We start from the raw sequence: 55081 nt of genomic DNA, 5'->3' as shown, positions 1-55081 counted from the left end.
GGCGGACCAGCTTTTCCGAGCAGGCGAACAGGCCTACATACGGCCCGCCGAACTGGAGGCCGACGCCGAGCGACTGGCCCTCGCCGACGACGATGTCCGCGCCCATCTCGCCCGGCGCCTTGATCGCCCCCAGCGCCACCGGCTCGGTGACGACGGCGATCAGCAGCGCCTTCTTGGCGTGGCAGGCGTCGGCCAGTGCGGACATGTCCTCGATGCGGCCGAGAATGTCGGGATACTGGACGACGACGCACGAGGTGTCGGCGTCGATCGCGTTGATCAGGTCGAGCGTGTCGGGCTCGGGGCTGAACGTCGGCACGCCGGTGACGAGCTGGTCGCCGGTGAAGCGCGCCATCGTCTTGGCGACCGACACGTAGTGGGGGTGCAGGCCGCCCGAGAGGATCGCCTTGCCGCGCTTGGTGACGCGCCGCGCCATCGAGATCGCTTCCCAGCACGCGGTCGAGCCGTCGTACATCGAGGCGTTGGCGACGTCGCAACCCAGCAGCCGGGCGATCTGGCTCTGGAACTCGAACATCATCTGCAGCGTGCCCTGCGCGATTTCCGGCTGGTAGGGCGTGTAGGCGGTGAGGAACTCGCCGCGCTGGATGATGTGATCGACCGAGGCCGGCACATGGTGGCGATAGGCCCCTGCCCCCAAGAAGAACGGCGCTTCGCCGGCGGCAATGTTCTTGCGGGCGAGCGCGGTCATGTGGCGTTCGACCGCGAGTTCCGACGCATGCATCGGCAGGCCGGCGATCGGCCCGCTCAGGCGGGCGCTTTCGGGCACGTCGACGAACAGGTCGTCGATCGACTGGGCGCCGATCGTGCCAAGCATTGCCTGACGGTCGGCCGGGGTAAGGGGCAGGTAGCGCATCGACTGTCCTACTCCCCTCCCGCGTGCGGGAGGGGTTGGGGGTGGGCCCCCGCCATCCGCGGGCCTTTCGGTTTCTGGGGTGGGTTTTGGCCCGCCCCGGCATTCCTCCCGCATGAGGAGGAGAAATTCGGTGCCCCCTTGCTTCTCCCCTCCCGCGTGCGGGAGGGGCCGGGGGTGGGCGCCCGCTATCCTCGGGCGGCCCGTCAGGAGGAGAGCGTAGGCCCGCCCCCTGCCCCCTCCCGCACGCGGGAGGGGGAAAAGGTCACATCACAGCTTGGCGACGAACGCCTGGTACTTGGCCTCGTTCATCAGGCCTTCCAGCTCGCTCTCGTCGCTCAGAGTCATCTTGAAGAACCAGCCTTCGCCTTCCGGATCCTCGTTCACCAGCGCGGGATTGTCGGCGAGGTCGGCATTGCCCTCGACGACGGTGCCCGACACCGGCGCATACACGTCCGACGCCGCCTTCACGCTCTCGACGACGGCGGCATCGTCGCCCTTGCTCAGTTCCTTGCCCTCGTCGGGCACTTCGACGAACACGATGTCGCCGAGCTGGCTCTGGGCATATTCGGTGATGCCGACCGTCGCGACGTCGCCGTCGACTTCGATCCACTCATGGTCTTCGGTAAAATAACGGCTCATGTCACGCTCCCTTTCGGACATAGCGGTGGGGGACGAAGGGCATTGCCACGACTTCCGCGGAGTGCTGCTTGCCCCGCTGGACAAGCGTAATCTTGGTGCCGGCCGCTGCAAGCGCCGAAGGCACATAGGCCATCGCAATCGGCTTCTGCACCGACGGCGCGAACCCGCCCGAAGTAACCTTGCCGACTTCCGCGCCCGAGGCATCGACCACCGCCGCGCCCTCGCGCACCGGCTGGCGGCCCTCGACGATCAGGCCGACGCGCTTCATGGCACTGCCCTGCTCGCGCTCGGCGAGGATGCGCTCGGCACCGGCAAAACCACCTTCCTCACGGCGGCGCTTGGACAGCGCAAAGCCGAGATCGGCGGCGACCGGCGTGGTCTCCAGGTCGAGGTCATGGCCGTAGAGCGGCAGGCCGGCCTCCAGGCGCAGCGAGTCGCGCGCGCCCAGGCCGATCGGCTTGACTTCGGGCTGCGCGGTGAGCGCGTCGGCGAACGCCTCGGCCGCCTCGCCCGGCAGCGAAATCTCGAACCCGTCCTCGCCGGTATAGCCCGAACGGCTCACCCAGAGCGGGTTGCCGTTCCATTCGAACGCAGCGGCGGTCATGAACACCAGCTTCTCGACGCCGGGCAGCACGCGGGCGAGCGCGGTGACCGCTTCCGGCCCCTGCAGCGCCAGCAGCGCCTGGTCTTCTAGATGGTTGATCGTCACTTCGTCGGGCAGGAATTCGCGGAACACGCCGAGATCGTCCCACTTGGTCGCGCCGTTGACGACCATGTAGATCGTACCGCCGTCGATCTCGAAGGCATTGTCGGCGGGCAGGCGGGTCATCATCAGGTCGTCATGGATGCCGCCTTCTTCGCTGAGCAGCAGCGAATAGCGCATCCGGCCCTCGCCCAGCCCCTTCACGTCGCCCGGCAGCAGCTTTTCAAGGCCCGCATCGAACTCGACGCCCGAGAAGAGCAGCTGGCCCATATGACTGACGTCGAACAGCCCGGCATGCTCGCGCGTCCACAGGTGCTCGGCCATGATGCCTTCATACTGGACCGGCATGGAGTAACCTGCGAACGGCACCATCCGGCCGCCGCGCGCGCGGTGCCAGGCGTCGAGCGGCAGCGTCTCGATCGGCGTTTCGGTGACGGTGTCTTCGGCGATATCGCTCATCGGGGCACTCCGGGCATCAAGGGTTCAATGGCACGCCCGGGCGCGCTCGCCCGGCCTGCACCATCGCCCCCTCTGTCACGGAACCTGAGAGCTTTCGCCGGCGAGCCGGCTTACCCCTTCGGTGGAGCCCGGCCTATGCGGCCGTCTCGCTTTCCAGAGTGTCGTGGCCTGCGCGGTCCTCGGTGCCTGAGAGATTCCGGGGCGGTTGCTCCTTCGGCGATCCGGCAAGCCGGATTCTCTCCCGCGCATGCCCATGCCGGTTGCCCGGCATCGACACGCCCGCCTTGGCCGGAGGGCTTGTCGGAGTCAATCGGGATTGAGGGGAATTTAGATCCTCCCGGCACGGGGGGCCGCGCGGCGCCACGCGCGTGGCGGAGCGGGGGGCGCCGCACCGGACTCGCTCATGGACAGCCCCTCCGCCATGCTGCGTATGGCTCCCCTCGCCGCGCAGGGGAGGATCTTAAGCGTGGATTATCGCGTCGCGTTGTACTTCAGCTGGGCCTCGGTCAATTGGAAGCCGACCAGCGCCTCGAACGTAGCCGACAGCACCGCCGTGCGCACCGAGGGATCGGACAGCGGATCGGTCGCTGCGGACTGCTCGCCCGCCTTGCGCTTCTCGGTCAGCCGGCGGCGGACCTCGTCGGGCAGGGTCGCCGCGGCATGCGATACGCTGCTGGTGGCGGTGCCGACGGCGCTGGCGCGGATCTGGCCGGCATCGAAGTGCAGGGTGATATTGCTCACGCGCTTGGCGGTCACGGATGTCCCCCCGCGCACGATCGTAAGGAAATAGGGCACAGTCACGTCCCGCGCCGGGCCCGCATCGCGGCGGCGCGCCAGCACGTCGAAGCTGATGTCCGTCACCACCTGCGCACCGGCATCGTTGCACGCCGCCTTTACGTTGGTGATCGTCGCCACCACGTCGATCGCCTGCGCCTCGCGGCTCTCGGCCGGATCGAACAGCGTCACGTCGCCGGTGCCGGCCGGAATCGCTACCGTCGGGCAGGCGGTGCGCACCGCGCTGATGCCGCCCTCGGTGATTTCGCCGGTGCGGGAGCAGCCACCGGCAGCAAGCAGGATCAGGGCGGGAACGGTGAACTTAGGCACAGACAAGGGAGGCAACCTTTCGAACCGAACAGCCGCCCCCCATCTCATAAGCCGGGGGCCGGAACGGCGCGCACCATAGGAACCGCCTTCCGCCCGCGCAAGCAATCGCGTAGAGGCTCCATCCGATGGCACACACCGAAAAGCGTCCCCTGGAGCTGCTGATCGCAGCGCCCCGCGGCTTTTGCGCCGGCGTCGACCGCGCGATCCGCATCGTCGAGCTCGCGATCGAGAAATATGGCGCGCCGGTCTATGTCCGCCACGAAATCGTCCACAACAAATATGTCGTGGAAAGCCTGCGCGGAAAGGGCGCCGTGTTCGTCGAAACGCTGGATCATGTGCCGGATGGCGTTCCGGTGGTGTTTTCCGCGCACGGCGTGCCCAAGGCGGTGCCACACAAGGCCGAACAACGCGGCCTTTCCTATCTCGACGCCACTTGTCCGCTGGTCTCCAAGGTTCACCGTCAGGCCGAGCGCCATGTCGCCGCTGGCCGCCACATCCTGTTCGTCGGTCACGAAGGCCATCCGGAGGTGATCGGTACCTTCGGCCAGGTGCCCGAAGGCGCAATGACGCTGGTGGAGACCGAGGCGGATGCGGAATCGGTCGCGGTGCCCGATCCCGATAACCTCGCCTTCCTCACCCAGACGACACTGTCGGTGGACGATACCGCCGCGGTACTCGGCATCCTCAAGCGCCGCTTCCCGACGATGCTGGCGCCGGGCGCGGACGACATCTGCTACGCCACCTCGAACCGCCAGGGCGCGGTAAAGGCGATCGCGGAGCAGGTTGAGCTGGTGCTGGTGATCGGCGCCCCCAATTCGTCCAACTCGCTGCGCCTCGTCGAAGTCGCCAAGCGCGGCGGCGCCCGCGCGGTGCTGATCCAGCGCGCCGCCGAGATCGACTTCGCCTGGTTCGACGGCGTCACCAAGGTCGGCATCAGCGCCGGCGCCTCGGCCCCGGAAATATTGGTACGCGAAGTCGTCGAGCAGCTCGGAACGCAGTTCGCGATCAGCGAGCGGGAAGTCGAGACGGTGGAAGAAAGCGTCGTGTTCAAGCTGCCCCGCGGCTTAGAGGCAGCGTAATGGCCGTCTACACGCAGGTTTCGGCCGAGGCGCTCTCCGCGTTTCTCGAGCGCTTCGACGTCGGCGAGCTGGTCTCCGCCAAGGGCATCGCCGAGGGGGTGGAGAACAGCAACTATCTGGTCGACACGAGCAAAAGCCGTTTCATTCTGACGCTCTACGAAAAGCGTGTCGACCAGGGCGACCTGCCCTATTTCATGGCGCTCCTCGATCACTGCGCCGATCGCGGGCTGCCGGTGCCCCCGGCGGTGCCCGATCGCGACGGCACGCTGATCCATGCACTGGAGGGCCGCCCGGCCTGCCTGATCCAGTTCCTGTCGGGCGTCTCGGTCTCGCATCCCACGGCGGCCCAAGCGCGTGCCGCCGCCGAGGCGATGGGCCGGATGCACAGGGCCGTCGCCGACTTCCCGCAGGACCGCCCCAATTCCATGGGTGTCGACACCTGGCGCCCGCTGTTCGAACGCTGCGGCACCAGCCTCAACGACATCGCGCCGGGCCTCTACGACGAACTCGGTCAGGCGCTGGACCGTGTCACCGCCCTTTGGCCCCGCACCGGCTTCGACAGCTGCGCGATCCATGCCGACCTGTTCCCGGACAATGTCTTGATGCTCGGCAACCGGGTGACCGGGCTGATCGACTTCTATTTCGCCTGCACCGACCTGCGGCTCTACGACCTCGCGGTGATGCACACCGCCTGGGCGTTCGATTCCACCGGCCAGAAGTTCGATCCCTATGTCTCCGAGGCGCTGCTCCAGGGCTATGAGACGAGCTACAAGCTGAGCGAGAAGGAGCGCGCGATCCTGCCGCTGCTGGCGACCGGCGCCTGCATCCGCTTCACCCTGTCGCGCGCGTGGGATTGGCTCAACACGCCCGCCGACGCGCTGGTGACGCGCAAGGATCCGCTCGCCTTCTGGCGGCGGTCGCGTGCCTATGAGGCAGCCCTGTCGGCGCTGGCATGACCGAACTTCAGCATGTCGAGATCGCGACCGACGGCGCGTGCAAGGGCAATCCCGGCCGCGGCGGTTGGGGCGTCGTGCTGCGCATGGGCAGCGTCGAACGGGAGATGTCCGGCGGCGAGGCGCACACCACCAACAACCGCATGGAACTGATGGCGGCGATCGAGGGCCTGAAGGCGCTCAAGCGCCCATGCCGCGTGACGCTGTCCACCGACAGCCGCTATGTGATGGACGGCCTGACCAAGTGGATCCATGGCTGGATGAAGAATGGCTGGCGCACCGCCGACAAGAAGCCGGTGAAGAACGCCGATCTCTGGCAGGACCTGCTCGCCGCCGCCAAGCCGCACCGAGTCGAGTGGAAATGGGTGAAGGGCCATGCCGGCCACCCCGACAACGAGCGCGCCGACAAGCTCGCCAGCGACGCCGCATTGGCGCAATAGCGGGCGGCGGCGCATGTTCGGCTGGCTCAGGAGGCGAGCGCGGCGCCCGCAACCGGAAGCGCGCTGGACTGTCGAGGTCGATGCCCACCACCTCCAGATCACCGACGATGCCGGGACGGTGAAGCGGCTGGCGAAGCGCGACCTTACGGGCGTCGCCATCGAAACCAACGACTCCGGTCCGTGGGGAACCGACCTCTGGTGGCTTCTGCTTGGCCCGGACGATCGCGTCGCCTGTGCCTATCCGCAAGGCGCGACGGGCGAAAACGCGGCGCTGGATTACCTCACCGCCCTGCCCGGCTTCGATTTCGCGCAGATGGGTCAGGCGATGGGATCGACGGAAAACGCGTTCTTTCCCGTCTGGCAGAAGGCATAGCCGCGATTCTTACCGGCCCGCTTACTCGCTCTTCACGAAGAACCGGTCGATCACGTCCTTGGCCAGGCGCGCCGGACGGCGAGTCTCGGCGTCCAGGCAGCACCAGCTGGACTTCACTTCCGCCAGCACCTCCGTGCCCCGCCGGATCACGGTTTCGTAAAAGGCCCGCGCGCCCTGCACCTTTTCCAGCAGCACGGTGGCGACCACGTCGTCATCCATGAAGGCGGGGCGGCGATAGGTGATCTCGTGCTTCAGCGCGACCCACAGATGCTCGGCCACGGCCTCGACCGGGGCGAGCGCCTGCCAGTGGCTGACCACGGCTTCCTGCACCCATTTGAGATAAGAGGCATTGTTGACATGCCCCATGAAGTCGATGTCGTCCTGCGCAACGTCGACGCGGAATTCGAAGGGGATGGCAAACATGGTCACCTTACCATCATAGGGCAAAAGCGCGCCCGGCGCATCCCTCGGCACACCGAATCACGCCAGAAATCCCCCGGCGCCGCCGAGCCGCGCTTGCCGTAGCGGCAGAACTCAATCCGGGCCGATTTTCAGCCGGCGCGCGAGCGTGTCGCGCCGCGCGTCCAGTTCGTGGCGGGCGCGTTCGAGCAGTTCCAGCTCGGTCGCCTCCAGCAAATCGTCGACCACCCCGCGCAGATGGCGGCGCATCGCCGAACGCGCGCCGTGCGGATCGCGCGCGTGCAGCGCGTCCAGGATCGGGCGATGCTCGTCGAACCGCGGGTTCACGCCGTTGCGGCGCGCGCGATCGAACATATTGGCGCACAGCGGCGAGCGCGTGCGCAGATCCCACAGATACTCCACCACGCTGCGGATCGCGGCATTGCCGGTGGCATTGGCGATGGCGATGTGGAAGCGGTGATCGGCGTCGAACAGCGCGGCGTTGGCTACCGCCGGGTCTGACATTTCCCGCGCAATTCCATCCAGTTCGGCCAATTGGTCGGGCGTTGCCGATACTGCGGCAAGCGCCGCCGCCTCGCCTTCGAACAGGATGCGCGCCTCGGTCAGGTCGAACGCGCCGATATCCAGGTTCAGCGCGTCCTCGCGCAGGCCGCCCTGGCTGTCGCGGTGCGTAACGTACAGGCCGGAGCCGTGGCGCGCCTCGATCCACCCCTTCATCTCGAGCGCGATCATGGCTTCGCGGATGGTGGGGCGGCTGACCTTATATTCCTCGGCCAGATCGCGTTCGCCGGGCAGACGGGTTCCCGTCGCCCATCGGCCGGATTCGATGCCGTCGGCAATGGACGCGGCAACGCGCTGGTAAAGTTTGCTGCGATTGAGCTTCATCGGGAAACATTCATAGGCAAGAGCGGGCATTTCGCAAGGCAGTTTGGCCAGACCAATCAAGCCTTGGCGTCCAGGAATCGGGCAGGAAGATAGCGCGCTGGATCGATGTCGAACTCCGCTGCGGTACCCAGGATCGCGGCGGCCGCAAGCCCGGCAGCCGCCGGCGCCGTCTGGATGCCGAAGCCCCCCTGCCCGGCGCACCAGAAGAAGCCGGGAACCGCCGGGTCGGGGCCATAGACGGGGCGGCGATCGGGCGCGAAGCTGCGCAGCCCGGCCCATCGATGCTCGAGCGCCGCGACGCGCCAGTCCACCGCCCGTTCGAAACGATCAATCGCAATGGCGATGTCGATCTCCTCGGGTGCGGCGTCGCAGGGCGGGCTGTCGATCTCGTCATGCGGCGTCAGCCACAAACGCCCGCCGGCCTCGGGCTTGAAGTAGAAGCTGCCGCCCAGGTCGCTCACCAGCGGGCAGCCCGCCGGCGGCGCGGGATCGGTGCGCAGTTGCACCATCGTCCGGCGATAGGCGCGGATGCCGATCCGCGCCGCCCCGGCCAGCGCCGCCACCGCATCGGCCCAGGCGCCCGCCGCGTTGGCGAGCAGATCGGCGGTAAAGCGCCCGGCCTGCGTGTCGATCGTCCATGCGCCCGCCGCGCGCGTCAGGCCGGTCACCCCGGCGGACAGGTGCAGCACCGCTCCCGCGCGGCGGGCCTCGCCAAGGAAATGCTGATGCAGCGCGGCGACGTCGATATAGGCGCAGCCGGGTTCGTGCACCCCCAGCGCCCATTCGTCGCGCAGGCCCGGAATGCGCCCGCGCGGGTCCACCGGCTCCAGCGTCACGCCGCTGTCGGCGAACGTCGCGAGGAACGTGTCCACCGCCGCTTCGTCGCCGCGGCGCGCGATGTGCACCTCGCCCAGCGGATCGAGGAAACCGCCCGCGCGCAGCATCGGCCCGGAAGCAGTAGTCAGTGGCTGCACGTCCGGCCCGCCATAAGTTTCGGACCAGAACGCGGCCGAGCGCCCGGTGGCGTGATAGCCGGGACGATCCTCTGCCTCCAAGAGCAGCACGCGCATTTGCGGCGCCAGTGCGGCGGCAAGGCTCGCGCCCGCGATCCCTGCACCGATGATGGCAATGTCGAACCGGCTCATCGGCGCGCCGCCCGTGCCGCGAGAAACGCATCGATGGCCGCGAGCGCACGCTCCCGCACCGGATCGGCTTCGCGCAAAATCTCATGCGCGCTCTCCGGCCCGAAGCGCACCAGTTGTCCGTCGGGAAGGCGGGGCGCGATCCGCAGCGCCGCCCGTGCGTCCACCAGCCCATCGGCTTCGGCGACGAGCAGCAGCAGCGGCACCGCCACGTGTTCGATCGGGCCCGCTTCCAGCGCAGCCATCGAGTCGAAGGCTGCGAGCAGCCAGCGCCAGCTCGGCGGCCCGGTCAGCAGCGCGGGTGCCTCCGTCTGCCACCAGATTTCGTCGGCATAGCGGTCGGGATCGTGCGTCAACAGGCGCGAACGGGTTTCGGTGGTGTAGGGCTTCTCATTGCCCTTCCATGCCGGCCGCCCGGCATCCCCCAGCCGCGCGAGCAGCCGCGCCGCCGGTGCCGCGAGCCGACCGAGCGGACTGCGCACGCCCAGCATCGGTGCGATCAGCACGGCAGCGTCGGGCGCGATGGCATGTTCCGCCAGCGCGCGCAGCACAAGATGTCCACCCATCGAATGGCCCATCACGACATGCGGGCCCGGCGTGGACGCCGCCCATTCCCGATAGAAAGCAGCGAGATCGGCGATATAGGTCGCGAAATCGTCGATGTCGCCGCAATTGGCCTTGGTCGTCAGTCGGCCGGAACCGCCCTGCCCGCGCCAATCGAAAGCGGCGATGTTCCATCCTTCGTCATGCCAATGGCCGAAGCTTTCCAGATATTTCTCGAAAACGTCCCCGCGGCCGGTCTGAAACAGCATGCTGCCCCGCGCCGGCGCGGATTCCGCCGGCCAGCGGAAGCGCCGCAGCGCCCAGCCGTCGCGCGCGATCCACGAATCGACCAGGGCCTGCGGAGGAATGGCGCGGCGCAGCTTCGGTAAATCTGCCATGGTTCGTGGTTACGGTTTCGTAAGCCCGCCCGTCTAGCCACTTGGCCCCATGGGGGCGATCTTCTCAGCGGTTCTGCTCGGCGCGCTGGTGCTGCTGCTGCTCGCAGCCGGCGTGCAGGACGTGCGCACGCGTGAGATCGGCAATCGCAGGAACGCGGCGATCGCGCTGCTCGCACCGGCATGGTGGTGGGCGCAGGGGCTGGCGGCCTGGCCGGATATTGCCCTCCAGATCGGATCTGCCGCGCTCGTCTTCGCGCTGTTCGCCGGCGCCTTCGCGCTCGGCCAGATGGGTGGGGGGGACGTGAAGCTGATCGGTGCGGTCGCGCTGTGGTTGCCGCTGCTGCCGCTGCTGCGGATGCTGGTGGGCATGGCGCTGCTGGGCGGTGCGCTGACCCTGGCGATGCTCGCTTATGCGCGGCTGCGCCGGCACGACGTCCGCTCGATCGAGATTCCCTACGGCGTGGCGATCATCGCGGCGACGCTGATCGCGCTGCACGAACCGATTCTTAACCGCTTTGGATGATACTTAACGCCGCCGAAACCGGGCGCGGCCAACGACACGAAAAGGTGTGATTTCAAGATGGATCCACGGAGGCTATTGCTGATCGTCGGCGCGCTTGTCGTCGCGGCGGTCACGGCGTTTCTGGCGCGCAGCCTCGTGGTGGGCACGCCTGCGCCAACCGCGGTCGCCGTGCCGGTGCTCGGCCCGCCTGCGCCACCGGCCAACACCACCGAAGTGCTTGTCGCACGCCGGGCGTTGCCGGTCGGCACGATCCTGGATGCCAGCACCGTCGAATTCCGTCCCTGGCCAAAGGAACTGGTAGCCGGCGCCTATCTGCTGCGCGGGCAGACCGATGTCTCGCGGCTGCAAGGCACCGTGGTACGCTTCGCCATTCCCGCCGGCCAGCCGGTGCCGCAGGGCGCGCTGGTCCAACCCGGAGACCGCGGCTTCCTTGCCGCCGCGCTGGGACCGGGGATGCGCGCCATAACGGTGCCGGTGTCGGCGCAGAGCGCGGTGGCCGGCTTCGTTTTCCCAGGCGACCGTGTGGACCTGATCCTCACCCAGACCGTCGACGGCGGCGGCGACGGCCCGCCGCTGCGCGCCTCGGAAACCGTACTGCGCAATCTGCGCGTGCTGGCCACCGATCAGCGCACCGACAAGCAGACCGATGGGCGCGGCAACACCGTCGTCAACGGCTATTCGACGGTCACGCTGGAGGCAACCCCGCGGATCGCCGAGAAGATCGCCGTCGCGCAGACGGTCGGCGCGCTGTCGCTCTCGCTCCGCTCGATCGCCGACGCGCCGGACGATCTGGAGGAAGCAATCGCCAGCGGCGCGATCGAGGTGCCCGACGATCCTCGCCAGGAAAAGGCGATGCTCGCTCGCCGCACCGCGCGGCCGCAGGAAGGCGGCGAAACCTTCGTAACGGGCGCCGACGTCTCCCGCTTCCAGCGCAGCACCGTACCGGGCCGATCGGAAGCCGCACCGTCGCTGTCCGCCACCGCCGCGCCGGCGCCCGCTGCCGGCAGCGCGGCGGCGGTCCGCGTGGTCCGCGTGGTCCGCGGCAATGACAGCAGCCTGGTGCCGGTGGGGGGAAAGAACTGATCATGGCGATTCAGCCGCTCCTCCGCGCCACCCTTGCGACCGCCCTTGTCGCGCTCGCGGTCGCGCCGGTCTTCGCCCAGCAACGCCCGCCACGCGCCGTCGCCCGCATGGCCCAGCTTCCGGCCGGCAGCCAGCGGCCGCAGAACGATGTCGCGCTGTCGATCGGCGAGGGCGAACTCGTCACCCTGCCCGCCGCGGCGGCCAATATATGGACATCCAATCCCGGCGTCGCCGATGTCTATGTCGCCAGCACTCGGCAGATCCATCTGTTCGGCAAGGCGGCGGGCGAGGCGACGGTGTTCGCCACCAGCGCCAGCGGTGCGATCGTCTACGCCGCCACGGTGCGCGTCAGCCAGAATCTCGGGTCGATCGATCGCATGATGAAGGCGGCGATGCCCGATGCCGATATCACCGTCACCACGGTGGGCCGGCTCGCGGTGCTGAACGGCACGGTGCGCTCGCCACAGGACAGCGAACAGGCGCAGCAGCTCGTTACCAGTCTGCTCAACCCCGATCCGAATGCCGCGTTGAAGATCGGCGTGGTCAATCGGCTGCGGACGGCCACCCCGCTGCAGGTGCAGTTGCAGGTCCGCTTTGCCGAAGTCAGCCGCAGCTTCGTCAAGAACCTGAACGTCAATCTCACCAATCGCGATCAGGGCAGCTTCCTGTTCGGCTTCCAGCAGGGCACGCAAGGGTCGATCACCACCAACAACGGGACGATCGTCGATTCGGCCAGCGGTGTGGGACCAGGCGGCAAGATCTACAAATTCCCCGCCCCTGGCAGCGGCAACAGCCTGATCGGCGCGGCCGGGCGGTTGCTCGGCACCGATCTGCTCGCCAGCCTCGATTTCGGCGAGACGATCGGCCAGGTTTCCACTCTCGCCTCTCCCAGCCTCACCGCGCTTTCCGGCGAAACGGCCAATTTCCTTGCCGGCGGCGAAATTCCGATCCCGATTGCTCAGGCGCTCGGCACCACGACGGTGGAATATAAGCAATATGGCGTCAGCCTTGCGTTCACGCCCACCGTCATGTCCGACGGCCGGATCGCGCTGCACGTCCGGCCAGAGGTGTCGCAGCTTTCCTCCTCCGGTGCCGTCACGGTGAACAACACGACGATCCCGGCGCTCACCACGCGGCGGAGCGAAACCACCGTGGAGCTCGGCTCCGGCGAAAGCATGGTGATCGGCGGCCTGCTGCAGAACAGCCACAATAATTCGATCACCAAGACGCCGGGCCTGGGCGACATGCCGATCCTGGGGGCGCTGTTCCGTTCCAACGCATTTCAGCGCAACGAAACCGAGCTGGTCATTGTGATCACCCCCTATCTCGTCCGCCCGGTCAACGCGAACCAGATCGTGCTGCCGACCGACGGCTACCGCGCGCCCAACGACTTCGATCGCCTGTTCCTGGGCAAGCTCGCCGGCAGCGGCGCCAAGCCCGCGCCCAAGCCGAATGCTGCACCCGCAGCGCCGGCCGGCAGCGCCAACCAGCCGGCGCCCGCGCCGGGCTTCAGCTTCTGATCGCGCATGAGGAGACTCCGCTTGTTCCCGCGCACCCCCCGCCCGCTCCTTGCCGCCCCGGTCCTGCTCCTTGCGGCGTGCACCGGCTATAGTAGCGGCCTCGAATCGGTCCACCAGCCGGTCGTCACCGAACAGCGTCTCGCCATCGACGTACGAGCGGAGTCCGGCGGGCTCGCTGCGGACGAAACGCAGCGGCTGGGCGCATGGATGGCGGCGCTCGGCCTGCGCTATGGCGACAGCATCGCCGTCGACGACGGAGCCGAAGGGGCGCTGGCGCGCGCGGACGTTGCGGCGCTGGCCAGCCGCTATGGCCTGACGCTGGCCGAGCGTGCCCCGGCGACCCTCGGCGCGGTCAGCCCGGGCACGGTGCGCGTCGTCGTGTCGCGTTCGATCGCCAGCGTGCCCGGCTGCCCGGAATATGCGCGCCCCGCGGCGGCGAGCGCGGACGCCAGCACCGGCTCCACCTTCGGTTGCGCAACCAACAGCAATCTTGCGGCGATGGTCGCCGATCCGGCCCATCTGGTGCGCGGCGTGTCCGATACAGCCACGCCCGATCCGGCGACGTCCGCCAAGGCGATCGCGGCCTATCGCGCTGCGGCGCCGAGCGGCGGCGGCGGCACCACGGTCAAGGCCGAGTCGACCGGAGGCTCGCCGCGGTGAACATGCCGTTCAACCCGCAGCGCGCCGGAGACCGGGAGCCCTTCGCCGCTTTCGTCTGTGACGATGCGACCTTGGAGATGATGCGACCGGTCACGGTCGAGCTTGGATGGGCGCCGGAAAAGGTGATGCGCGGCAGCCCGCGCGATGCCGTGCAGACGCTGGCCGTGTCGGCCAGCCCCAGCATTCTGTTCGTCGATCTCTCCGATTCGAGCGATCCCCTCAGCGACATCCATGCCCTTGCCGAAGTGTGCGAACCGGGCACCGTAGTGATCACCGCCGGTCAACTGAACGACGTGCGACTGTATCGCGCCCTGCTCGCCAGCAGCGTTCAGGACTATCTGCTGAAGCCTATCCACCCGGAATTGCTGCGCGAAGCCTTTCTGAACGCGCAGGCCAATCTGTACGGCGCCGATATGCGCGAGGTCCAAAGCGGTCGGCCGCACTGCGCAGTGGCAGTGATCGGCACCCGCGGGGGCGTGGGCGCGACCAGCATCGCGACGTCGCTCGCCTGGCTGATCAGCAACCAGGGACAGACCACCGCACTGCTCGACCTGGATGTGCATTTCGGTACCGGCGCGCTTTCGCTCGATCTGGAACCCGGACGCGGCTTGACCGATGCGATCGAAAATCCCAGCCGCATCGACGGGCTGTTCATCGAACGGGCGATGGTGCGCGCATCGGAACGCCTGGCGGTGCTGTCAGCAGAGGCGCCGATCCATGCGCCGATGATGGGGGACGGCGCGGTCTTCTATCAGTTGCAGGAAGAGATGCGCCACGCATTCGACTGCACCGTGGTCGATCTGCCGCGCCAGATGCTGGTGCATCACCCCCATCTGATCGCCGACGTACAGGTCGCCGTGCTCGTCACCGAACTCACGCTCGCGTCCGCGCGCGATGCGATCCGCATCCTCAGCTGGCTGAAGACCAATGCGCCGGAAACCCGCGTCCTTATCGTCGCCAACAAGGTGCCCTCGGCGGCGATGCTCGAGATCAGCCGCAAGGATTTCGAAGGATCGATCGAACAAAAGCTCGATCTGGTGCTGCCCTTCGAACCGCGGATCGCCGCGCAGGCAGCCAAGCTGGGCAAGCCCATCGCGAACGTCGCCAAGGGGCATCGCGGCCTTGCCGGCCTCGCCGATCTGGCCAGGCGCATCATCGCCATCGGTGAGGCGAGCGATGCGGGGGATGCCGCGCCTGCCAAGCCGATCGCGGGCGCATCGCTGCTCGGCCGGCTGGGCGGATTGAAGGCGCTGCTGGCCCCAAGCCGGACGTAGGGAGACGCAGCGTGTCGGTTCTGCCTGTGCTCGTTATCGGTGGCGGCGTCTCCACGACGCTGTTGCTGATCGCGCTGGCATTTTCGGGTCCCTCGACGGGGCGGGCAAGCGCGCGTCGCCTGTCCTCCCTGCGCGACCGCCACCTCACCAGCATCGACACGCCCGATGGCACGCCCGCGCAGTTGCGCGGCATTTCCACGGCGCAGGCGACCGAGTGGGATCGCATCGCGGCGCAGCTACTGCCCAACCGGGCGCAGCTGGCGAAGCGGCTCGATCGGACGGGCAAGGACTGGACCATCGGCCAATATGGCGGCGCCACGCTGGGCGTGATGCTCGCGGCGACGCTGCTCTTGCTGATGAGCGGCATGGGATCGCTGCTCGCGCTGGCGCTGGGGATCCTGGTAGGATTGGCCGTGCCGCACATGGTGCTGAATCTGTGCATCGCACGGCGCGGCGCCCGCTTCACCGCGCGCTTTCCGGACGCCATCGACCTGCTCGTGCGCGGGCTCCGCTCTGGCCTGCCCGTGCCCGAGACGATGGCCGTGGTCGGCCAGGAAGTCGACGGCCCGGTGGGTGAGGAATTCCGCGCGATCGGCGACAAGATCAAGATCGGCCGCACGCTCGACGCCGCGCTCCAGGATACCGCCGACAAGCTGGACACGCCCGAGTTCCGCTTCTTCACCATCACCATCGCCATCCAGCGCGAAACCGGCGGCAACCTCGCTGAAACGCTGTCCAATCTGGCCGAGGTGCTGCGCAAACGCGCGCAGATGCGGTTGAAGATCAAGGCCATGTCCTCGGAAGGCAAGGCCTCCGCCATGATCGTGGGGGCGCTGCCCTTCATCGTCTTTGCCCTGATCTGGTTTCTCAACAACGGCTATATGGCTCAGTTCTTTCTCGATCCCCGGCTGATGCTTGCCGGTGCCGGCGCGGTGGTGTGGATGGCGCTGGGCGCCTTCATCATGGCCCGCATGGTTCGGTTCGAGATCTAAAGCGATGTCCTCCGCTCCCCTCTCGCTTCTCGGCCTCGATCCCGGCTGGGTCGCAGCGATCCTGGCCGGCATCGCCGCGATCGCGGTGATGGTCGCCCTGTATGCTGCCTTCATCGCCACCGATCCGATGACGCGGCGTGTCCGCGTGCTGAACGAGCGGCGCGAGCAATTGAAGGCCGGCATCGTCCTCCCGGCAAAGCGCCGCGCGACGCTCGTCCAGCGCAGCGATACGACCGATCGCATCCGCGCCCTGCTCTCCGCGCTCCGCGTTCTGCAGGACGAGCAGCTCGAACAGATGCAGGTGAAGCTGTTGCGCGCCGGCATCCGCCGCCGCGAATTCGCCGTCATTCTGATCTTCGCGCGCATGATGCTGCCGATCCTGATCGGCGGCCCGGTCCTTTATATCGTCTACGGCACCGATGCGGTCGCCGACTGGTCGCCGCTCAAGGCCTATGCGCTGGCCGCCGGCGCGCTGGTCCTCAGCTACAAGGCACCGGACCTGTACCTCAACAACCGCATCCAGAAGCGCAGCCATGCGATCCGCCAGGCGCTGCCCGACGCGCTCGATCTACTGGTGATCTGCGCCGAAGCAGGCCTGACGATCGATGCCGCCTTCGCCCGCGTCGCGAAGGAGCTTGGCCGCGCCTATGCCGAACTGGGCGAGGAATTCTCACTGACGGCGATCGAGCTCGGCTTCCTCACCGATCGACGTCAGGCGTTCGACAATCTCGCCACGCGAATCGATCTGGAATCGATCCGCGGCGTGGCGACAACGATGATCCAGACCGAAAAATACGGCACCCCGCTGGCCTCTTCGCTGCGCGTACTGGCCGCCGAGTTCCGCCACGAGCGCATGATGCGGGCGGAGGAAAAGGCCGCGCGCCTGCCGGCGATCATGACCGTGCCGCTGATCCTGTTCATCCTGCCGGTACTGTTCATCGTAATCCTGGGGCCGGCTGCCTGCTCGATCCACGATACGCTGATGCGCTGAAGGATGCGCGGGAACCCGGCTGCGGCTTGCCGGTTCTGTCCGAGTTGCCGGAGCCAGAACCATGACAGAACTGCCTTTTACCACACCTCTCCAGTTTGTCGGGCTCGCGCTCGCCTTGCTCGCAGGCTGGCTGCTCGGCATGGCCACCAGCGCCAACGGGCGCCGCTGGCGCGAACAATATGAGCAGGAGCGTGACCAGCATCAGGCGGTGCGCAACGAACTGAGCACCGCCAATACCCGTATCCGCGATCTCGAAGCCGCCAATTCGCGGCTGGAGCGCAACCTGGCCGATCGCCGTGCACCCGAGCCCGCGCATAGCGATCCCAAGAGCCGCCGGGAAACGGCGATGCGCAGCTGGTTCTACGGCGGCACCGACGTGCTTTCGCGTATCCGCGGGATCGACGAACATCGCGAGCGCCAGCTCAACCAGCTCGGCATCCAGCAGTTTCGCGACATCGAAAACCTGCCGCGCGAAGACGAGCTGCCGCTGGAAGAACGGCTGGGCGTGCCCCACGGGACGATCGTCGACGAACAATGGCGCGAACAGGCGGCGATGCTGCGGAGCGGCCATGCCGAGGAGCATGAGCGCCGCTTCGGCCGCGTCGCGTAAGGATTTCGGAGCAAGCCAGCATCGCTCGGGCTCCGGCTCGGGCGATTTCTGCTTGCAGCGTATGTGGCCGCCCTACTTCAGCACGGCCGCCGTGTAATTCTCCACCACCTCCGCCAACGCACGGCCCTCCGCATCCAGCACCAGCGCGCGGTGGCGCAGCACATAGGGCGCGATGCCGGCAAGCAGCTGCTCCAGCGGCTTGCGGTGCGGCTGCAGCGGCAGGATCACCGCGCCGAACGGCCGCTCCCCTTGCTCCAACGCCGCGTTCATCTCGGGCGTGAGGCGCGCGGGCACATACCAGTTCTCCGCCACCGAGAAAGGCACGCCCGCGCAGCGGAGCACGACGCTGCGATAGGCCACCCTCTCCTCCGGCCCGACGCCGAGTCGTTTGCGTTGCTCCGGCGTCGGATCCTTGTGTGCCGCACGATCGACTTCCGCACGGATCGGCTGTCCACAGCGCCGCTCCAGCACGGCGGTGGCGGTCGCGCTGGCGAGAAGGTCGCGGCTCAACGCCGCCGCATCGTCCGTCGCCGCCGCTACCGCCACTACCAGCATCACTTTCCTCGAATGGCTGCCTGCGCTGCCGCCAGCCGCGCGATCGGCACGCGATAGGGCGAGGCCGAGACATAATCGAGCCCCGTCTTCTCACAGAATGCGATCGACGCCGGATCGCCGCCATGCTCGCCGCAGATGCCCAGCTTGATGTCAGGCCGGGTCGCACGGCCGCGGTCGGCGGCAAGCGCGATCAGCTGGCCGACGCCCTCGACGTCGAGGCTGACGAACGGATCCTTGGCGTAGATGCCCTTCTCGACATAGGTCGTCAGGAAACGCGAGGCATCGTCGCGGCTCACGCCCAGCGTGGTCTGGGTGAGGTCGTTGGTGCCGAACGAGAAGAAGGCGCCCACTTCGGCGATCTCGCCCGCCATCAGTGCTGCGCGCGGCAGCTCGATCATCGTGCCGACCAGATAGTCGAGCGTGCGGCCCTTCTCGGCGAACACCGCCTGCGCTGCCTTGTCGACCACCGTCTTCATCAGCTCCAGCTCGCGGCGGGTGCCGACCAGCGGGATCATCACTTCCGGCACCGGCGCCGCACCCGACTTCTCCGCCACCGCGATCGCCGCCTCGAAGATCGCGCGCGCCTGCATCTCGTAGATTTCGGGATAGGTCACACCCAGACGACAGCCGCGATGGCCGAGCATCGGGTTGAACTCGTGTAGCTCGGCCGCGCGGCGCTTGAGCGTGTCGACGTCCACGCCCGCCGCCGTCGCGACCTCGGCGAATTCCGCCTCTTCGTGCGGCAGGAACTCGTGGAGCGGCGGATCGAGCAGGCGGATCGTCACCGGCAGGCCCGCCATCACCTCGAAGATCTCGAGGAAGTCGCTGCGCTGTTCGGGCAGCAGCTTCTCCAGCGCAGCGCGACGGCCGGCCTCGTCCTCGGCGAGGATCATCTGGCGCACTGCGGTGATGCGCGCCGAATCGAAGAACATGTGCTCGGTGCGGCACAGGCCGACGCCCTCGGCGCCGAACTCGCGCGCGGTGCGGCAGTCGAGCGGCGTCTCGGCATTGGCGCGCACCTTGAGGCGGCGGACTTCGTCGGCCCAGGCCATCAGCGTGCCGAAATCGCCCGACAGCTCGGGCTGCACGGTCGGCACCTGGCCGGCCATCACCTCGCCGGTGGCGCCGTCGATCGTCACCATGTCGCCCTCGCGGACCTCACGGGTGCCGACACGCATCACCTTCTCGCGCGCGTTGATCGACAGGCTGCCCGCGCCGGAGACGCAGGGACGGCCCATGCCGCGCGCCACGACCGCCGCGTGGCTGGTCATGCCGCCGCGTGCGGTGAGGATGCCGCGCGCCGCGTGCATGCCATGGATGTCCTCGGGGCTGGTCTCGACGCGGATCAGGATCACCGCGTCGCCGGCATTGGCGCGCTTCTCCGCCGTGTCGCTGTCGAACACCGCGAGGCCCGAGGCGGCGCCTGGGCTGGCGGGCAGGCCCTTGGTCAGCACGTCGCGCGGCGCCTTGGGATCGAGCGTCGGGTGGAGCAGCTGGTCGAGCGCCTGCGGATCGACGCGCAGGATCGCCTCCTCGCGGGTGATCAGCCCCTCATTCGCCATGTCGACCGCGATCTTGAGCGCCGCCTTGGCGGTGCGCTTGCCGCTGCGGGTCTGCAGCATCCACAGCTTGGCGCGCTCGACGGTGAACTCGATGTCCTGCATGTCGCGGTAATGCGTTTCGAGCCGGTCGAACACCGCCGCCAGCTCGCCATAGACCTCGGGCATCGCCTCTTCCATCGAGGCAGGCTTGGCGCCTGCCGCCTCGCGAGCGGTCTTGGTCAGATATTGCGGCGTGCGGATGCCAGCGACCACGTCCTCGCCCTGCGCGTTGATCAGGAACTCGCCATAATAGGCCCGCTCGCCGGTCGAAGGGTCGCGGGTGAAGGCCACGCCCGTCGCCGAGGTGTCGCCCATATTGCCGAACACCATCGCCTGCACGTTCACCGCGGTGCCCCAATCGGCCGGGATGTCGTTCAGCCGGCGATAGACCTTGGCGCGCTCCGACTGCCACGATCCGAATACCGCGCCGATCGCGCCCCAGAGCTGGTCGTGCACGTCCTGCGGGAACGGCTTGTTCCACAGCTCCTCGACGATCGCCTTGTACTCGGCGACCAGCGCCTGGAGGTCGCCGGCCGACAGCTCGGTATCGAGCGTGAAGCCGCGATCTTCCTTGGCGATCTCCAGCGCGTCCTCGAACCGGCCATGGTCGAGACCGAGCACGACATCCGCATACATCTGGATGAAGCGGCGATAGCTGTCCCAGGCGAAGCGGTCGTCGCCGCTGGTGGCGGCCAGCCCCTGCACCGTCTGGTCGTTGAGGCCGAGGTTGAGCACAGTGTCCATCATGCCCGGCATCGACACGCGCGCGCCCGATCGGACCGAGACGAGCAGCGGATCGCCCGCGTCGCCGAACTTCTTCTCGGTAATGCCTTCGATATGCGCGATGCCGTTCGCGACTTCGGCCTTCACGCTTTCGGGGAAGGTCTCGCCTTCCTCATAATAACGCGTGCACATTGCCGTCGAAATGGTGAAGCCGGGCGGCACCGGGAGGCCGATCGAGGCCATCTCGGCAAGGTTCGCGCCCTTGCCGCCGAGCAGAAACTTGTCCCCCGCACCACCGTCCGAAACACCACCGCCGAAGCGGTACACATATTGCGTCATTCTGATCCCCTTCCGATCGAAAGCGCCCCTCCAAGACAAAAGGGGCGCTACCGCAGCTGCGAAGACTCAGGAACCGCTGACTACGTTGTCGGTGCCGGTTTATTTCAGGACAATGGCAGTTTCAGGCCAATTTACCAGTGATTAATCGTACAATTAAGGGTCTCAACCCTCTATTCTGGCGAAGTCCGCGACCTTGTGCACTGCATCACGCATCCGCGCGAGCAGGCCCAGCCGCGCGGCACGCTTGGCGGGATCGGCATCGTTGACGGTCACCTGATCGAAGAAGGCGTCGATCGGCGCGCGCAGGGTCGCGAGCGCGGCCATGGCATCCTCGAACTGCTCGGCTTCGATCGCGGCGGTCGCCTTGGGCTCGGCGGCGTCGAGGGCCGCGGCGAGCGTGGCCTCGGCGGGTTCGGGCGCGGGGTTCACCGCGCCGGCTTCCCATTCCTCCTTCTTGAGGATGTTCGCCGCGCGCTTGTAGCCGGCGAGCAGGTTGGCGCCGTCCTCGGTAGTGACGAACGCCTGCAACGCCTTCACCCGCGCGAGCAGCCGGACGAGATCGTCCTCCCCGCCGAGCGCGAACACCGCATCGATCAGGTCGTGGCGGACACCCGCCTCGCGCTGCTGGACCTTGAGGCGGTCGGCGAAGAAGTCGAGCACTTCGGTCAGCACGTCAATTGACAGCTGCGAAACCTCGAAATGCAACGGAGAGCTATACTCCTTCGACAGAGGAATATTCTGCGACACCGCAATATCCATCGCCCCTTGCCCCAGCGTCGCCAGCCGCTCAGAAATGGCAGGATTCTGATCACAAAGGATTTTCGCGACCTGATCAAACACTTTCAGCAACTCAGCTCGGAGGCCGTTGATGATGATCAGAATTTCTGAACCCAGAGTAGCCCGACGAAGGGCAAAAGGGTCTTTCGAACCAGTAGGCCTTTGGTCGATTGCGAAGAAGCTGACGATCGTATCCAGCTTGTCCGCCAGCGCCACCGCCACCGTCACCGGATCGGTGGGGACGTCGTCGCCCTGCCCGACCGGCTTGTAGTGATCGCGGATCGCCGCGGCGACCGCCGGGTCCTCGCCCTGCGCGGCAGCGTAATAGCCGCCCATCAGACCCTGCAGTTCGGGGAACTCGCCGACCATGCCGGTGACGAGGTCCGCCTTGGCGAGTTCGGCCGCGCGGCGCGCGAGCGCGGGATCGCAGTTCGGCACGATTTTCTCGGCCGCCAGCCACTCGGCCAGCTTCGCGACGCGCGCGACCTTGTCGGCCACCGTGCCCAGCTTCTCGTGGAAAACGATCTTCTCGAGCTTCTGCACCTGATCGGCGAGCGGCACCTTGAGGTCCGTCTCGTAGAAAAACCGCGCATCGCTGAGCCGGGCCGCCAGCACCTTCTGGTTGCCCGCGACGATCTTCTCGCCGCCATCGGCCGCGTCGATATTCGCCACGCACACGAAGGCGTTGGCCAGCTTGCCAGCGCCATCGCGGCACACGAAATATTTCTGGTTCACCCGCGCGGTGAGCTGGATCACCTCGGGCGGCACCGCCAGGAAGGCTTCGTCGAAGCGGCCGAGCAGCGGCATCGGCCATTCGGTGAGCCCGGCATTCTCGAACAGCAGGCCCTCGTCTTCGATCAGGCTGAGCCCGGCCTTCTGCGCCGCCATCTTCGCGCCCAGCGCGATGATGTTGCGGCGCTCGGCCCCGTCGACGATGACATGGCAGGCGCGCAGCTTCTCGACATAGTCGTCCGCCGACCCGATGGTGATGACACCCGGATGGTGGAAGCGATGCCCCACCGTCGCCGCGCCGCTCACCACACCCGCGATCTCGCACGGCACCACGTCGCTGCCGAACAGCGCAACGATGCCCTGGAGCGGGCGCACCCAGCGCAAGGACTCCGTGGAGAGCGAATCCGCCCCCCAGCGCATCGACTTGGGCCAGGGGAACGCGCGGATCACCGCGGGGATCGCAGCGGCCAGCACTTCCGCCGTCGCCCGGCCGGGCTTGTCGACCACCGCGAACAGCACGCCGTCGCGCTCGACCAGCTGGTCGGCGGTCAGGCCGGTCTTGCGCAGAAAGCCTTCGAGCGCCTGGGGCGGCGCGCCGACGCGCGGGCCCTTGGTCTCCTCGGAGACGGCGGCGGTCTCAGCGGGCAGGCCCTTGAGGATCAGCGCCAGCCGGCGGGGCGTCGCATAGCTGATCGTCTCGGCGGCTTTGAGCCCGGCCTTGTCCAGTTCGGCGGCGAACAGGCGCGCAAGATCCTCCCGCGCCTTTTCCTGCATGCGCGCCGGGATTTCCTCCGAGCGGAGTTCGAGAAGAAAGTCCGTCACGCTGCCCACCCGTTCTTTTCCATCCACGCCGCACAGGCGCCCTTCGCCAGATCGCGCACCCGGCCGATATAGGCCTGGCGCTCCGCCACGGAGATCACGCCGCGCGCGTTCAGCAGGTTGAAGATGTGGCTCGCCTCGATCGCCTGCTCATAGGCCGGGATCGGCAGCTTCGCCTCCAGCGAACGCTCGCACTCGGCCGCGGCCTTGCGGAACAGGTCGAACAGCGCGTCGGTGTCCGCCACCTCGAAGTTCCACTTCGACATCTCGCGCTCATTCTCCAGGAACACGTCGCCGTACGTCACGCCCGCGTCGTTGAAGGCGAGATCGTACACGCTGTCCTTGTTCTGGATGTACATGGCGAGGCGTTCGAGCCCGTAGGTGAGCTCGCCCGCGACCGGCTTGCAGTCGAACCCGCCCATCTGCTGGAAATAGGTGAACTGGGTGACTTCCATCCCGTCGCACCACACTTCCCAGCCCAGGCCCCAGGCGCCGAGCGTCGGCGATTCCCAATCGTCCTCGACGAAGCGGATGTCGTGCTTGGTGAAGTCGATGCCGATCGCGGCGAGGCTGCCCAGGTACAGCTCCTGCAAATCGGGCGGGCTCGGCTTCAGGATCACCTGATACTGGTAGTAATGCTGCAGCCGGTTGGGATTCTCGCCATAGCGGCCGTCGGTCGGGCGGCGGCAGGGCTGGACGAAGGCGGCGTTCCACGAGTCCGGCCCCAGCGCGCGCAGCGTGGTGGCGGGGTGGAAGGTGCCGGCGCCCATGCGCATGTCATAGGGCTGCAGGATCAGGCAGCCGCGCGTGCTCCAATAGTCATGGAGCGTCAGGATCATGCGCTGGAAGCTGAGAGGTTCGGACAAGTTGGTCACCCTGTGAGGTTTGGGGAGCGCTTTGGCGCAGGGCGCACAGGGGGTCAACCGGTGCCCCCTTGCCCCGGCCGTCATCCCGGCAGGGCACAGACCTTCCCCTTCATCGTCATCCCGGCGAAAGCCGGGATCCATTGTGGTCACCGGCGCGGCTCAATCCCAAGCCGAGTGGCGAATGGGTCGTCGGGATGACGGCTGTAGGAGCAGCGGCACCCCGTTGACTCGCCTATCCCGCCCCGCCAAGCCGCCCTCATGCTCCGCGCGCTCCTTTTCACCGCCCTGTTCCTCCTCGGCAGCTGCGGCGCCGCCCCTCGCGACGCCAAGCCCGCGCTCTGGGCGGTGCGGGACGGCGACACGACGATCTATCTGTTCGGCACGGTCCACCTGCTCCGCCCGGATCTGCGCTGGTTCCAGGGCCCGGTCCGCACCGCGTTCGATGCCAGCGACACGCTGGTGCTCGAACTGGTGATGCCGCCCGAGGCGGAAACGCAGGCGCTGCTCGACCAGCTCGGTCGCACCCCTGGCGACCCGAAGGTCGAGGCGCTGCCGCCTCCCGAGCACGCCAGGCTTGAAGGCGCGCTCCGCCAGGCCGGTCTCTCCCCCCAAGCGCTCGACCGCGACGAACCCTGGCTCGCCGCGCTCACTTTGTCGCTGCTGCCGCTCCAGAAGCTCGGCTATGACGATGCCAGCGGCGCCGAAAAGGTGCTGCAATCCGCCGCGCAAGGCGCGGGCAAGACCGTCCAGGGGCTGGAGACCGCCGAGCAGCAATTCGGCTATTTCGATCACCTGTCGGCCGCCGCCCAGACGCGCCTGCTGGGCGATACGCTGGATGGTCTGCCCGGTACCGGAGCCACCATCGAGGCGATGATCGTCGCCTGGAGCAACGGCGATGCGGACGGCCTCGCCCGCCTGCTCAATGCCGATCTCGCCGGCAATCCGGAGCTGCGCGACACGCTGCTCATCGCCCGCAACCGCAACTGGGCACGCTGGATCGCCGCACGGATGCGTCGTCCCGGCACCGTGTTCGTCGCGGTGGGCGCCGGGCACCTGGCCGGGGGCCAAAGCGTGCTCGCCATGCTGGAGCAGGCCGGGCTCAAGGTGGAGCGATTGCAATAACCTCGCAGCTTGCGATTTCTTAGCTTCTCGCCTATAGGCGCGCGCTTGCCGGCACAGGGTCATCCCTGGAGGCCTGTCTCGGCATGCACGTTGAAACATTTAGCGCATTGGAAATCGACACATGAGCGACACGCTTACGCTGTCGGCCGAAACGCGCGACCGGGCTGGCAAGGGAGCCTCCCGGGCGCTGCGTCGTGAAGGCCGCGTCCCCGCCGTGATCTATGGCAACAAGCAGGATCCGCAGAGCATCCACGTCAACGAGCGTGAGCTGCAGAAGCTGCTGAACACCGGCCACTTCTTCAACTCGGTGATCATGGTCAACGGCGAGCGTACGCTGGCCAAGGACGTCGCGTTCGACGTCGTGACCGATCGTCCGCTGCATGTCGACTTCCTGCGCATCTCCGAGCACGCGACCGTCACCGTCGAAGTGCCGATCGTGTTCGTCGACGAAGAGCTGGCCCCCGGCCTGAAGCGCGGCGGCGTGCTCAACGTTGTTCGTCACGAGCTGGAGCTGGTGGTCGACGCGGCAGAGATCCCCGACCAGATCGAGATCTCGGTCAAGGGCCTCGAAGTCGGCGACTCGCTGCACATCTCGGCCGTGACCCTGCCCAAGGGCGCGACCCCCTCGATCACCGATCGTGACTTCACCATCGCCACCGTCGTCGCGCCGTCGGCGCTGAAGTCGGCGGACGGCGACGCGGACGCCGAGTCGGCCGAGGGCTGATCGGCCTTCCCTTCACGGGTTCAAAAGATCGCCTCCGCACCCTAGGTGCGGGGGCGATTTTCTTTTCAGGGAGTAGGTGATGCAGCTATGGGTGGGTCTCGGCAATCCGGGGCCGCAATATGCGATGCACCGCCACAATGTCGGGTTCATGGCGCTCGATGCGCTGGCGGAGGTGCACGGCTTCTCCGCGCCCAAGAAGCAGTTCCAGGGCTGGACCCAGGAGGGCCGCATCGGCACAGAGAAGGTCATCCTGCTCAAGCCCGGCACCTTCATGAACGAGAGCGGTCGCGCGGTGCGCGCGGCGATGGACTTCTACAAATTGTCGCCGGAAGACGTGACCGTCTTCCACGACGAGCTCGACCTCTTGCCGATGAAGGTGAAGGTGAAGCGCGGCGGCGGCACGGCGGGGCATAACGGCCTGCGCTCCACCGACGCGCATCTCGGCCCCGACTTTCGCCGCGTGCGGCTGGGCATCGGTCATCCGGGGCACAAGGATCGCGTGACCGGCTATGTTCTCGGTAACTATGCCAAGGCGGAGATCGAGCCGCTCAGCGACATGCTCGGCGCCATCGCCGCCGAGGCATCCTGGCTGGCGGCGGGGGATGACGTGCGCTTCATGAACGAGGTGGCACGGCGAATGCAGGACTGAGCGCCGCGCGCCCAGGCCTTGCCCTGGATCAAAGAGGTTGCGGTGGTACGGCAACACCGGCCGTGCCATCCTGCCGCCACCATCGATGAAGGGGTGCCTCATGCGTCTAGTCCTGCCCGCCTTGCTGGCCTTGCTACCCCTTTCCGCGCCCGCCGTGTCGCAGACCGCCACCGCCACCGCCCAGGCACAGCAGCCGGTGTACGAACTCCGCATCTACTACCCGGCCCCAGGCAAGGCCGACGCGCTCAACGCGCGCTTCCGCAACCACACGCTCAAGCTGTTCGCCAAGCACGGCATGCACAATGTCGCCTATTGGAACGAGCTGCCCCGCCCGGACGCGCCCGAGGGTCGCTTGGTCTACATCCTCTCCTACCCCAGCCGCGAAGCGCGCGATGCGGACTGGAAGGCGTTCGGCGCCGATCCCGAATGGCAGAAGGTGGTCGCGGAGTCCGAGGCGAACGGCAAGCTGGTCACCAAGGTGGAAAGCATCTTCATGTCGATGGCGGATTACTCCCCGCCGCTGCATCCCCGCCGCTAGCGAGCGCCCGCACGCCTCAGCGTCCCCGCGAACGAAAAAGGGGCCCGGTTTCCCGAGCCCCCTTCTTTCAGAAAGGGTCGTTCGGCTTACTGCTTCACACCCACGACTTCGCCAACGATCCGCGTGTCCGCGCCGTTCACCGTGCCGGCGGCGCCGAACACGATGCCCATGTTCACGCCCTTCGCGCCATAGAAGGCGCCCGCGATTGTCCCGGTCACCGGGCTGCCGCTGGAGAAGCTGCCGCTGAACTGGTTCTGCCCGATCGGGATTGCGCCCTGCGCGCTCAGCGTCAGATAGGCCGTTTCCGCCCCGGTCGTCGGCACCGTCGTCAGGCTGAGGGTCGTCGTCACCAGGCCGGTTGCGAAGTTCACGGTCACCGTCGCCGTGCCGCCCAAGCGGTTCAGCGTCGTCGCATTGTTGGCAACGCTCACCGCGCGGCCGACGATGCGGGTGGTATAGCTGGCGCTGCCGGTCGTCGGCATGTCGTAGCCCAGCGTCGAATAGCCCCAGATCGAATAGGTCAGGCGCTTCTGGCCGGTAGTCGAATCGCCGCGCCACCAATTGGCGTAGCTCACCGTCGCCAGCGACTTGATGAAGCTGTCGCTGCTCTGCACGTCCGCCTTGAACGTGTTGTTCAGGAACTCGAGCTGGGTGAAATTGCCCGCCAGTGCGCCGGTGGCGGTGCTGGTGCTGCGGAACACCGCTTCGGCGACGGTGGTCGCCGGTGCGGTTAGAACGTTGGTGGTGGTGAATCGCGACTCTTCCGCCGCCTCGTTGATCACGAAGGTGCCGGTCGCCACGTCCGGCGCCGTCGCCAGCTTCACGCGGTTGGTCAGCGTTTCGGTGGACGTCACGCCCAGCGTCACCGCACCGGTCGCTGGATCGCCGGTATAGTTGGTGGTGGCGTTCAGCGTGTTGAACTCGGTCGCGCCCGCCAGCGGGAATGCCGTGTAGGTCGGCGTGGGCGTCGGGGTGGGCGTCGCGGTGCTGGTCGGCGTCGGGGTTGGCGTTGCCGAGGAGTCTCCGCCACCGCTGCAGCTAGACAGCACGGCCGCGGTCGCGGCGGCGCCCACAATCACATAACGGCGAATCATACAAAACTCCTCGAGAACCTGCTGCCAGCAGGAAAAGACGTGCCGCCCCTGTACCTCAGATGAACGGCCCCGCGTCAAGGCTAGACGCGGGGGAACGCACCGCACTGGAAAAAGCCGCGGCTTGCGCCTATCGAGCCGGCAACACCGCCGGCGCCTCGCCGGCCCATTCACGACAGGATCGAACACCCATGGGTTTCCGTTGCGGCATCGTTGGCCTGCCCAATGTCGGCAAGTCCACGCTTTTCAATGCGCTGACCGAGACGGCCGCGGCACAGGCGGCCAATTATCCGTTCTGCACGATCGAGCCGAACGTCGGCAACGTCGCCGTGCCCGATCCCCGGCTGAACAAGCTGGCGGCGATCGCGGGATCGCAGAAGATCATCGAGACGCAGCTCGGCTTCGTCGACATCGCCGGCCTGGTGCGCGGCGCCAGCAAGGGCGAAGGCCTGGGCAACCAGTTCCTCGGCAACATCCGCGAGGTGGACGCCGTCGTCCACGTCCTGCGCTGCTTCGAGAATGACGACATCCAGCATGTCGACAACCGCGTCGATCCGATCGCCGATGCCGAGACGGTCGAGACCGAGCTGATGCTCTCCGATCTCGAAAGCCTCGAGAAGCGTGTGCCCAACCTCGCCAAGAAGGCGGCGCAGGGCGACAAGGAAGCCAAGGCGGCCGCGTCCGTCCTCGGCCAGGCGCTCGACCTGCTGCGCGACGGCAAGCCCGCGCGGCTGACCCAGCCCAAGGACGAGGACGAGGCACGCCACCTCCGCCTCGCCCAGCTGCTCACCGCCAAGCCGGTGCTCTACGTCTGCAACGTCAACGAGGAAGACGCCGCGAACGGCAACGAGCTCTCCGCCAAGGTCTTCGCCAAGGCGGCGGCCGAAGGTGCGCAGGCGGTCGTCGTCTCGGCGGCGATCGAGGCAGAGATCGCAACCATGCCGATGGAGGAGCGCGGCGAGTTCCTCGGCGAGCTCGGGCTCGAGGAAACGGGCCTCGCCCGCGTGATCCGCGCCGGCTACACGCTGCTCGACCTGCTGACCTTCTTCACCGTCGGCCCCAAGGAGGCCCGCGCCTGGACCGTCCATCGCGGCGCCACCGCGCCCAATGCGGCGGGCGAGATCCACAGCGATTTCGAGAAGGGCTTCATCCGCGCCGAAACGATCGCCTATGACGATTTCGTCACGCTGGGCGGCGAAGCCAAGGCCCGCGAAGCCGGCAAGCTGCGCGCGGAAGGCAAGGCTTATATCGTCCAGGACGGCGACGTGATGCACTTCCTGCACAGCTGAACAACGTCATAAGCCCCTCCTTCTCGGGGGGACTTGCGTGCGCCCTACCCGCACGCCTTGGCGATCAACGCCACCAGATGCTCGCGCAGGAACGGCTTGGCGAGCACCGGTCGCTCGCGATACGCGCCTTCCAGTCCAAGGGCGCCATAGCCCGTGGCAAAGGCAAAGGGGATGGCGCGTTCGGTCAATATGTCGGCCACCGGAAAGGAGCGGTGCCCGTCCAGATTGACGTCGAGGATCGCCAGATCGACGTCCAGCCGCTCCGCCGCAGCCAATGCCTCGGGAAGCCGCATCGCAATCTCCACCACCTCGTGGCCGAGATCTGCGAGCATGTCCTCGATCAGGAAGGCGATCGTCATTTCGTCTTCGACGACCAGGAAACGCAAACCCATATTCTACTCTACAGTTACGCCCGCAAGCGACGCAGCGATGGTGCATCGCAGCCCCGCGGGATCAAAGTAAAGCGTCACCGAGCCGCCAAGTTCCTTTGCAAGTCCCCGTTCGATCAGCCGCGAGCCGAATCCGCGCCGCCGCGGCGTCACGACCGGCGGCCCGTCGCTTTCCTGCCAGGTCAGGTCCAGCACCCCCTCTTCGATGCGCCAGCCAATCGCGACCTTGCCCGACTCGTTCGACCAGGCGCCATATTTCACGGCGTTGGTCGCCAGCTCGTGCATGGCCAGCGCCACCGCCAGCGCCGTCTTGGGTGATATCCGAACATCCGGGCCGGAGATGCGGCATCGCGCCTCCCCCAGCTGGTGCGGCCGCACTGCTTGGGTGATGGCGTCGTGCAGCGATGCGCCGGCCCAGCGTTCGCCGGTCAGCAGGTCGTTCGCCTGCGCCAGCGCAACGATCCGGGCGGCGAACTGCTCCTGCGCCGCGGCCATGTCGGGGGCCGCGCGAAAGGTGCGCATCGCGATCGCCTGCACCATCGCCAGCGTGTTCTTCACCCGGTGGTTGAGTTCGTTGACGACCAGCCGCAGATGCTCGTTGGTGCGCCGCCGCTCGGTGATGTCGGTCGCCGCGCCAAACCATTCGATCAGTTCGCCGTACTCGTCGGTGAGGGGAACCGCGCGCGATGCCACCCAGCCGATGCTGCCATCGGCCTGGTGCACCCGGTGTTCCAGCTCCAGCGGGCTGCGCGTCGCCACCGCCTCGGCAATCGCCGCCTGCACCCATGGCCGATCCTCGGGGTGCAGATAATGCTCCACCCAGTCGCGCCGCGGTTCGTTGGCGTGGGTCAGGAAGCTCCCGCCGTCCAGATCATAGAGTTCCGACCAGTCGGGGCTCATCCGATAGATCGCGTCGGACGTGGCATTCACGAACGCGCGCAGCCGCCGCTCGCTCTCCCGCAGCTGGCGTTGTGCCAGAACCTTCTCGGTCGTCTCCACCACGATCGCGATCACGCCGGCCGGCGTTCCCGATTCGTCGAGCACCGGCGAGTAATCCAGGTCCATCCACACCGGCTCCGGCTTGCCGCGCCGCTGCAGCGCCAGTTCCAGGTCGCGATAGGCCAGCGTTTCCCCGCCCAGGCCGACGCGCATCACATGATCGTTGAAGTCGGAAATCTCCGACCAGCCCTCGCGCACCTTCGATCCCAGCAATGCGGGATGGCGGCTTCCGGCGAAGACCGAATAAGCGTCGTTGTAGATCATCACGCCGTCCTCGCCCCACAGCAGCACGATCGGCACCGGCGACAGCAGCAGCATCTGGGTGACGGATTTCAGGCTCTGCGGCCAGGCGTCGATCGGCCCGATCGACGTGCGGGACCAGTCATGGCCGCGGATCAGCTGCCCCAGCAGCCCTCCACCGATCGGGTAGCCATGATCCCCCAATCGAACCTCCTTCGCCTGTGCCGTTGCCGCGCGTGCGACACACAATGTCTCAGCCGGACGTTCGTTCACCATGTTCCTGCCGGCGGCGATCGGCGGCGCGGCACCTGCACGGCATCCGGCAAACATCCGGAAAGGCGCTTTCCTGCCAATGTGCAGGAATTCGAAGTTTTCGGGAAGGCATTGATTTGCTTGCGCTGCTGCGACGCCTTTCCAGCGTAACCATTCGGCGGCATCAGGCGCGGATGCGTTGGTATTCTCGAATCGCCGCGGCCATGTGCGTCGCGCTTCTCCAGGCATGTGCCACTCCGCCGGCGATCACGCCCACCCCACCCGCCGCCGTCGCGGAAACGCGCGAACCGGTCACGATCCTGATTTCGATCGACGGCTTCCGCCCCGATTATCTGCGCCGCGGCGTCACGCCCAACCTCAACCGGCTGGTCGCCGAAGGACTCACCGGCCCGATGCGGCCCAGCTTCCCGACCAAGACCTTCCCCAATCACTGGACGATCGTAACCGGCATGGTGCCCGATCACACCGGCCTGGTCGGCAACAAGATGGAAGACGCGGCCCGCCCGGGCGAGATCTTCACCATGGCGGAAACCGATCCCTTCTGGTGGAACGCGACGCCGCCGATCTGGGTCGATGCCGAGCGCGCCGGCATCCGCACGGGCACGCTGTTCTGGCCGGGTTCGGAGGTCGCCTTCGGCGGCACGGCGACGAAGAGCGGCCATGCCAAGGTGGAAGGCGGCGTGCGGCCGCAGGATTGGCTCGCCTTCAACGATGCGATCAGCGAGACGCAGCGCGTCAACACCCTGCTCGATTGGCTCCGCCGTCCCGCCGCGATCCGACCAAGGCTGCTGACGCTCTATTTCGATCGCGTCGACGTGATCGGCCATGAAAGCGGTCCCGACAGCGCCGAAGTGGCCGAGGCCGCCGCCACGATCGATCGCCAGATCGGCGCGCTGCGCGATGGCCTGGCCGCCTTGCGCCAGCCGGCCAATCTGGTGATCGTATCGGATCACGGCATGGGTCCCACCAGCAGCGAACGCGTGGTGACGCTCGATCTGCCGGCGGGCAGCTATCATGTGCTGGAAACCGGGCCTTATGCCACGGTGGTGCCCACCCCGGGCCAGGAAGCGGTCGTCGAGCGCCAGCTGCTCGCGCCGCACCCGCATATGCAGTGCTGGCGCAAGCAGGATATCCCCAGCCGCTTCCGCTATGGCAGCAACCCGCGGGTCGCGCCGATCCTCTGCCTGGCGGAGATGGGCTGGCTGATCCTCGAAAAGGCTCCGACCAAGCCGTCGACCGGCGGCGCCCATGGCTATGACAATCAGGCGCCCGAAATGCTGGCGCTGTTCATCGCCGCCGGCCCCGCCTTTCGCCACGGCACCGTGCCGGCGTTCGACAATGTCGATGTCTATCCGCTGCTCCGCACCCTGCTCGGGCTGCCGCCACGCACCGGGATCGACGGCACCGACGCGCCGTTCCGGCCGTGGCTGGCACCCCGATGAATCCGCTTGCCTGAAACTGGTTTTCAATCGAAACTCACCGCCATGCGCTATTTCGATGATATCCAGATAGGCGATCGCGCCAGCTTCGGCCGCTACGAAGTCACGCGCGAAGAAGTGCTGGAATTCGCCCGGAAATATGATCCGCAGCCCTTCCACCTTTCCGACGAAGCGGCCGCGCGGACGCATTTCGGCCGCCTGGCGGCGAGCGGCTGGCACACCAACGCAATGACGATGGCGATGCTGGTGGCGCATCACGAAGCGGAGCCCGTCGCCAGCCTGGGCGCCGCCGGCATCGACGAACTGCGCTGGCTGAAGCCCGTCTTCCCCGGCGACGTGCTGCGCTGCGAAACCGAAGTCCTGGAAGTCCGCGCCTCGCAGAGCCGTCCGGAGATGGGCATCGTCCGCAGCAGGATGACGACCTACAACCAGCAGGACGCCCCGGTTCTCACCTTCATCGCCAACGCAATGATCGGGCGACGGCCGGCGCAGGGGTGAAACTGCTCCTGCTGGCCCTGGCATCGGTTGCCGGCGCAAGTTCCACAAGCCCGCCTTGTGTGCCCGTCGCCTCGGACGATCTGGGGCCCACGGATCTGCCGTCGAGGACCATGTAGAGCGCGGCAACGCGACAGCGTTACCGCTTGTGTCGCTGCGGCGAGTTTCGGAAAGGCGCGGATGTTCCTGGTCAACGAACCCGCTGAGAGCGGCTTTCGCCCCACTAGCGGACGTTTAGCTTCGCAGTAGAGTGCTTTGATGTTGTGGCCACCCTCACTTGATCCCGTCGTCCGCTCGCGAGCTTTCCATGCGAGGAATGGCGAGCTTGGCGTGCTGCCGGAGGACGCGGCATCGTTCCTCGCGGCGTGCCGAGAGGATCGCGTCGAAGTGCTTGGCTGGGAGCTTTGGGTGGTAGATCACGCCTGGGGCCAACACTTCAACGGGCCGGTTCCAGCACCGGGGTTGTGGTGCGGCGGCATACCAGTGAAGGGGCCCAATGTCCCCACCGTGTATGGATTCCACGGCGATGCGGATGAGGCGGAGCGCCAACTTGCAAGCCTTGACCTATCGCGCGAGGTGCTTCCCGAGTGGCTGCCACACGTCAGGGTCAACTTTACGCTAGGAGACTAACCTACGTCCGCTCTCCACCACTTTCCCCCATTCCCGCTTGCAATCGGGGGAGGGTTAACGCGTCATGTCAGATCCCGCCGCAGTTGCGGACATGGCCCTTGCGGAGCATCGTGGGGGGATGGAACTGCGATATCGTCACGCCGAACTACTCTCCGCCGACGCGATGCTGCGGCTCGCGATCTACGACCGAGCTGATCTCCGCTATCAAATTGTTGAAGAGCGGGTGCGAAGCTACGAAGCGAACGATGAGTGGCACCCCGATAATGTGCCATTTCCCTGCGGCGCACACTGGGAACCCTTCTGGCAGATACAGGCAGAACCCCGGGAGGGTCTGTTCGAAACAATTGGCGATGCGTTGGTAAGCGCCAAGCTCTCGCTGGCGAATGGCAGCTAGCCACCAACATGTTCCATTCGCGGCGATCCAACCTTGAGCCCGCCGCAATGTTCCCCATATGTACCATGTCGTCGCTTTCCGTCGGCCGCTCTTTGAACCTGTTTGGTAACGCCCTTTTGCGCGCGGAGAGAAACGCGTGGCGGTATCGACCTGTGCGTCGGCGAGCCGGACGCGCAGAATCTCCACGCGCCTAAACTTCCTAAACTTCGCCCCTCCACGCCGGCCCGGCAGAACCCGCGAACGCCTAAACTTCCTAAACTTCGTCCCTCCACGCCGACCCGGCAAAACCCGCGAACGCCTAAACTTCCTAAACTTCGTCCCTCCACGCCGGCCCGGCAGAACCCGCGAACGCCTAAACTTCCTAAACTTCGTCCCTCCACGCCGACCCGGCAAAACCCGCGAACACCTAAACTTCCTAAACTTCGGTCGATGGCCACCACGCCGGGTCCTCCCCAGCAGGCCCGACGTTCACGCCCGCGTCGAAGGGGCGACACGTTGATGGGTTCGCCACCCGGCAAAAGCCGAAGCGGCGCCCGCAATGCATCGCGATGTCAGCCGCAGCACGGCCATTTGCGACTCGAGAGCCGCCTGACGCCGGCCGCGGGATAGACTGGCATGCACGCGCAGGCTCCGATACCCGTTCGGAATGCACCAGCCCCTGTCGAACCTTGTCGTCCGCCCGCTTGCACGTTCGGATTTGCCGGCGGCGCTTGCGATTCAGGCGGAATGCTATCCCGCGTTTCTGCGAGAGGACGCGGCGGCGTTCGCCACGCGGCTCAGCATCGCCGCATCCTATTGCCTGGGCGCGTTTCGCGGCGATGTGCTGATCGCGTATCTGCTGGCGCATGGCTGGGCGCGGGAGGCGCCGCCGGCGGTCGGCACCCTTTTGCCGCCCGCCGCTGCCCAGGACGTGCTGTTCGTTCACGATCTCGCGGTTTCCGGCTCGGGCCGCGGTTCCGGCGTCGGGCGCGACTTGGTCGAACGGGCCGTGCAGCAAGCCGCTCAAGACGGCATTTGCACGGCCGAACTGATCGCCGTGGAAGGCGCTGCCCCCTTTTGGCGGCACCTGGGCTTTGTCGAGGCTGCGACCTCACCGGCGTTGGCGGCCAAAGTGGCCCGCTATGGTGCGGACGCGCGCTGGATGCGGCGTGAGATCGGCGTAGGGTAAGACCAGGCCCGGAGAGGCGACGAGGTTCCGGCTTCGGTGGAGGGGACAGGGATACGACAGATCCCTGTCCGTGAGCCTTCGCTAAAGCAGCTCAGCGCGGGCGCCGAATGCCCGGCCGCCCGCGGAAATCGCGCCAGTTGTTGCGCCAGCGCCGCTCGCCGCGCCAGTCGTTTCGGCGCTGCAGCCAATAGCCGCGCTGGACATCGTTCCACGCGCGGCGATGGCGATACCGGTCGTACACATAGGCGCCCGTGCCGGGGTAGTAATAGTTGTCGTACCAACCCCAATAGGGGTTGCCCCAGCCGCTATTATACCCCACCGCCACGCCTGATCTGCCATAGCCGCCGCCGGTGCATGCGCCCAGCGTGGCAGCGGCGCCCAGCAGCGCTGCGCCGATCAACGGTTTCCAGGCCAATCGCATCGATACGCTCCTTATCACTGGAGCCACGATCGGGCGGGACACCCGCAGACCGCGCCTCAGGGAGCGAAAATCGCGCGAATGGTGGTGGAGGTTCCGCACCGTAGCCGGCGATCGCTACCGCTCGCGATACACATCTCGGTGGTGGTCGCCCCGTTCGATGCGTCGTGAACGCCGACGCGGCGCCCCATGGTGGCGCTGGCGCCGCTCAGTGCCCGGCGAACGCCACCAGCGCCGATACGGTCACCCCGTCGCTGCGAAGCGCATCCGCGCCGCCGAGATCTGGCAAGTCGACCACGAAAGACGCCTGCACCACCTCGGCGCCCGCCTTGTGCAGCAACCGCACGGCCGCGCGCGCGGTGCCGCCTGTGGCGATCAGGTCGTCAACCAGAAGCACGCGAGCACCCGGCGCACAGGCATCGGCATGGATGGCGATGCGATCGGTGCCATATTCGAGTGCATAGTCTTCGGCGATGGTCGCGCCCGGCAGCTTGCCGTCCTTGCGAACCAGCAGCACGCCGGCCTCCAGTTGCATCGCCAGCGCCGACGCGAACAGGAACCCGCGCGCTTCGATGCCGGCGACGAGGTCTACCGGCCATTGCACCTGCGCCGCCATGCGCTCGATCGTCAGCTTCAGCCCTTCGGCATCGAGCAGCAGCGTTGTGATGTCGCGGAACTGGATCCCCGGCTTCGGGAAGTCGGGGATCGTCCGGATGCGACTGCGAATATCGTCGTTCTGGTTCAGGTCCATCAGTGCTTCATGCCGCGCCACACAGTGAGGTACGCGCCATAGGCGAGCCCCGTGGCAAACAGCAAGAAGATCACGACCGCTACGCCGGCCTGGTGCCGCTTCTGGAGCGTCGGCTCCGCCGTCCAGACTAGGAAGGCGCTCACGTCCTTGGCCATCTGATCGACGGTCGCGCGGGTGCCGTCATCATATTGCACCTGCCCTTCGCTGGTCAGCGGCGGCGGCATGGAGATGTTGAGGTTGGCGAAATACGGGTTGAAGTACATGCCCTCCGGCGTCTTCGCCACGTCGGGGAACTTCGCCGCCTTGGCCGGATCAGGCTTCTCGCCATAGCCGGTCAGCAGCGAGTAGACATAGGCTGCACCATCGTGCCGCGCCTTGGCCATCAGGCTCAGGTCCGGCGGATTGCCGGTACCGGCATAGAAGACTTTGGGGAAACGATCGGACGGCAGGTTGTCCCGCTCGCCCCAGGTGCCCGCCTTCTCGTCGAAGGCCGGCTGCTTGACCATCCACTCCTTGGCGATCTTCTTCACCTGCGCGTCGCTATAGCCCAGGTCTTCAGGTTGCGGAACGCGACGAGGTTTAGAGAGTGGCAGGCGGCGCAAACTTCTTTGTAAACCTTGAAGCCACGCTGCAGCTGGCCCAGTTCGAACTTGCCCAGCGGGCCGTTGGAGGCGAGCTCCAGCTCCTTGGGATGCTTGTGCAGCGCATGCTCCGCCGTTTCCTGCGGCGGTTCGTTGATCAGGCCGGTGATGCTGCCGACAAGCGCCAGCAGCAGCACGAACACGAAGCCGGCACCAATCAGGAACTTGATCGAGCGTTGAAAGATCGACGTCATGGTCCCCGGCCCCCTTACGCCGTCGCCGCGGTGGCAGTGATGCGCGATCCGCCCTCACCCTTCAGCACCGCTTCGGTGATCGAGTTGGGCAGCGGCCGCGGCGTTTCGATCCGCGAGATGATCGGCACGATGATCAGGAAGTGCGCGAAATAATAGGCCGAGGCGATCTGGCTCGTGATCACATAGAAGGGTTCCGCCGGCGAGCCACCGCACCATCCCAGGATCAGCACGTCCGCAACCAGCACCCAGAAGGCGATGCGGTACATCGGCCGGTAGTTGGCCGAACGCACCGGCGACCGATCGAGCCATGGCAGGAAGAACAGCAGCAGGATCGATCCGAACATCGCCAGCACGCCCCAAAGCTTCGCCGGGATGATGAAGTCCGCGGTAAAAGCGCGCAGGATCGCGTAGAACGGCCAGAAATACCATTCGGGAACGATGTGCGCAGGCGTGGAGAGCGGGTTCGCCGGGATGTAATTGTCCGGGTGGCCCAGATAATCCGGATAGAAGAAGATCAGGATCGAAAACAGGATCAGGAACACGCCCACCCCGAAGCCGTCCTTGGCGGTGTAATAGGGGTGGAACGGCACGGTATCCTGCTCGCCCTTCACTTCCACGCCGGTCGGGTTGCTCGAGCCGGGAATGTGCAACGCCCAGATGTGCAGGATGATTACACCCGCGATCACGAATGGCAGCAGATAGTGGAGCGAGAAGAAGCGATTGAGTGCAGCGTCATCCGGCGCATAACCGCCGAGCAGCCAGATGCGGATCCAGTCGCCCACAACGGGTATCGCCGAGAAGAAACCGGTGATCACCTGCGCGCCCCAGAAGCTCATCTGCCCCCAGGGAAGCACATAGCCCATGAACGCCGTGGCCATCATCAGCAGGAAGATGACCACGCCGAGCAGCCACACCATCTCGCGCGGTGCCTTGTACGAACCGTAGTGCAGGCCGCGGAAGATGTGGATGTATACCACGATGAAGAACATGCTGGCGCCGTTGGCGTGGGCGAAGCGCAGGAACCAGCCCGCGTTCACATCTCGCATGATCGTGCCGTTCACCGATTCGAAGGCGCCGGCAGCCGAACTGTGGAAGTGCATCGCCAGCACGATGCCGGTGACGATCTGGATAACCAGCGAAAGTCCGGCGAGAATGCCGAAATTCCAGAAGTAATTCAGGTTGCGCGGCACCGGATACCCGGCGCCGATCGCGTTATAGACGAACCGCGGCAGTGGCAGCCGATCGTCCACCCATTTCATCACCGGGTTTTTCGGCTCGTAATGGCGCGCCCAGGGAAAGCTCATCCAGGTCCCTCCTCACCCGACCACGACGACAGTGTCAGACGTGAAATTATATTCTGGTACTTCGAGATTCGTCGGCGCCGGCCCCTGCCGGATGCGACCTGCCGTATCATAGGCAGAGCCATGACACGGACAGAAATAGCCGCCGAACGGGCCGCGATTCTCGCCCTCGCCTGCCCCCAGCGGCACGCAACCGAGATGGGTACACACGCCCAGCGTAATCAGCCAGTTCTTATGGCCTTCCTTGGTCCGCTCCTCCAGCGTCTGCGGATCGCGCAGACTGGAAACCGGCACCGCATCGGCCTCCGCCATCTCCTTCGGCGTCAAATTGCGCACGAACAGCGGCTGCTTGCGGAAGCTAGCCTTGATGGCCTGGCCCGGCTCAATCGCGGCGAGGTTCACCTCGGTCGTCGAAAGTGCGAGCACATCGGCCGAGGGGTTCATCGAGTTGACCAGCGGCAGTACTACCACGCCAGCGCCCACCGCGGCCACCGAAACGGCGGCATAGGTCAGGTAGTCGCGACGACGGGGATTTTCCAAAATTTCGCCACCAGGGCCTACGGTCTGTTCGGGAGAAACGCCTTCTTCAAACGTTGCCATGCTCTAGCCCTTGCACTTCGAAACACTTCCGCGATTGCATCGCGGAGAGAGGAACGCGGACGAAACGAAGCCCAGTGCCGGCCGGGGTTCCGGTGGCTATCTTGGTTTTGATAGACGGCACGAAGCAGCTTTGCCAACAGGGATTTTCATTTCTTGTTCGATCCACTCCTCGCAACGCCATAATGTTGCACTGCAAAATGACTTGAGCGGCCTTGATGCGTATCGCCCTGTTTCAGCCTGAAATCGCCGGGAATGTGGGCACGATTTTGCGCCTCGCCGCCTGCCTCGGCGCCGCCGTCGATCTGATCGAGCCTATGGGTTTTCCCTGGGGCGATCGTGCCCGCAAACGCGCGGCGATGGACTATGACACTGCGTCGGAGGTGGTGCGCCATGCCGACTGGGAAGCGTTCGAAGCGCAGGTCCCTGCCCGGCTGGTGCTGTTCACCACGCGAGGAGGGATCCGCCTACCGCAAGCCCGCTTCGAGCCGGGCGACACGCTGCTGTTCGGCTCCGAAAGCAGCGGTGTGCCCGACCATGTCCATGCCCGCGCCGATCTCGGCGTGCGAATCCCGATCCGAGCGGAACTGCGCTCCTTGAACCTCGCAGTTGCAACGGGCATCGGGCTCGCCGAGGCATTACGCCAGACAGAAGGATTCCCGCAGTGATCGCCATGGACGAGCAACAACAGCGCGCCCGCGCTTGGTTTGAAAGCCTACGCGATTCGATCTGCGCCGAATTCGAAGCGATCGAGCGCGAGGCCGGATCGGACGCCACCTTCACCTATCTGCCATGGGACCGCCTCGATTCGAGCGGCGCGCCAGGCGGCGGTGGCGTGCGCGGTGTCATGAAGGGCCGCGTTTTCGAGAAAGTCGGGGTGAACGTCTCTACCGTCGGTGGGGCGTTCGAAGGCGATTTCGCCAAGACAATCCACGGCGCAGGGGAAGATCCCAGCTTCTTCGCCACCGGCATCAGCCTCGTCGCACACATGGCCAATCCGCACGTTCCCGCCGTGCACATGAACACGCGCTTCCTCACCACCACCAAACGCTGGTTCGGCGGCGGCGCCGATCTCAACCCGCCGCTGCCGCGAGACGAGGACACCGTCGAATTCCACGCGCGCCTGCAAGCAGCGTGCGACGCCCATGATCCCGCCTATTATCCGCGCTTCAAGGCATGGGCGGACGAGTATTTCTACATTCCCCACCGCCAGGTGCATCGCGGCGTGGGCGGCATCTTCTACGACCATCTCGAAGGCGACTGGGAATCGGACTTCGCTTTCACCCAGGATGTCGGCAGTGCGTTTCTGGACGTATTCCCGCGCCTCGTCCGTCGGCGGATGCATGAAGTTTTCGATGAGGCTGATCGCCAGCGCCAGCTCGAATGGCGGGGCCGCTATGCGGAGTTCAACCTGATCTATGACCGCGGCACATTGTTCGGCCTGAAGACCGGCGGCAATGTCGACGCGATCCTGATGAGCCTTCCGCCGATGGCAGCCTGGAGCTGAGATGGGGTTGTTGCCGGTCGCCAACGATCAGATCGCCACGATCGTCACCGCGCTGGAGATGCGGGAGCGTCCGCGACCCCGCCCGTTGCCTTTATCGCCTTTCCGGCTGGTCCATTGGCCGGCGCCGGACAGCGACAAGTATCGCGCGCTGTTCCGCCGGGTGGGTACGCCCTGGCTGTGGTTCTCGCGGCTGGTGATGGAGGAAGCCGCGCTCCGCCGGATCCTCGACGATTCGGCCGTTATGGTCCATGCTGTGGTCGATCGCGCGGGCGTGGAAGTGGGCATGCTCGAGCTGGATTATCGCAGCACCGGAACCTGCGAGCTCTCGTTCGTGGGGCTTGTGCCGGAAATCACCGGCAAGGGCCATGGCAACTGGCTGATGGGGCATGCGCTGGCGCTGGCCTGGCGCAAGGACGTGACACGCGTCTGGGTGCATACCTGCACGCTCGATCACCCGGCGGCGCTGGGCTTTTACCGCCGACACGGCTTCTTACCCTATCAGCGGACGATCGAGACATTTGCCGATCCGCGCTCCGCCGGCATCCTGCCGGCCGAGGCGGCGCCTCACATTCCCTGCCTGGTCCCGGTGGCGCGATAGGCGGCAAGCCGGAGCAGCGTTAGCGCCGTCCATATCCCCGCGCCCACCATCGAGATCAGCAGGAAGCTGAGCGTTTCCGCGACGCCGCCGCCGCCGAACAGTCCCGCGACTAGGCCCACCACCACGCTGCCGATCGCCATGACACCGAGTCCGCCGACGAACACGACGGCAGCGACGGCGAGCAAAATAAATCCGGCAGAGCCGCGGCTGCGCACCCAGCCTTCGCGCAAGGCGCCGGTAAGCCCAGCCTTCGGGTTGGCGGCAAGCGCAGGCGCCGCCAACCAGGTGCGTGCAAACACGAACAAGCCCGGCACAATGAACAGCGAAATGCCAAGGGAGAAAGCGAAGCCGACGAGCAGCTCCAGCACCAGGAACGGGAACAGGCTGCGCAGCGTGTGCAACAGCACGCCGCCCAATGTGCGCCCTTCACCCTGCAGATACAGGTTCAGGATGGCGAAAATCCCGAAATCGATTCCGGCATTTGCCAGCGCGAGCGGCACGATGTTGGTCTGACCGAAGCGTTGGTAAAATTCCTGCAGCGCCGCAGCGGCTTGATCCGCCGGCACGTCGAGCGGCGGCGCGCTCGCGGCGATCAGCAGAATGATGCCGAGCATCGGTACCAAGAAGAACATGCCGGCGAGCGGGAGCAGCAACGTCCGTTCGGCACGCCACAGCGCGCCGGCGTCGGCGAAAAGAGCTGGAAAGCGGAGGGTCATCATGCGGCGGGATGCAGGTCCGGCTGCTCCGTGTCTCCGGCGAGCGCGACGTAAAGCTTCCCTTGGAAGGCGGCGAACACCACCATGAAGACCGACTGCACCGCCGCGACGACGAGCGATGTGAGCACTGTCGCCAGTGAAATGCCCGAACCGCCGCCCAGCACAAGTGCTAGCACGCTGCCGAACACCGCCTGCGCGGCAAGTTGGCAGACACTGGCCACCACGAGCAGCAGGATCAGTACGCCGACAATACGGAAAGTGTGCCGGCGGGTCAGCTGCCACGACCGGCCCAGCGATCCGAACAGCCCGCCTTCCCGCAGCAGCACCGGATTGACGACCACCAGCCGCACGAACAGCACGAGAATGATGACGAGCCATAGCAGAGAGTAGGCGCCAACCCGCATCGCCGTTGCCGGATCGACCTGCATCGATGCATTGGGTTGGCCAATCGCATTCAGATCATATCCTGCGGCAACCAGCATCACCACCATCGGCATGCCCAGCACGGCGGCGGCGATGCCGAGCGTCAGCGCCACGATCAGGGTGGCAAGCAGGCGGCGCCGGGCGACCTGCCCCGCTTCGCTGACGCCGCCGGCGCCGATCGCCAGCGCCGTCACTGCAAGCGATCCCCACATCGAGACGAGCCACAAGAGCAGTTGAACGACCAGTGCAACACCGCGCGCGACTCCGCCAGTCCCGGCCAAGGCCGACAGATTGGCGCTGATCCCGGCAGGAACGGCTAGGGCGAACAGCGCGAGCGGAACCAGGGCTCCTGCCCTGTCGCCCAGAAACTCCGCCGTCCGATCCCAGACAGCTCCCATCTTCGCCATGTGGCCAAATCCTTGCTTCAAGGCTCCGCCTGTTACCTGTCCCCCGGGCGGTTGCCAATGGCTTGCCTTGGCCCGCGGTTCGGCGCAATCGCGCAATCATGGACGAGACGATCGAATGGCGGGTGGAACCGCAGCCCCTCGATTACGCCGAGGCGCTGGCGGCGATGGAGGCCCGCGCCGCGGCCGTCACGGCGGGCGAGGCGCGCGAGCTGGTCTGGCTGCTCGAACATCCCCCAGTCTACACTGCCGGCACCAGCGCCGACCCCGCCGAGATGCTGGACCAGCGATTTCCCGTCCACCGCACCGGGCGGGGTGGCCGTTACACCTATCATGGGCCGGGCCAGCGGATCGGCTATGTCGTGCTGGACCTGCGCGAACGCAGACGGGACGTGCGCAACTATGTGCATGCGATCGAAGGTTGGGTAATCGCGGCTCTCGGCGAATGCGATATCGAGGCGTTCCGCGCGCCGGGCCGCATAGGCATTTGGACTTTCGATCGCGGCGTGGAAGCGAAGATCGGCGCGATCGGCGTACGGATTCGCCAATGGGTGACGCTGCACGGGTTCGCGATCAATCTCGATCCCGATCTGAGCCATTTCACGGGCATCGTGCCTTGCGGGATCGCGGAATTCCCCGTCACTAGCGCCGCTGCGCTGGGAAAGCCGATTGCGACGGAACGCTTCGACGCGGCGCTGAGCGCCACATTTTTGCCGTTTTTAGACGCTCTGGCTGGCGCGGGATAAATTCGAGACTTGAGGGTGTCCCTCGAACCGTCTAATGTCCATCACGGTTTGGGTATTAGCGGCGTAAACCGTCGTCCAAATCCACTATCTAGGGAGCTATTTACATGCGTGCAGTCCTTTCGAAGATCGTTGCTGGTTCGATGATCGCCGGTGCGGCCCTCCTGGCCTCGGCGTGCACCAACAACGAGAGCACCAACGTCACCAACACCACCGACGTCGTTGCCGAGAACACCACCGACGCGATGGTGACCAACGTTGACGCCGGCATGATGGACAACGGTGTTGTCGACAACGGCATGGCCGCTGAGAACACCACCAACGCGATGTAATCATCGCGCTTCGGCGTGTTTCTAAAAGGGCCGTTCGGGAAACCGGGCGGCCCTTTTTACATATCTGTGCAGAAGCGGCATCCATCCGTCGCATAATCCGGCGAACGGCAAAAAGGGGCTTGGGCGACGAATCGAAACGCCCTAACGAGCATGGTTTAGAATAACCATGAGGGCGGGATGCTCGTTCGTCGTATCAGTTTCGGCATCGCGGCCTTGGCGGGGTTCTGTCTTTCGGCACCTGCCTCGGCCCAGTTTTTCCTTCAGCCCGTCGATCTGGCGGGTGCACCGGTTACCGGTGAAGAACCCGGGATCATCGGCCCTGGGCTGCCGGGCGCAACCCCGGCGGAGCTCCGCGCCGCCTTGGTGTGGAACCTTCGCGCCGCCCTGAACGTCGCTGCGCTGCAGTGCCAATTCGAGCCGACGTTGATGACGCTCGAAAACTATAATGCACTGCTGGACGACCACGAAGTCGAACTTCGACAATCCTACGGAACGCTTGAGAAATATTTTATTAGAAAGGCCAAGACGGCGAAGATCGGGCAGATCGAGCTCGATCGGTTCGGAACGCGAGTCTATTCGAGTTTCTCCACCGTCTCTGGCCAGCTATCTTTCTGCCAGACGGCTGCCGTAATCGGCAGGGACGCGGTGTTCGCGCCGCGGGGCAGGCTGGGGGATGTCGCGATTGAGCGGATGCGCGAACTGCGGGCGAGCCTCGCTGCCTGGGGAGAGCAATATTTCCGCAGTCGCCGCGTCGCGCTCAGCCTGCCGTCCCAGCGCCCGCTACCGCCGTTCGGCAACGACAAGTGCTGGCGCAAGGGTGAATATTATTCGCGCAAGTGCGGGCCCCTCACCCGCTGACCCCGAGGAACGGGGGAGCGCCCTGCTTCCCCGCCCTATCAGCGCAGGCCCAGCAACTTGTGCGTCTGCAGGCTCAGCCGCCAGCGGGGTCGCGCCATTGCCAGCGCGATCGCCGCGGCCTTGTTCGCTTCGGCTTCGGCGTCGTCCATCGGCTGCACCAAAAAATGATCGAAGTCCCAGCCCTCGATCGCTTCGAGATCGGTACCGGGCTGCGGCCAGACCAGCTTGAGCTCGTCGCCCCGTTGCTGCACCACCGTGCTGCCCGCCTTGGGGCTGACGCAGACCCAGTCGATGCCCGGGTGCACCGGCAGCGTGCCGTTGGTCTCGATGGCGATGCGGAAGCCGCGGGCGTGTAGCGCCTCGACCAACGAATCATCGATCTGCAACATTGGTTCGCCGCCGGTCAGCACCACGAAGCGCGCGGCGCGGTCCGGACCCCAATGCCCTTCCGCCGCATCGGCCAGCGCGGTCGCATCGGCGAAGCGCCCCCCGCCCACCCCGTCGATGCCGACGAAGTCGGTGTCGCAGAACCGGCATACCGCCGACGCCCGGTCGACCTCGCGACCCGACCATAGATTGCACCCGGCGAAGCGCACGAACACCGCCCGCGCGCCGACATTCACCCCTTCGCCCTGCAGGGTTAGGAACATCTCCTTGACCGCATAGCTCATGGCTGGGCGGCGTACCGGGTCGGATCTGGCAGCCCCGCCTCGACAAAGCCCCGCGAGCGCAGCCGACAGCTGTCGCACAGGCCGCAATGCAATCCCTGGGGCGTCGGATCGTAGCAGGACCAGCTGAGCCCGGCATCCAGCCCCAGCCGCGCTGCTTCGCGGACGATGTCGGCCTTGCTCATATGCTGGAGCGGCGCCTGGATGCGGAACGGCTGGCCTTCCACGCCGGCCTTGGTAGCCAGTTCGGCGAGCTTCTCGAAGCCGGCGATGAATTCCGGCCGGCAATCGGGATAGCCCGAATAATCGAGCGCGTTCACGCCGATATACAGGTCCCGCGCCCCCGCCGCCTCGGCCCAGCCGAGTGCGAGGCTGAGGAAGATGGTGTTGCGTGCCGGAACATAGGTGACCGGAATGTCGCTGCCGACACCGCCCTTCGGCACATCGATATCGGCGGTAAGCGCCGAGCCGCCGAACGCGCGCAGATCGAGCGGCAGGACGACGTGTCGCTCTGCGCCGAGCATGGCGGCGATTCTGGCAGCGGCATCCAGCTCCACCTTGTGGCGCTGGTTGTAGTCGATCGAAAGCGCAAGCAGGCGGTGGCCGTCCTCGCGAGCCCGCGCGGCCGACACCATCGAATCAAGTCCGCCCGAAACCAGGGCGATGGCGATGCTGTGAGTCATCGGCGCCATTTAGGACGTCTCGCCGGCAAAAAAATGGCCGCCCCCGAAGGGACGGCCCGGAAAGGATAGAAATGGGAAAACCATCGCCGGAAAGAGCGTCTTTCCGGAACGCCACCCTTATAACCGCGCAAAGCTTAACAAATGGTAACCATGCGCTTCAGGAACATTCCCCGACACGCCGGGCCTCGTAGGTTTCCGAGAAGGGCTGACCGTCGATCACGCCCTGGACGTCCAAGCTGACCTGGCGCGGGGTATCGACGGTGATGCGGGTAAGCATGGTGCCATGGCCAGCACAGACGTTGCGCACGGTCGCGCGGCTCGCGGCGCTTTCCAGCAAGACGCGTTGGCACACCGCCGTGGCATGGCTGGGCCGCAGAATCTGATAGGGATCGCGCAGACACATCGGCCGTTCGTTGCCGTCCGCATCGCGCAGCAGCCACTTGCCCGGCTGCACCACGTTGACCGCGGGCACATCCGCACCCCGCACATTGGCCGCCGCACCCGGCCGCTGCTGCGCCGCCGCACCCGCCGTCACCAGACCGAGCCCGACGACTGCCGCCAGACGCATCCAGACAAACCCTCTGCTCACCCGTTCAAACTCCGTTCCGAAGGCGGCGCCGCTCCCACAGCGCCGCCCCCGTTCGACATATCATAGGGGAATTGCAACTTTACAACGCCGGCGGAACGAAATCCGCAAGTGCCACCGGGAACTGCTTCGAACAGAAGGCGCAATCGACCTTGATCACGCCACCCTCGTCAGCCATCGCCGCCCGCTCCTCTTCGGGGAACTTGGCGAGCACTTGCTGAATATAGTCCGCCCCGCAGCGACAGCCACGCGACAGATCATGCCCGGCAAGCATGCGGACTTCGGCTTCCTCGTTGAACAGCCGCCAGACCAGCCCTTCCAGCGGGATTGCGGGATCGGCCAGTTCGTCGGCGCCCATCGTGCCGCCCAGCGCCTCGACATGCTGCCATTCGGGATGATCGAGCCGCACATGCAAGCGCTCGCGGCCCACCTCGCCCTCCGGCAGATGCTGGAGGAACAGGCCGCCGGCGACGATCTTGCCGCTCGCCTTGTCCTTGTGCACGCCGAGGCGAACCAGCGTCGGGATCTGTTCCGACTGGAAGAAATAGTTCTGCGCCGCCTCGGCAATCGAAGCGCCTTCCAGCGGCACGATGCCCTGGTAGCGTTCCTTGGTGAGCGCCTGATCGAACGTTACCGCCAGATAGCCGCCGTTGAACAGCGACTTGAGCGACGGATTCTTGCCGAGCTGGCTGAGCCGCAGCGCATCGAACTGCACATAGCCGCGCAGCTCGCCATTCTTATAGTCGCACACCATCAGGCTGACGATGCCGCGCTGGGTCTGCGCCTGCAGCGTCATCTGCCCCTCGGCATCCTTGAGCGTGCTGCCGAGCAGCGCAGTGAGCGTCAGCGCCTCGGCCAGCAGCTTCTCGATCGGCGCCGGATAGGCATGGGCCGAGAGGATGTCGTTCAAGACCGGCCCAAGCCGCGCGACGCGGCCGCGGACATGGCGCTCGGGAATGGCAAAGCCGGTCACGCGATCGAGATCGGCGGCGGGAACGGGATGGGTCACTGGTCGTCTCCGGCATTCGGCTCGGCCGCGAGAAGTCGGGCTGACTCCACGCGTTCGGGCGAACGCATTTTCTGGGTTCGACGGCGTAGATAGGCGTTCCGTTGCCGGAAACAATGTTGGGCCGCGGGACGCCGGAGAGTGGTTAAGTTTAGGAAGTTTAGGCGCCCGACAGGTTCTGGCAGTGGCGGTGAAGTTTAGGAAGTTTAGGCCTGTGACGGTTTTCAAAGCGCCGCGAAGTTTAGGAAGTTTAGGCCTGCCGCCGGCGTTCCTCGGTCACGCCGGCTTCGGGAAGTTGAGACTTGTGACAGGTTGCGACAGGGATAAAGTTTAGGAAGTTTAGGCTTGTGACATAGCCGAAGTCACCGTGCTTTGGTGGGAGCAGGCGCCGCACCCGTTCACGCCGCGAGATGAAATGTCGTACAATGGGAGGTGATCGGACGCTGCGCGACTGCGGGAATGATGCTTTCTTCGACGCTCCCCTCCGGACGAGAAACGAGCACAGCTTCGGGAATCCGACTTTGGGGCGGATACGGTCACCATCGGCCCGTTATTGCGACCTGCTGATTGAGCAGACCATAGATGGGGTCTAACGATGGCAAAGAGCGCACCTCCGCCGCGAGGCGAGAGAACATATATGGAACATGCTATAGTTTGCAAGCCCGTCCGATCCCTGGCGCAACGCACATAAAGCCGCGCGGAAACCCGGAGCGGAGCGAGTATAGGCTGGGTGCCCGAATGGCAGCGTTATGCCACCGCGTGCTCCGGACAGGATCGAGGCACCGTGTCGATGCTAGTCGAGAACCCGCTGGGTACCATCATTTTCCGCGCTGGACTCGCGGCACTCGCGGCACTCGCGGCAGCGCTTCACGCCATTGCCGCCGCGCCCATGCAAACCACCAGCGAAGCTGCGGGAGAGGAGATCGTGGTGACCGGCACGCGGTTGCAGCCCATAAAGGTGGATTATCGATTGCGGGGCGCTTTGATGACCGCTTGCATCCCGCGTGACGCGCAGCAGGATCGCGATGCCGTGGCCGCCATCTGCGACCTGATCCAGGACTGCGCCTTGAAGGGCAGGAGGGCAAAGCCCGAGCTTTCCGCCTGCGTAGCGGACAGACTGGCACGCAAACATCGTCGTGATCCATGACGGGAATGGAGCGGACGGCAAAGGGATAGGGCCAAGCCGCACCGCGCCGCCATCGGCATGCTATGAAGCAGGTATGAAGCTTTCCGCGCTCTCCTTCGCCGCGCTCGCCGCGTCCGTGCAGCCGCGCGGCAACGGTGGCCTCGCACCCGCCGCACCGCCCTCCAAGAAGGAGGAAATGGCCGCGCGCAAGCTGCAGTCGGCGAGGGACGCCGTCGCCACGCTGGCCATGGTGAAGACGCGGAGCAAGGACGACGAAAAGGCCCGCGCCGCCGAGAAGGTGAAGCAGCTCAAGGCACGGCTGCAGGCGCTGAAGATGCTCTATGCGGGCGATCCGAAGAAGCTCGCCAAGGCCGCCGCACAGATCGCGCGCGAGCTTGCCGGGGCGGTGAAGAGCTATGTCAGCGCCGGGGGCAATGCGGGCGATCTGGGCGGGGCGGCGGATGCAGGCGCGCCGGCCGCGAGTGCCGGTCCGGTCGAGGGCATGGAGGGGAACGCGCAGGGTTCCGTCCCGGCCGAGAGCACCGAGACTCCGACGAAGGACGCGGCGGGCGGCGACAAGGCAGATGCCAAGCCCGACGGGGCCGCGCCCGGCCTGGGCACGTCCGACGGGGGCAAAAGTGCTGCGCAAACCGCCCGGGACAAGGCCGATGAGGATTTCAAGAACGAGGTGCGGGACCTTGCCCGTGCGCTCAAGGCGGCACTGCGGCGAAAGGAGCGCAGGGACGATGACGACGATCGGCGCTCCGGCGAGCAGGCACTGGCGACGGTGGACCAAGCGGTAGGCGCGCTGCCGATCGCCGACGTCGGCGCGGTGAGCGCACTGGCGGGGATCTGAGCGTAGTCGCACATCAGATGATCCTCCCCCGCCAAGGGGAGGCGACGGAGGGGCGGATGGCGGCCCGCCCACCGACAGGCTCCCTCCCCCTCCGTCAGGCTGCGCCTGACACCGCCCCCTGGCAGGGGAGGATCTTTATAGCTGCCCGAAGCACCAGCGCAGGACGGACTTCTGCGCGTGGAGGCGGTTCTCCGCCTCGGGCCAGATCAGCGACTGGGGCCCGTCGATCACCGCGTCGGTCACTTCCTCGCCGCGATGCGCGGGCAGGCAGTGGAGGAAGCGGGCGTCGGGCTTGGCGGCGGCCATCAGCGCCTCGTCCACCTGGAACGGCATCATCGCCTTGAGCTTGGTCTCGGCATGGGCCTGGCCCATCGAGATCCAGGTATCGGTGACGATGATGTCCGCGCCTTCCACCGCCTCGCGCGCGGTGCCGACCACACGGGCACGGCCACGCCCACGGGCGACATCGGCATCGCTCGGCTGATAGCCCTGCGGGCAAGCGGCGACGACGTCGAACTGCATCAGCCCGCCGGCCTCCATGATCGAGGCGAGCACGTTGTTGCCGTCGCCCAGCCACGCGACCTTGAGGCCCGGCAGCGCCTTGCCGCTTTCGAGGATGGTCAGCAGGTCGGCCATGATCTGGCAGGGGTGCGACGCGTCCGTCAGGCCGTTGATCACCGGCACCGTCGCGTACTTCGCCATGTCGAGCACCTTCTGGTGATCGTCGGTGCGGATCATGATCGCGTCGACATAGCCCGAGAGGACGCGCGCGGTATCGGCAATGCTTTCGCCGCGGCCGAGCTGCATCGAGCCGGCGTCCATCACGATGCTGGTGCCGCCGAGCTGGCGGATCGCCATGTCGAAGGAGACGCGGGTGCGGGTGGAGTTCTTCTCGAAGATCATCGCCAGGACATGGCCGGCGAGCGGCGCGTCGGCATCCGGCTTGCCCTTGGGCCAGCCAGCACGGGCGGCCTTGCGCGCCATCGCGTCGTTCAGCATCGCCGCGATGGCATCCGGTCCGGCATCGGTGAGATCGATAAAGTGGCGGGTCATTTCCAAATCCTCCCCGGCACGGGAAGGGGGACCGCGACGCGGAGCGTCGGAGTGGAGGGGGGTCTCCACCAGCGACGCCCTTTGCGGAGAACCCCCTCCACCATGCTTCGCATGGTCCCCCTCCCCGTCCCGGGGAGGATCGGTTCAGTCCTCAGGCCGCAGCCGCCGTGGCGAAGCTGCGCGCGCCGGCGCTGAGCTTCTCGATTGCCTCGGCGATATGGCTTTCCTCGATCACCAGCGGCGGCAGAATACGGACGACATTCTCGCCCGCCGCCACGGTGAGCAGCCCGTGATGATCGCGCAGATGCGCGACGAAGCTGCGCGCCTCCGCCTCGGGCTTCAGCTTGATGCCGAGCATCAGGCCAAGGCCGCGAACTTCCTCGAACAGGTGATCGTGGTTGGGGAGCAGCTGTTCGAGCGAACTGCGCAGCCGATCGCCCATCTTGGTGACGTTTTCGAGGAACCCGTCCGCGAGCATCACGTCGAGCACTGCTTCGCCCGCCGCCATGGCGAGCGGGTTGCCGCCATAGGTGGAGCCGTGCGTGCCGAACACCATGCCCTTGGCCGCTTCCTCGGTGGCGAGGCAGGCGCCGAGCGGGAAGCCGCCGCCGATGCCCTTGGCCGAGGCGAGGATGTCCGGCGTGATGCCGTAATGCTCGTACGCCCACATCTTGCCGCTGCGACCATAGCCGCACTGGACTTCGTCCAGCACCAGCAGCAGGCCGTGCGCGTCCGCGGCCTTGCGCAGGCCCTGGATGAATTGCGGCGTGCCGGCGCTGATGCCGCCTTCGCCCTGCACGGTTTCGACCAGGAAGCCGGCGGTCTCGCCGTCGATCTTGGCGAGCGCGCCCTCGAGATCGTTGAACGCGACATAGTCGAAGCCCGGCGCCAGCGGCTCGAAGCCGTCACGCATCTTCGCCTGATCGGTCGCCGAGATCGCGCCCATGGTGCGGCCGTGGAAGGCGTTCTTGAAGGTGATCAGCTTGTGGCGCTGCGGGTTGCCGTTCACATGGTGATAGCGGCGCGCGGTCTTGATCGCGCACTCGATCGCCTCGGCGCCCGAATTGGTGAAGAACACCGTATCGGCGAAGCTGTTGTCGACGATGCGCTGCGCCAGCGCCTCGCCCTGGGGGCTGCCGTACAGGTTCGACACGTGCATCAGCGTGGCCGCCTGATCGGCGATCGCCTTCACCAGATGCGGGTGGCCATGGCCCAGCGCGTTGACGGCGATACCGGCGGCGAAATCGAGATAGCGCTCCCCTCGTTCGCCGATCAGGTAGCAGCCCTCGCCTCGCACCGGCCGCACATCGCACCGCGGGTAGACGGGCATGAGCGGGGTGATGGTCATGGGAACTGTACCTCCTGAACAAAACGAAAAAGGGTGGATGGAACTCCAGAAACGCAAAAGGGCGGCCTATCCCCGGCCGCCCAGTCGCGTCTCTACGGCGGCATGGGGCCGCAGGTCAACCGTGCCGTTCGTGCTACCGCGCCACGCTGTGGTTCCATTGCTGCGCGGCGCCGCGCGAACGGCCGTAATCGGCGGTGCACGCCATGTACCAGGGATAGAATTGCAGCGGCTTCGCCTTGGCGTCGATCGCCTGCCAGGCCGCGCAGGTCTTGCCATTGAAGACATGGTCGTCTGGCCGCTCGCCGCCGGGGATGTCGGCGTTGCTGAGAAAGGCCATGTCCAGCCCGCCCTTGGCGATGCCCAGCTGCTCGACGCTGGCAGCCGAGAAGCGGTAGACCTGCGTTTCCATCAGGTCGACGGCGCGCAGCGCGGCGGTGACGGCCGACCAGCGCTGCATCGGCTGGCCGGTGCCGCTCCAGCTGCCCACGTCCATCGTCGTGTTGACCATGAGCATGATGTGGCCCCTGCCCTCGCCGCCGGCGCCCTTGATCGCGGCCATCACCGGTTCGAGGAACATGCCGAAGCGGGCGCCGCCATCCATGTACATCTGGGTGGCCTTCGCGGTCTGCAGCGTGATCGGCGGCACGCCGGGCGGGACGGAGGAGGAAGCGAGCATCGCATCGACATAGCAGCCCTGGAGGCGCGCCAGCTCGGCAGGCGAGTCGGTATCGAGCGCGCGGGCGGCGAGCTCGGTCATGTCGATGCCATAGCCTTCGCCGTCGTCGAGGTTGCTTACCCCTACGAACAGCTGGCGCTTCTGGTCGCGCCATTCGCGACCGACGGCGCGCAGCGTGCCGGGCGTCATCACCTTGAGCAGCCGCGCCCGCAGCGGGCCGAAGCTGGCGGTGGAGCCCTTGAGCACCACGCCCATCGCAGCACCGCCGGCGCGCTTGCGCATCAGATCGGCTTCCTCGGCGATCGAATAGGCAAGCACGAGATCGCCGACGTTCGACGTGCCCGGCTTCACCACCAGCCCGGTGGCGCCGTCCTGCCCGGACATCGGGCCATCGACCCAGCTATAGTCGGTGCGGTCCGCCGGCACCGGCTGGTTGGCGAGGAACAAGAGGGTGCTCTGCAGCGAACCGGTGCTGACGCCGGTGACGATGTCCCAGCTGGGCAGCTTTGCCATGCCGTAGAAGAAGCCCGCGCCGAACGCGCCGTGCTGGCCGCCGCCGCTCAGTGCGAGGAACTGATCGGATGCTGGCTCGCCCTTGGCGGCTTCGGCGCCGAGCAGCGGCTGGCGGATCCTGCGGCGCTCGCTGAGCAGCGCGCCCAGGCGGGCGCTGGTCCCGTCCTGCACCGAGGCGGCGCCTGCCACCGCATCGAGCCGCAGCGGCGCCTGGCGCCAGCGCGGTCCGACGGTGAGCGGCACGACCTGATAGTTGCAGCCGAGAATCGGCTTGGGCCGGGGCTGGCTACAGCCGGCGACGGAAAGTCCCGCCGCGGCAAGCAGCACCAGCGAACGCAGCAATCGCATGATTTCCCCCATGACGTTGCGACTCCGCCCCCGCGAAGTCTTTCGCCATGGTCTTATGCACGATTTCGTTTGGAATTCGTAACGACGCTTTTGCTTTGCCGGCTCAGCTCTTGATCTTCCAGCCGCGGCGCAACAGCCCGTAGCAGAACAGCGCCAGCGCTACGTTGAGCGTCAGGATCACGCCGGTGCCCAGCAGGACCGGCGAATCGGCCACGCCGAGGAAGCCGTAGCGGAAGCCGGAGATGATATAGAAGAAGGGGTTGGCATGGCTGATCGCGCGGAACACCGGCGAGAGATTGTCGACGGAGTAGAAGGTGCCCGACAGCAGCGACAGCGGCGCCACGACGAAGTTGGTGATCGCCGCGGCATGATCGAACTTTTCCGCCCAGATCGAGGTGAGCACGCCCATCAGCGCCAGGAACAGCGAGCCCAGGAAGCCGAACCACAGCACCGCCCAGAGATGCGCGGGCATGACGTGCACGCCCCACAGCGCCATTGCCAACCACACCGTGCCGCCGACGCAGAACGCCCGCGTCACCGCACCGCCGGCCAGCGCCGCCAGCATCTCGCCCGTGGACAAGGGCGGCATCAGATAATCGACGATGGTGCCCTGGATCTTGCCGACCAGCAGCGAGAAGCTGGCATTGGCGAAGGCGTTCTGCAGCATGCCCATCACGATCAGGCCGGGGGCAATGAAATCGGCATAGGGAACGGCGCGGCCATCGAGCACCACCACCCGGCCATTTCCGCCGAGCGCGACGGTAAAGATCACCAGATACAGCAGCGTGGTGACGGCTGGCGCCCACACCGTCTGGAGCTGCACCTTGAAGAAACGGCGCACCTCCTTGATATAGAGGGTGCGCAAGCCTCCCCAGTTGACGTTGCGAATCACCGGAACGCCCGGCTCGGGAAGCTGTGAACCGATTTCGGGGTGGCTGCTCATGGCGCGATCGCGTACCCGCTGACGCCGCCGCCCGCAAGACGAAGGAACCAAAGTGAGCTGGACCGACGAGCGTATCGAAACGCTGAAGAAGATGTGGGACAGCGGCCTGACCGCCACCCAGATCGCCGAGGAACTGGGCGGCGTTTCGCGCAACGCGGTGATCGGCAAGGCGCATCGCCTGGGCCTGCCGTCGCGCCCCTCGCCGGTAAAGGCCAACGAAGCCAAGGCCGCGGCCGCCGCCGCCGCCGCGGCCGCGCCCGCGGCCGAGCCCAAGCCGG

The 55081-nt window shown here is 66.4% G+C and carries 59 protein-coding genes, 1 pseudogene and 1 riboswitch (1 of these 61 cut by a window edge); of the genes and pseudogenes, 30 read left to right on the top strand and 30 right to left on the bottom strand.

Annotated elements, in window-relative coordinates; genetic code table 11:
• The 4 genes from gcvPA to B215_RS0118375 form a co-directional block, all read right to left on the bottom strand.
• Positions 1–871, bottom strand: the 5' portion of a protein-coding gene (gcvPA, locus tag B215_RS0118390; protein WP_026009403.1) for an aminomethyl-transferring glycine dehydrogenase subunit GcvPA. The gene continues 488 nt to the left of window position 1, outside the view; only the first 871 of its 1359 coding nucleotides appear in the window; the start codon lies at positions 869–871; its stop codon lies off the left edge, out of view.
• A gap of 267 nt (positions 872–1138) precedes the next feature.
• Positions 1139–1510, bottom strand: coding sequence for a glycine cleavage system protein GcvH (gcvH, locus tag B215_RS0118385; protein ID WP_019371112.1), 372 nt, complete (start codon positions 1508–1510; stop codon positions 1139–1141).
• A gap of 1 nt (position 1511) precedes the next feature.
• A complete protein-coding gene (gene gcvT, locus B215_RS0118380) occupies positions 1512–2672 on the bottom strand; it encodes a glycine cleavage system aminomethyltransferase GcvT (protein ID WP_019371111.1) in 1161 nt (386 codons plus the stop codon).
• A 163-nt stretch (positions 2673–2835) separates the two neighbouring features.
• Positions 2836–2926, bottom strand: a riboswitch (glycine riboswitch).
• A 217-nt stretch (positions 2927–3143) separates the two neighbouring features.
• Positions 3144–3782, bottom strand: coding sequence for a hypothetical protein (locus B215_RS0118375; protein WP_026009401.1), 639 nt, complete (start codon positions 3780–3782; stop codon positions 3144–3146).
• A 119-nt stretch (positions 3783–3901) separates the two neighbouring features.
• On the opposite strand from B215_RS0118375, the gene ispH reads away from it, so the two are divergent.
• Genes ispH through B215_RS0118355 form a run of 4 tightly spaced genes read left to right on the top strand, consistent with a single transcriptional unit; the run spans position 3902 to position 6621 of the window.
• The gene (gene ispH, locus B215_RS0118370; RefSeq protein WP_019371109.1) at positions 3902–4855 is read left to right on the top strand and encodes a 4-hydroxy-3-methylbut-2-enyl diphosphate reductase; all 954 of its coding nucleotides are present in this window, start codon (positions 3902–3904) and stop codon (positions 4853–4855) included.
• The gene (gene thrB / locus B215_RS0118365; RefSeq protein WP_019371108.1) at positions 4855–5811 is read left to right on the top strand and encodes a homoserine kinase; all 957 of its coding nucleotides are present in this window, start codon (positions 4855–4857) and stop codon (positions 5809–5811) included. The genes ispH and thrB overlap by 1 nt, the downstream gene beginning before the upstream one ends.
• Positions 5808–6248, top strand: a complete 441-nt coding sequence (gene rnhA / locus B215_RS0118360; protein WP_019371107.1) for a ribonuclease HI — start codon at positions 5808–5810, stop codon at positions 6246–6248. The genes thrB and rnhA overlap by 4 nt, the downstream gene beginning before the upstream one ends.
• A gap of 13 nt (positions 6249–6261) precedes the next feature.
• On the top strand, positions 6262–6621 hold the full coding sequence (locus tag B215_RS0118355) for a hypothetical protein (protein WP_019371106.1): 360 nt from the start codon (positions 6262–6264) through the stop codon (positions 6619–6621).
• 21 nt (positions 6622–6642) lie between these two features.
• On the opposite strand, the gene B215_RS0118350 is transcribed toward B215_RS0118355, so the two are convergent.
• The 4 genes from B215_RS0118350 to B215_RS0118335 form a co-directional block, all read right to left on the bottom strand.
• Complete coding sequence (locus B215_RS0118350; RefSeq protein WP_037514215.1) at positions 6643–7044, bottom strand: acyl-CoA thioesterase; 402 nt, start codon at positions 7042–7044, stop codon at positions 6643–6645.
• Between the two features lie 111 nt (positions 7045–7155).
• The gene (locus B215_RS0118345) at positions 7156–7926 is read right to left on the bottom strand and encodes a FadR/GntR family transcriptional regulator (protein WP_026009399.1); all 771 of its coding nucleotides are present in this window, start codon (positions 7924–7926) and stop codon (positions 7156–7158) included.
• A gap of 56 nt (positions 7927–7982) precedes the next feature.
• Positions 7983–9071, bottom strand: a complete 1089-nt coding sequence (locus B215_RS0118340; protein WP_019371103.1) for an NAD(P)/FAD-dependent oxidoreductase — start codon at positions 9069–9071, stop codon at positions 7983–7985.
• A complete protein-coding gene (locus B215_RS0118335; protein WP_019371102.1) occupies positions 9068–10009 on the bottom strand; it encodes an alpha/beta fold hydrolase in 942 nt (313 codons plus the stop codon). The genes B215_RS0118340 and B215_RS0118335 overlap by 4 nt, the downstream gene beginning before the upstream one ends.
• Before the next feature lie 49 nt (positions 10010–10058).
• Between B215_RS0118335 and B215_RS0118330 the strand changes: the two genes are divergently transcribed.
• The 8 genes from B215_RS0118330 (at position 10059) to B215_RS20725 (ending at position 17662) form a co-directional block, all read left to right on the top strand.
• Positions 10059–10532 carry an A24 family peptidase gene (locus B215_RS0118330; protein ID WP_019371101.1) on the top strand — a complete coding sequence of 158 codons (474 nt, stop codon included), beginning with the start codon at positions 10059–10061 and terminating at the stop codon, positions 10530–10532.
• Between the two features lie 57 nt (positions 10533–10589).
• Positions 10590–11615: a Flp pilus assembly protein CpaB gene (cpaB, locus tag B215_RS0118325; RefSeq protein ID WP_026009398.1), complete on the top strand. Its 1026-nt coding sequence runs from the start codon at positions 10590–10592 to the stop codon at positions 11613–11615.
• A gap of 2 nt (positions 11616–11617) precedes the next feature.
• Positions 11618–13135, top strand: coding sequence for a type II and III secretion system protein family protein (locus B215_RS0118320; RefSeq protein ID WP_019371099.1), 1518 nt, complete (start codon positions 11618–11620; stop codon positions 13133–13135).
• 21 nt (positions 13136–13156) lie between these two features.
• Complete coding sequence (locus B215_RS0118315) at positions 13157–13795, top strand: CpaD family pilus assembly lipoprotein (protein WP_019371098.1); 639 nt, start codon at positions 13157–13159, stop codon at positions 13793–13795.
• Positions 13792–15069 (top strand): AAA family ATPase, encoded by a 1278-nt coding sequence (locus B215_RS0118310; RefSeq protein WP_019371097.1) that lies wholly within the window; start codon positions 13792–13794, stop codon positions 15067–15069. The genes B215_RS0118315 and B215_RS0118310 overlap by 4 nt, the downstream gene beginning before the upstream one ends.
• A gap of 11 nt (positions 15070–15080) precedes the next feature.
• Positions 15081–16061, top strand: coding sequence for a type II secretion system F family protein (locus tag B215_RS0118305; protein ID WP_026009397.1), 981 nt, complete (start codon positions 15081–15083; stop codon positions 16059–16061).
• Positions 16062–16065: 4 nt separating this feature from the next.
• A complete protein-coding gene (locus B215_RS0118300; protein WP_019371095.1) occupies positions 16066–17052 on the top strand; it encodes a type II secretion system F family protein in 987 nt (328 codons plus the stop codon).
• A 61-nt stretch (positions 17053–17113) separates the two neighbouring features.
• Positions 17114–17662, top strand: a complete 549-nt coding sequence (locus tag B215_RS20725; RefSeq protein ID WP_019371094.1) for a hypothetical protein — start codon at positions 17114–17116, stop codon at positions 17660–17662.
• Positions 17663–17734: 72 nt separating this feature from the next.
• On the opposite strand, the gene B215_RS0118290 is transcribed toward B215_RS20725, so the two are convergent.
• From B215_RS0118290 to B215_RS0118275, 4 genes are all read right to left on the bottom strand, one after another.
• A complete protein-coding gene (locus tag B215_RS0118290) occupies positions 17735–18217 on the bottom strand; it encodes a chorismate--pyruvate lyase family protein (RefSeq protein ID WP_019371093.1) in 483 nt (160 codons plus the stop codon).
• Positions 18217–20880 (bottom strand): pyruvate, phosphate dikinase, encoded by a 2664-nt coding sequence (gene ppdK, locus B215_RS0118285; RefSeq protein WP_019371092.1) that lies wholly within the window; start codon positions 20878–20880, stop codon positions 18217–18219. The genes B215_RS0118290 and ppdK overlap by 1 nt, the downstream gene beginning before the upstream one ends.
• 162 nt (positions 20881–21042) lie before the next feature.
• Positions 21043–23211 (bottom strand): glycine--tRNA ligase subunit beta, encoded by a 2169-nt coding sequence (gene glyS / locus B215_RS0118280; protein WP_026009396.1) that lies wholly within the window; start codon positions 23209–23211, stop codon positions 21043–21045.
• Positions 23208–24047 carry a glycine--tRNA ligase subunit alpha gene (locus B215_RS0118275; protein ID WP_019371090.1) on the bottom strand — a complete coding sequence of 280 codons (840 nt, stop codon included), beginning with the start codon at positions 24045–24047 and terminating at the stop codon, positions 23208–23210. The genes glyS and B215_RS0118275 overlap by 4 nt, the downstream gene beginning before the upstream one ends.
• 285 nt (positions 24048–24332) lie before the next feature.
• On the opposite strand from B215_RS0118275, the gene B215_RS0118270 reads away from it, so the two are divergent.
• The 4 genes from B215_RS0118270 (at position 24333) to B215_RS0118255 (ending at position 27107) form a co-directional block, all read left to right on the top strand.
• Entirely contained in the window at positions 24333–25196 is an 864-nt protein-coding gene (locus tag B215_RS0118270; protein ID WP_019371089.1) for a TraB/GumN family protein, read from the top strand.
• 121 nt (positions 25197–25317) lie between these two features.
• Complete coding sequence (locus B215_RS0118265; RefSeq protein WP_019371088.1) at positions 25318–25920, top strand: 50S ribosomal protein L25/general stress protein Ctc; 603 nt, start codon at positions 25318–25320, stop codon at positions 25918–25920.
• A gap of 79 nt (positions 25921–25999) precedes the next feature.
• Positions 26000–26569: an aminoacyl-tRNA hydrolase gene (gene pth, locus B215_RS0118260; RefSeq protein ID WP_019371087.1), complete on the top strand. Its 570-nt coding sequence runs from the start codon at positions 26000–26002 to the stop codon at positions 26567–26569.
• Between the two features lie 100 nt (positions 26570–26669).
• A complete protein-coding gene (locus tag B215_RS0118255) occupies positions 26670–27107 on the top strand; it encodes an NIPSNAP family protein (RefSeq protein WP_019371086.1) in 438 nt (145 codons plus the stop codon).
• 86 nt (positions 27108–27193) lie between these two features.
• Here the strand turns inward: B215_RS0118255 and B215_RS0118250 are convergent, their stop codons facing one another.
• Positions 27194–28201 (bottom strand): transferrin-binding protein-like solute binding protein, encoded by a 1008-nt coding sequence (locus tag B215_RS0118250; RefSeq protein WP_019371085.1) that lies wholly within the window; start codon positions 28199–28201, stop codon positions 27194–27196.
• A gap of 188 nt (positions 28202–28389) precedes the next feature.
• On the opposite strand from B215_RS0118250, the gene ychF reads away from it, so the two are divergent.
• The gene (gene ychF, locus B215_RS0118245) at positions 28390–29487 is read left to right on the top strand and encodes a redox-regulated ATPase YchF (protein WP_019371084.1); all 1098 of its coding nucleotides are present in this window, start codon (positions 28390–28392) and stop codon (positions 29485–29487) included.
• A 44-nt stretch (positions 29488–29531) separates the two neighbouring features.
• Here the strand turns inward: ychF and B215_RS0118240 are convergent, their stop codons facing one another.
• On the bottom strand, positions 29532–29879 hold the full coding sequence (locus tag B215_RS0118240; RefSeq protein WP_019371083.1) for a response regulator: 348 nt from the start codon (positions 29877–29879) through the stop codon (positions 29532–29534).
• 3 nt (positions 29880–29882) lie between these two features.
• Positions 29883–31391, bottom strand: coding sequence for a sensor histidine kinase (locus tag B215_RS0118235; protein ID WP_152997904.1), 1509 nt, complete (start codon positions 31389–31391; stop codon positions 29883–29885).
• A 170-nt stretch (positions 31392–31561) separates the two neighbouring features.
• Here B215_RS0118235 and B215_RS0118230 point away from each other — a divergent pair, with 170 nt between their 5' ends.
• The 4 genes from B215_RS0118230 to B215_RS0118210 all read left to right on the top strand — a co-directional run bounded on the left by B215_RS0118230 (position 31562) and on the right by B215_RS0118210 (position 35514).
• Positions 31562–32830 (top strand): alkaline phosphatase family protein, encoded by a 1269-nt coding sequence (locus tag B215_RS0118230; RefSeq protein WP_026009394.1) that lies wholly within the window; start codon positions 31562–31564, stop codon positions 32828–32830.
• A gap of 42 nt (positions 32831–32872) precedes the next feature.
• A complete protein-coding gene (locus B215_RS0118225; protein ID WP_019371080.1) occupies positions 32873–33325 on the top strand; it encodes a MaoC family dehydratase in 453 nt (150 codons plus the stop codon).
• A gap of 691 nt (positions 33326–34016) precedes the next feature.
• Positions 34017–34346: a hypothetical protein gene (locus B215_RS0118215; RefSeq protein ID WP_152997903.1), complete on the top strand. Its 330-nt coding sequence runs from the start codon at positions 34017–34019 to the stop codon at positions 34344–34346.
• A gap of 646 nt (positions 34347–34992) precedes the next feature.
• Positions 34993–35514 carry a GNAT family N-acetyltransferase gene (locus tag B215_RS0118210; RefSeq protein WP_019371077.1) on the top strand — a complete coding sequence of 174 codons (522 nt, stop codon included), beginning with the start codon at positions 34993–34995 and terminating at the stop codon, positions 35512–35514.
• A 91-nt stretch (positions 35515–35605) separates the two neighbouring features.
• Here the strand turns inward: B215_RS0118210 and B215_RS20435 are convergent, their stop codons facing one another.
• The 5 genes and pseudogenes from B215_RS20435 to petA form a co-directional block, all read right to left on the bottom strand.
• The gene (locus B215_RS20435; RefSeq protein ID WP_037514194.1) at positions 35606–35935 is read right to left on the bottom strand and encodes a hypothetical protein; all 330 of its coding nucleotides are present in this window, start codon (positions 35933–35935) and stop codon (positions 35606–35608) included.
• A gap of 205 nt (positions 35936–36140) precedes the next feature.
• Complete coding sequence (locus B215_RS0118200) at positions 36141–36683, bottom strand: adenine phosphoribosyltransferase (protein WP_026009392.1); 543 nt, start codon at positions 36681–36683, stop codon at positions 36141–36143.
• Positions 36683–37518, bottom strand: a pseudogene (locus B215_RS20430) (cytochrome c1). Before B215_RS20430 ends, B215_RS0118200 begins: the two are co-directional and overlap by 1 nt.
• A 14-nt stretch (positions 37519–37532) precedes the next feature.
• The gene (locus B215_RS0118190) at positions 37533–38822 is read right to left on the bottom strand and encodes a cytochrome b (RefSeq protein WP_026009391.1); all 1290 of its coding nucleotides are present in this window, start codon (positions 38820–38822) and stop codon (positions 37533–37535) included.
• A 12-nt stretch (positions 38823–38834) separates the two neighbouring features.
• Positions 38835–39419, bottom strand: coding sequence for a ubiquinol-cytochrome c reductase iron-sulfur subunit (gene petA / locus B215_RS0118185; RefSeq protein ID WP_026009390.1), 585 nt, complete (start codon positions 39417–39419; stop codon positions 38835–38837).
• A 215-nt stretch (positions 39420–39634) separates the two neighbouring features.
• Between petA and B215_RS0118180 the strand changes: the two genes are divergently transcribed.
• Genes B215_RS0118180 through B215_RS0118170 form a run of 3 tightly spaced genes read left to right on the top strand, consistent with a single transcriptional unit; the run spans position 39635 to position 41521 of the window.
• A complete protein-coding gene (locus tag B215_RS0118180; protein WP_019371072.1) occupies positions 39635–40084 on the top strand; it encodes a tRNA (cytidine(34)-2'-O)-methyltransferase in 450 nt (149 codons plus the stop codon).
• Between the two features lie 5 nt (positions 40085–40089).
• Positions 40090–40923 carry an oxygen-dependent coproporphyrinogen oxidase gene (hemF, locus tag B215_RS0118175; protein WP_173644884.1) on the top strand — a complete coding sequence of 278 codons (834 nt, stop codon included), beginning with the start codon at positions 40090–40092 and terminating at the stop codon, positions 40921–40923.
• Position 40924: 1 nt separating this feature from the next.
• Positions 40925–41521, top strand: a complete 597-nt coding sequence (locus B215_RS0118170; protein WP_019371070.1) for a GNAT family N-acetyltransferase — start codon at positions 40925–40927, stop codon at positions 41519–41521.
• On the opposite strand, the gene B215_RS0118165 is transcribed toward B215_RS0118170, so the two are convergent.
• Together B215_RS0118165 and B215_RS20425 are read right to left on the bottom strand one after the other, a co-directional pair.
• Positions 41488–42240 carry a hypothetical protein gene (locus B215_RS0118165; protein ID WP_236704499.1) on the bottom strand — a complete coding sequence of 251 codons (753 nt, stop codon included), beginning with the start codon at positions 42238–42240 and terminating at the stop codon, positions 41488–41490. The two genes, B215_RS0118170 and B215_RS0118165, sit on opposite strands and share 34 nt — an antisense overlap.
• Complete coding sequence (locus tag B215_RS20425) at positions 42237–43067, bottom strand: hypothetical protein (RefSeq protein ID WP_019371068.1); 831 nt, start codon at positions 43065–43067, stop codon at positions 42237–42239. The genes B215_RS0118165 and B215_RS20425 overlap by 4 nt, the downstream gene beginning before the upstream one ends.
• Before the next feature lie 98 nt (positions 43068–43165).
• On the opposite strand from B215_RS20425, the gene lipB reads away from it, so the two are divergent.
• The 3 genes from lipB (at position 43166) to B215_RS0118145 (ending at position 44997) form a co-directional block, all read left to right on the top strand.
• Entirely contained in the window at positions 43166–43810 is a 645-nt protein-coding gene (gene lipB, locus B215_RS0118155; protein ID WP_019371067.1) for a lipoyl(octanoyl) transferase LipB, read from the top strand.
• 104 nt (positions 43811–43914) lie between these two features.
• Positions 43915–44139, top strand: coding sequence for a hypothetical protein (locus tag B215_RS0118150; RefSeq protein ID WP_019371066.1), 225 nt, complete (start codon positions 43915–43917; stop codon positions 44137–44139).
• 177 nt (positions 44140–44316) lie between these two features.
• The gene (locus B215_RS0118145; protein ID WP_019371065.1) at positions 44317–44997 is read left to right on the top strand and encodes a hypothetical protein; all 681 of its coding nucleotides are present in this window, start codon (positions 44317–44319) and stop codon (positions 44995–44997) included.
• A 38-nt stretch (positions 44998–45035) separates the two neighbouring features.
• Here the strand turns inward: B215_RS0118145 and queE are convergent, their stop codons facing one another.
• The 4 genes from queE to hslO all read right to left on the bottom strand — a co-directional run bounded on the left by queE (position 45036) and on the right by hslO (position 47943).
• A complete protein-coding gene (queE, locus tag B215_RS0118140; RefSeq protein ID WP_019371064.1) occupies positions 45036–45668 on the bottom strand; it encodes a 7-carboxy-7-deazaguanine synthase in 633 nt (210 codons plus the stop codon).
• Positions 45665–46357 carry a 7-cyano-7-deazaguanine synthase QueC gene (gene queC, locus B215_RS0118135; RefSeq protein ID WP_019371063.1) on the bottom strand — a complete coding sequence of 231 codons (693 nt, stop codon included), beginning with the start codon at positions 46355–46357 and terminating at the stop codon, positions 45665–45667. Before queC ends, queE begins: the two co-directional genes overlap by 4 nt.
• A 148-nt stretch (positions 46358–46505) precedes the next feature.
• A complete protein-coding gene (locus B215_RS0118130) occupies positions 46506–46937 on the bottom strand; it encodes a hypothetical protein (RefSeq protein WP_236704498.1) in 432 nt (143 codons plus the stop codon).
• Between the two features lie 79 nt (positions 46938–47016).
• Positions 47017–47943 carry an Hsp33 family molecular chaperone HslO gene (hslO, locus tag B215_RS0118125; RefSeq protein WP_019371061.1) on the bottom strand — a complete coding sequence of 309 codons (927 nt, stop codon included), beginning with the start codon at positions 47941–47943 and terminating at the stop codon, positions 47017–47019.
• Between the two features lie 781 nt (positions 47944–48724).
• On the opposite strand from hslO, the gene B215_RS0118120 reads away from it, so the two are divergent.
• Together B215_RS0118120 and B215_RS0118115 are read left to right on the top strand one after the other, a co-directional pair.
• Entirely contained in the window at positions 48725–49087 is a 363-nt protein-coding gene (locus B215_RS0118120; protein ID WP_152997863.1) for a hypothetical protein, read from the top strand.
• Positions 49088–49160: 73 nt separating this feature from the next.
• Positions 49161–49922, top strand: coding sequence for a hypothetical protein (locus tag B215_RS0118115; protein WP_019371059.1), 762 nt, complete (start codon positions 49161–49163; stop codon positions 49920–49922).
• 135 nt (positions 49923–50057) lie between these two features.
• Here B215_RS0118115 and argF read toward each other — a convergent pair whose 3' ends face one another.
• The 4 genes from argF to B215_RS0118095 form a co-directional block, all read right to left on the bottom strand.
• Positions 50058–50975, bottom strand: coding sequence for an ornithine carbamoyltransferase (argF, locus tag B215_RS0118110; RefSeq protein ID WP_019371058.1), 918 nt, complete (start codon positions 50973–50975; stop codon positions 50058–50060).
• 151 nt (positions 50976–51126) lie between these two features.
• Entirely contained in the window at positions 51127–52323 is a 1197-nt protein-coding gene (locus tag B215_RS0118105; protein ID WP_019371057.1) for an aspartate aminotransferase family protein, read from the bottom strand.
• Positions 52324–52456: 133 nt separating this feature from the next.
• Positions 52457–53860: a patatin-like phospholipase family protein gene (locus B215_RS0118100; RefSeq protein ID WP_236704497.1), complete on the bottom strand. Its 1404-nt coding sequence runs from the start codon at positions 53858–53860 to the stop codon at positions 52457–52459.
• Positions 53861–53963: 103 nt separating this feature from the next.
• On the bottom strand, positions 53964–54803 hold the full coding sequence (locus B215_RS0118095) for an ABC transporter permease (protein WP_019371055.1): 840 nt from the start codon (positions 54801–54803) through the stop codon (positions 53964–53966).
• A gap of 52 nt (positions 54804–54855) precedes the next feature.
• Here B215_RS0118095 and B215_RS0118090 point away from each other — a divergent pair.
• A partial coding sequence (locus B215_RS0118090) for a GcrA family cell cycle regulator (protein ID WP_019371054.1) occupies positions 54856–55081 on the top strand: 226 nt, incomplete at its 3' end.

It is taken from the genome of Sphingomonas sp. ATCC 31555 (genome assembly GCF_000282895.1).
Classification (GTDB): domain Bacteria; phylum Pseudomonadota; class Alphaproteobacteria; order Sphingomonadales; family Sphingomonadaceae; genus Sphingomonas.
The sequence above is the reverse complement of the archived record's forward strand: the minus strand, read 5'-3'. Positions and strand labels throughout refer to the sequence as shown.

Bases quoted from the DNA above. Each gene is read 5' to 3' on its own strand.
- gcvH (WP_019371112.1), bottom strand. From the start codon at position 1,510: ATGAGCCGTTATTTTACCGAAGACCATGAGTGGATCGAAGTCGACGGC.
- gcvT (WP_019371111.1), bottom strand. From the start codon at position 2,672: ATGAGCGATATCGCCGAAGACACCGTCACCGAAACGCCGATCGAGACG.
- ispH (WP_019371109.1), top strand. From the start codon at position 3,902: ATGGCACACACCGAAAAGCGTCCCCTGGAGCTGCTGATCGCAGCGCCC.
- thrB (WP_019371108.1), top strand. From the start codon at position 4,855: ATGGCCGTCTACACGCAGGTTTCGGCCGAGGCGCTCTCCGCGTTTCTC.
- rnhA (WP_019371107.1), top strand. From the start codon at position 5,808: ATGACCGAACTTCAGCATGTCGAGATCGCGACCGACGGCGCGTGCAAG.
- B215_RS0118355 (WP_019371106.1), top strand. From the start codon at position 6,262: ATGTTCGGCTGGCTCAGGAGGCGAGCGCGGCGCCCGCAACCGGAAGCG.
- B215_RS0118350 (WP_037514215.1), bottom strand. From the start codon at position 7,044: ATGTTTGCCATCCCCTTCGAATTCCGCGTCGACGTTGCGCAGGACGAC.
- B215_RS0118345 (WP_026009399.1), bottom strand. From the start codon at position 7,926: ATGAAGCTCAATCGCAGCAAACTTTACCAGCGCGTTGCCGCGTCCATT.
- B215_RS0118340 (WP_019371103.1), bottom strand. From the start codon at position 9,071: ATGAGCCGGTTCGACATTGCCATCATCGGTGCAGGGATCGCGGGCGCG.
- B215_RS0118335 (WP_019371102.1), bottom strand. From the start codon at position 10,009: ATGGCAGATTTACCGAAGCTGCGCCGCGCCATTCCTCCGCAGGCCCTG.
- B215_RS0118330 (WP_019371101.1), top strand. From the start codon at position 10,059: ATGGGGGCGATCTTCTCAGCGGTTCTGCTCGGCGCGCTGGTGCTGCTG.
- cpaB (WP_026009398.1), top strand. From the start codon at position 10,590: ATGGATCCACGGAGGCTATTGCTGATCGTCGGCGCGCTTGTCGTCGCG.
- B215_RS0118320 (WP_019371099.1), top strand. From the start codon at position 11,618: ATGGCGATTCAGCCGCTCCTCCGCGCCACCCTTGCGACCGCCCTTGTC.
- B215_RS0118300 (WP_019371095.1), top strand. From the start codon at position 16,066: ATGTCCTCCGCTCCCCTCTCGCTTCTCGGCCTCGATCCCGGCTGGGTC.
- B215_RS20725 (WP_019371094.1), top strand. From the start codon at position 17,114: ATGACAGAACTGCCTTTTACCACACCTCTCCAGTTTGTCGGGCTCGCG.
- B215_RS0118290 (WP_019371093.1), bottom strand. From the start codon at position 18,217: ATGCTGGTAGTGGCGGTAGCGGCGGCGACGGACGATGCGGCGGCGTTG.
- ppdK (WP_019371092.1), bottom strand. From the start codon at position 20,880: ATGACGCAATATGTGTACCGCTTCGGCGGTGGTGTTTCGGACGGTGGT.
- B215_RS0118275 (WP_019371090.1), bottom strand. From the start codon at position 24,047: ATGATCCTGACGCTCCATGACTATTGGAGCACGCGCGGCTGCCTGATC.
- B215_RS0118270 (WP_019371089.1), top strand. From the start codon at position 24,333: ATGCTCCGCGCGCTCCTTTTCACCGCCCTGTTCCTCCTCGGCAGCTGC.
- B215_RS0118265 (WP_019371088.1), top strand. From the start codon at position 25,318: ATGAGCGACACGCTTACGCTGTCGGCCGAAACGCGCGACCGGGCTGGC.
- pth (WP_019371087.1), top strand. From the start codon at position 26,000: ATGCAGCTATGGGTGGGTCTCGGCAATCCGGGGCCGCAATATGCGATG.
- B215_RS0118255 (WP_019371086.1), top strand. From the start codon at position 26,670: ATGCGTCTAGTCCTGCCCGCCTTGCTGGCCTTGCTACCCCTTTCCGCG.
- B215_RS0118250 (WP_019371085.1), bottom strand. From the start codon at position 28,201: ATGATTCGCCGTTATGTGATTGTGGGCGCCGCCGCGACCGCGGCCGTG.
- ychF (WP_019371084.1), top strand. From the start codon at position 28,390: ATGGGTTTCCGTTGCGGCATCGTTGGCCTGCCCAATGTCGGCAAGTCC.
- B215_RS0118240 (WP_019371083.1), bottom strand. From the start codon at position 29,879: ATGGGTTTGCGTTTCCTGGTCGTCGAAGACGAAATGACGATCGCCTTC.
- B215_RS0118235 (WP_152997904.1), bottom strand. From the start codon at position 31,391: ATGGTGAACGAACGTCCGGCTGAGACATTGTGTGTCGCACGCGCGGCA.
- B215_RS0118230 (WP_026009394.1), top strand. From the start codon at position 31,562: ATGCGTTGGTATTCTCGAATCGCCGCGGCCATGTGCGTCGCGCTTCTC.
- B215_RS0118225 (WP_019371080.1), top strand. From the start codon at position 32,873: ATGCGCTATTTCGATGATATCCAGATAGGCGATCGCGCCAGCTTCGGC.
- B215_RS0118215 (WP_152997903.1), top strand. From the start codon at position 34,017: ATGTCAGATCCCGCCGCAGTTGCGGACATGGCCCTTGCGGAGCATCGT.
- B215_RS0118210 (WP_019371077.1), top strand. From the start codon at position 34,993: ATGCACCAGCCCCTGTCGAACCTTGTCGTCCGCCCGCTTGCACGTTCG.
- B215_RS20435 (WP_037514194.1), bottom strand. From the start codon at position 35,935: ATGCGATTGGCCTGGAAACCGTTGATCGGCGCAGCGCTGCTGGGCGCC.
- B215_RS0118200 (WP_026009392.1), bottom strand. From the start codon at position 36,683: ATGGACCTGAACCAGAACGACGATATTCGCAGTCGCATCCGGACGATC.
- B215_RS0118190 (WP_026009391.1), bottom strand. From the start codon at position 38,822: ATGAGCTTTCCCTGGGCGCGCCATTACGAGCCGAAAAACCCGGTGATG.
- petA (WP_026009390.1), bottom strand. From the start codon at position 39,419: ATGGCAACGTTTGAAGAAGGCGTTTCTCCCGAACAGACCGTAGGCCCT.
- B215_RS0118180 (WP_019371072.1), top strand. From the start codon at position 39,635: ATGCGTATCGCCCTGTTTCAGCCTGAAATCGCCGGGAATGTGGGCACG.
- hemF (WP_173644884.1), top strand. From the start codon at position 40,090: ATGGACGAGCAACAACAGCGCGCCCGCGCTTGGTTTGAAAGCCTACGC.
- B215_RS0118170 (WP_019371070.1), top strand. From the start codon at position 40,925: ATGGGGTTGTTGCCGGTCGCCAACGATCAGATCGCCACGATCGTCACC.
- B215_RS0118165 (WP_236704499.1), bottom strand. From the start codon at position 42,240: ATGATGACCCTCCGCTTTCCAGCTCTTTTCGCCGACGCCGGCGCGCTG.
- B215_RS20425 (WP_019371068.1), bottom strand. From the start codon at position 43,067: ATGGCGAAGATGGGAGCTGTCTGGGATCGGACGGCGGAGTTTCTGGGC.
- lipB (WP_019371067.1), top strand. From the start codon at position 43,166: ATGGACGAGACGATCGAATGGCGGGTGGAACCGCAGCCCCTCGATTAC.
- B215_RS0118150 (WP_019371066.1), top strand. From the start codon at position 43,915: ATGCGTGCAGTCCTTTCGAAGATCGTTGCTGGTTCGATGATCGCCGGT.
- B215_RS0118145 (WP_019371065.1), top strand. From the start codon at position 44,317: ATGCTCGTTCGTCGTATCAGTTTCGGCATCGCGGCCTTGGCGGGGTTC.
- queE (WP_019371064.1), bottom strand. From the start codon at position 45,668: ATGAGCTATGCGGTCAAGGAGATGTTCCTAACCCTGCAGGGCGAAGGG.
- queC (WP_019371063.1), bottom strand. From the start codon at position 46,357: ATGGCGCCGATGACTCACAGCATCGCCATCGCCCTGGTTTCGGGCGGA.
- B215_RS0118115 (WP_019371059.1), top strand. From the start codon at position 49,161: ATGAAGCTTTCCGCGCTCTCCTTCGCCGCGCTCGCCGCGTCCGTGCAG.
- argF (WP_019371058.1), bottom strand. From the start codon at position 50,975: ATGACCCGCCACTTTATCGATCTCACCGATGCCGGACCGGATGCCATC.
- B215_RS0118105 (WP_019371057.1), bottom strand. From the start codon at position 52,323: ATGACCATCACCCCGCTCATGCCCGTCTACCCGCGGTGCGATGTGCGG.
- B215_RS0118100 (WP_236704497.1), bottom strand. From the start codon at position 53,860: ATGCGATTGCTGCGTTCGCTGGTGCTGCTTGCCGCGGCGGGACTTTCC.
- B215_RS0118095 (WP_019371055.1), bottom strand. From the start codon at position 54,803: ATGAGCAGCCACCCCGAAATCGGTTCACAGCTTCCCGAGCCGGGCGTT.